The sequence below is a fragment of the Scandinavium lactucae genome (assembly GCF_033843265.1).
In the GTDB taxonomy this organism is placed as follows: domain Bacteria; phylum Pseudomonadota; class Gammaproteobacteria; order Enterobacterales; family Enterobacteriaceae; genus Scandinavium; species Scandinavium lactucae.
Genome location: NZ_JAWXRD010000037.1, coordinates 57672 through 114270, shown reverse-complemented (window position 1 = coordinate 114270; position 56599 = coordinate 57672). Strand labels below are relative to the sequence as shown.

Genomic DNA, 56599 nt, shown 5'->3' with positions numbered 1-56599 from the left:
CCCGCCCGGTTTTGATAACGCTTCCGGAGAAAGCTCCCCTCCCGCAAGACTCGCAGGAGGGGAAGAGAATTACTGCTGGACGCGCGCTATCGCCACAGCCTGACCAAGCTGCCAGACCGCCATCGCATAGTGCGTGCTGTGGTTATAACGCGTGATGGTGTAGAAATTCGGCAAACCGTACCAGTATTGATATCCAGTGCCAACATCCAGGCGCAGCAGGCTCGCCTGCTGATGGTCGCCCAACGACTGCGTCGGGGATAATCCGGCAGCAGACAGTTGCGAAATGCTGTAGTTAGTTTTGAAACCGTTATCCAGACCCGGGGCCTGACCCGCCGCCATCACCGCAACCTGATCGCCTTTCACCCAGCCATGCTGTTTGAAGTAGTTGGCGACGCTGCCAATCGCATCATCCGGATCCCACAGGTTGATATGCCCGTCACCGTTGAAGTCGACGGCGTATTGCTTATAGGAGGACGGCATAAACTGGCCGTAGCCCATTGCGCCCGCAAATGACCCCTTCAGATCCAACGGATCGTCCTGTTCGTCACGAGCCATTAGCAGGAAGGTTTCCAGTTCGCTGGAGAAATACTTCGCGCGCCGTGGATAGTTGAACGACAGCGTCGCCAGCGCATCCAGAATTCGGGTTTTACCCATCACCCGGCCCCAGCGGGTTTCCACCCCGATAATGCCGACGATAATCTCCGGCGGCACACCATAAACCTGCCAGGCGCGGTTGAGCGCATCCTGATGTTCATTCCAGAACACTGCGCCGTTTTGCACATTATCCGGGGTAATAAACTGTTTGCGATAGCGCAGCCATGCCCCGTTCGGCCCGGTCGGCACTTGGGCGGTTGGGGCCTGTCGGTCCATCAGGCGCAGCACGTAATCCAGACGCTTGGCCTGGGAAAGAATTTCATGCAACTGCTGGCGGTCAAAACCGTGTTTGCTGACCATCGAATCAATGAACTGTTCCGCCGCCGGATTGTTAGCGAAGTCACCGCCCATCATGGTCGCGTTATGCTGCGGCTCCAGCAAAAAACCACCAGAAGGGGGAGTGGCGGTCGGCGCTTCGGCCGTTTTCGGTTTGCTGCTACAGGCAGCAACCAGCACGCACAGCGGGAGTAAAGTCAGGTAACGGCGCTTCAACATGTGACATCCATTTAGCTAATTCGGCAGAGATAAATATGGTAAAGCATCCCCGACCTCACAAGGAAGCGCTACCTGTCGTTAAAAAAAATCTTTCCTCACTTTCCCTCTCCCCTCGCAATAACTTTCAAAATAACCGATTTATCTTTCACTTTGAGATCTAGTTAACACTTAAAAATCTTTCAAAGTGATTATTATTGGCATCAGTTAAACAATAAAAGCCCACAGGAGAGAAGAATGATAGAAATCATTACCCACGGTGCCGAATGGTTCATCGGGCTGTTTCAGAAAGGCGGAGAGGTTTTTACCGGGATGGTGACCGGTATTCTGCCGCTGCTGATAAGCCTGCTGGTTATCATGAATGCCCTCATTAACTTCATCGGCCAGCAACGCATTGAGCGATTCGCTCAGCGCTGCGCGGGCAATCCCGTCTCCCGCTACCTGGTCCTGCCCTGCATTGGCACCTTCGTTTTTTGTAACCCGATGACGTTAAGCCTTGGCCGTTTTATGCCCGAGAAATACAAGCCGAGCTACTACGCCGCCGCATCCTACAGCTGCCATTCGATGAACGGCCTGTTTCCGCACATCAATCCGGGCGAACTGTTTGTGTACCTCGGGGTCGCTAACGGCCTGACCACGCTCGGCCTGCCGCTGGGACCTTTGGCGGTCAGCTATCTGCTGGTCGGTCTTTTCACCAATTTCTTCCGCGGCTGGATAACCGATCTGACCACCGCCGTTTTCGAGAAAAAAATGGGCATTCAACTTGAACAAAAAGTTCGACTTTCAGGAGCCATCGCATGACGCGCATTCGGATTGAAAAAGGCGAAGGTGGCTGGGGTGGCCCGCTGGAACTTGACGCCGTTGAAGGAAAAAAAATCGTCTACATCACCGCAGGCACTCGTCCGGCAATTGTCGACAAACTGAGTGAACTCACCGGTTGGGAAGCAGTAGACGGCTTTAAAGAGGGCGAACCACCCGAATCAGAAATCGGCGTCGCGGTGATCGACTGCGGGGGCACGCTGCGCTGCGGTCTCTATCCGAAACGTCGGATCCCCACCGTCAATATTCACTCAACGGGAAAATCCGGGCCGCTGGCACAGCACATCGTCGAAGATATTTATGTCTCTGGCGTCAGGGAGGACAACATCCATCGGGTTGACGGCACTGCGCCACAAAAAGCCGGCCCTCGCGAATATGACACCCGGAAAAAAATCACCGAACAAAGTGATGGCCTGCTGGCAAAAGTCGGGATGGGTATGGGCTCTGCCGTAGCGGTGCTGTTCCAGTCCGGGCGCGACACCATCGACACGGTGCTGAAAACTATCCTGCCGTTTATGGCATTCGTCTCAGCGCTGATCGGCATCATCATGGCTTCCGGCCTGGGAGACTGGATTGCGCACGGCCTCGCCCCACTCGCCAGCCATCCGTTAGGTTTGGTGACGCTGGCGCTGATTTGCTCCTTCCCGCTGCTGTCACCGTTTCTCGGCCCAGGCGCGGTGATTGCGCAGGTGATCGGCGTCCTGATTGGGGTGCAAATCGGTCTGGGCAACATTCCTCCGCATCTCGCCCTGCCCGCTCTGTTCGCTATTAATGCGCAGGCGGCATGTGACTTTATTCCGGTGGGTCTCTCGCTGGCCGAAGCACGACAGGACACGGTTCGGGTGGGGGTTCCCTCGGTACTGGTGAGCCGTTTCCTGACTGGCGCACCGACGGTGCTGATCGCCTGGTTCGTTTCCGGATTTATTTATCAATAAGAGGTGTTCGTCATGACCGTGATTTATCAGACCACCATTACCCGCATCGGTCAGAGCGCCCCCGATGCGTTGAGCGACAAAATGCTGATCACCTTTCGCGAGGGGGCTCCGGCGGATATCGAGGAGTACTGTTTTATTCACTGCCACGGTGAGCTGAAAGGCACTTTACGCCCCGGCAACCAGCTCGAGCTGGACGACATCTGCTACCCAGTGACCGCCGTGGGCGATGTGGCCGAGCAGAACCTGCGTGAGCTGGGGCATATCACCCTGCGTTTTGATGGTCAGACCGAAGCCGAGTTTCCCGGGACCGTACACGTCACCGGCCCAGTACCCGAGGCGCTTCAGGCTGGCTGCACTGTAAAATTCGTTGCGTAATTTAAGGAGAGAACCATGAATCAGGTTGCCGTTGTCATTGGCGGAGGACAAACCTTAGGGGAGTTTCTTTGCCGTGGGCTTGCAACAGAAGGCTATCGCGTCGCGGTGGTGGATATTCAAAGTGAAAAAGCGGCGCGGGTTGCTGCGGTCATTAATCAGGAATTTGGTGAAGGAATGGCGTACGGCTTTGGCGCGGATGCCACCAGCGAACAGAGCGTGATGGCGCTGGCGCGCGGCGTGGATGAGATCTTTGGCCGCACCGATCTGCTGGTGTACAGCGCAGGGATTGCCAAAGCCGCGTTTATCAGCGACTTCGCATTAGGCGATTTCGATCGCTCCTTGCAAGTGAACCTGGTGGGCTATTTCCTCTGCGCCCGCGAGTTTTCACGGCTGATGATCCGCGACGGCATTCAGGGGCGCATCATTCAAATTAACTCCAAATCCGGCAAAGTGGGCAGCAAACACAATTCCGGCTACAGCGCGGCAAAATTTGGCGGCGTGGGGCTGACGCAGTCCCTGGCGCTGGATCTGGCGGAATACGGCATCACCGTGCATTCACTGATGCTCGGCAACCTGCTGAAATCGCCGATGTTCCAGTCACTGTTGCCGCAGTACGCCACCAAGCTTGGCCTCAAAGCGGACGAAGTGGAGCAGTATTACATTGATAAAGTGCCGCTCAAGCGCGGCTGCGACTATCAGGATGTGCTCAACATGCTGCTGTTTTACGCCAGCCCGAAAGCGTCTTACTGCACCGGACAATCCATCAATGTCACCGGTGGACAGGTGATGTTCTAAGGCATCATGCCCGGTGGCGCTTTGCTTACCGGGCCTACACGCCATCCGACAATTACCAGGAAAATAAACATGATCACCACGCTCATCACCGTCGCCGTCATCGCCTGGCTGAGCCAACTGGTTCTCGGCGGCTGGCAGCTCCATCAGTTCAACCGGGCGTTTGATGCGCTGTGCCAAAAAGGGCGCGTCGGCATCGGACGCTCCGGCGGGCGATTCAAACCCCGGGTAGTGATTGCCATCGCCCTCGATGAGCACAACCGGGTATGCGATTCATTAATGTTACGTGGACTGACGATTTTCGCCCGGCCGGTGAAAATTCCGGCAATCAACGGCACGCCCCTACAACAATTACAGCCTGATGTGATCTTTCCCCATGATTCACGCTGTCAGAATGCACTATCATTAGCGCTTAAATTGAAACATGGATAATTTCGTTGTGAACGGTATAAGCTTGCGAAATTATCATTTCGCAACTTAAGGAACTCAACGCCAATGAAACCACGTCAGCGGCAGGCGGCCATTATTGAACATCTGCAAAAGCAGGGAAAATGTTCCGTAGAGGAACTCGCCCAATTCTTTGACACCACCGGCACGACGATACGCAAAGACCTGGTACACCTCGAAAACGCCGGGGCAGTGATCCGAACCTACGGCGGGGTGATGCTCAATAAAGATGAGGCCGATCCGCCTATCGATCATAAAACGCTGATCAACACCCATCAGAAGGCGTTGATAGCCGAAGCCGCGGTTAAATTTGTCCATGACGGCGACTCGATTATCCTCGACGCAGGCAGTACCGTACTGCAGATGATCCCGATGCTCAGCCACTTTAATAACATCACGGTGATGACCAACAGCCTGCATATCGTCAATGCCCTGTCCGAAGTAGATAACGAACAAACCATCCTGATGCCCGGCGGCACGTTCCGCAAAAAATCCGCCTCCTTCCACGGTCAACTGGCCGAAAACGCCTTCGAGCATTTCAGCTTCGATAAACTGTTTATGGGCACCGACGGCATCGATCTTAATGCGGGCGTGACCACGTTTAATGAAGTGTTCAGTGTCAGTAAGGCAATGTGCAACGCCGCCCGGGAAGTGATTCTGATGGCGGATTCGTCAAAGTTTGGCCGCAAAAGCCCCAACATCGTCTGCAGCCTTGAAAGCGTCGATAAACTGATTACCGACGCGGGCATCGATCCGGCGTTTAAAAAAGCGCTGGAAGAGAAAGGAATCAAGGTCATCGTAACGGGAGAAAAAGATGAGTGATTTTCTGATTAACGCAGGTCGCCAGACGCTGATGCTGGAATTACAAGAAGCGAGCCGCCTGCCGGACAGGCTTGGCGATGATTTCGTTCGCGCCGCCAACACCATTATGCAAAGCGAAGGCAAAGTGATTGTCTCCGGGATCGGCAAATCCGGGCATATCGGCAAAAAAATTGCCGCGACGCTGGCCAGCACCGGTACGCCTGCTTTCTTCGTCCATCCGGCAGAAGCTCTGCATGGCGATCTGGGGATGATCGAAAGCCGCGACGTGATGCTCTTTATCTCATACTCTGGCGCGGCCAAAGAGCTTGACCTGATCATTCCCCGTTTGCAGGAAAAATCGGTCGCGCTGCTGGCGATGACCGGCAAAATCCGCTCACCGCTGGCGCTGGCGGCAACGGCCACGTTGGATATTTCTGTCGAACGCGAAGCCTGTCCGATGCATCTCGCCCCCACCTCCAGCACCGTTAACACCCTGATGATGGGCGACGCCCTGGCGATGGCGGTAATGCAGGCACGCGGCTTCAACGAAGAGGACTTTGCCCGTTCCCATCCGGCGGGGGCATTAGGCGCGCGTCTGCTGAACAAAGTGCATCACCTGATGCGCACCGGGGATGCCATTCCGCAGGTCAAACTCACCACCAGCGTGATGGACGCGATGCTGGAGCTGAGCCGTACCGGACTGGGGCTGGTGGTGGTATGCGACGACAGTAGCCGGGTACAAGGCGTCTTTACCGACGGCGACCTGCGCCGCTGGTTGGTTGGCGGCGGCACCCTGGCAGCAAAAGTGGCAGAAGCCATGACCCAGGGCGGTGTCACGCTGAATGCGGAAAGCCGTGCGGTTGAGGCGAAAGAAGTGCTGATGAAACGGAAAATTGCCGCCGCGCCGGTGGTGGATGATAACGGCCTGCTATGCGGGGCAATCAACCTGCAGGATTTCTATCAGGCCGGTATTCTCTAATCCTTCAGCCCCAGGCGTTTCGCCAGGCGATGTAAATTAGCGACATCCAGCGATAGCGCTCTCGCGGTGGCCGCCCAATTATTATTCTGTTTTTCCAGCGTTTGGTGAATGACCTGACGCTGAAAAGCATCAGTCTCCTCGCGCAGATTAACGCGTCCGGCCGGGGGGGCATTCATTTGTACGCTGGGCGTTGCTACGCCATCAAACGTAAAATGCTGCGGGTTCAGTACCACCTCATCGCTGCCGCTTGCCGCCCGCGCCAGCACCACCCCACGATGAATGGCATGTTCCAGCTCGCGCACATTGCCTGGCCAGCCATAGGCCGTCAGCGCAGAACGGACGCCAGCGCTTAAAATCACGCTGCCCAACCCCATACGGGCGCGGCACTGTTCGCAGAAATAACCTGCCAGCAAAATAACATCATCACCCCGCTCGCGCAGCGGCGGCACAACAAGAGGGAACACGCTCAAACGATGGAATAAATCGGCACGAAAACGTCCCGCCAACACTTCTTCGCGGAGATCCCGATTGGTCGCCGCCAATATCCGGACATTCACGTGCAGGCTACGGTCATCACCGACCCGTTGAATATCGCCATATTGTAAAACACGCAGCAGTTTGGCCTGTAATGACAACGGTAGCTCACCTATTTCGTCGAGAAATAAGGTCCCGTTATCCGCAATTTCAAATTTACCGCTACGGTGACTAATCGCCCCGGTGAATGCACCTTTTACATGACCGAACAGCTCACTTTCCGCCACGCTTTCCGGCAGTGCCGCGCAGTTGAGATACACCAGGGGATGGGATGCCCGCGGCGATTGCTGGTGTATCGCTTTTGCCACCAACTCCTTACCGGTTCCCGTCTCACCACCAATCAGCACGTTCAGCTCTGACGCCGCCACAATCTCAATCTCTTTCTTGAGCTGCATGACTGATGCTGAAAGACCGATTATCTCCTGTATTCCTGTCGTCGTATCGCCGCCAGGCTCCTCCAGCAGTACATTCTGTCGCTCAAGACGGGCGATCAGCAACGCGTTGTTCAACGCACCGGATACCAGCGCGGCAATCAGCCGTAGCGCTTCATCACTGTAGGTGTCGAACTGATGTGCATCCATGCCATCAAGCGTGAGCGCACCAATCAGGGTTTGCCCGGCAAACAGCGGCAAGCCAACGCAGGCGTGAACTTTCAGGCTTTCCTGGCCCGGAATGAGCCCATCATAAGGGTCGGGCAGTACGCTATCCGCCGGGAAGCGCACGATATCTCCGGCCCGAGCGATGGCCTCAAACCGTGGATGCCCTTGTAATGCGAAACGTCGCCCGAGCACATCCTGGGACAACCCATCAATCGCCAGCGGAATAAACTGATGTGCCTCATAGCGCAGCAGTGCTGACGCATCACAGCCCAATAAGTTTCGCAGCGTGGTTATCAAACGGGAAAAACGATCCGGATGGCCGATATCACTTTGCAACTCGATGGCGATTCTCGCCAGTGCCTCAGTAGAGAAACTCATGCCTGCCTCTTGGTCATAATGACTATAGCCATTGTCGTTTTGACACTACCAAGCATAGTCATTATGACAAAAAATCACAACACACCATTTAAAAAGCACTTACTTTTCAAACATATAAAAACTGGCATGCAAATTGATATAGCCCACTCAATTATTTGAAACACTAAGTGAATGAGGACCGTATGGCTATCCATGTAAAAAACAATATTCATTGGGTTGGGCAACGCGACTGGGAAGTGCGTGATTTTCACGGCACAGAATATAAAACCCTTCGCGGCAGTAGCTACAACAGCTATCTGATCCGTGAAGAAAAAAACGTGCTCATCGATACCGTTGACCATAAATTTAGCCGTGATTTTGTGCAGAACCTGCGTGCTGAAATCGACCTTGCCGACATTGATTACATCGTCATTAACCACGCGGAAGAAGATCATGCTGGCGCGTTAACCGAGCTGATGTCCTGCATACCGGATACCCCTATTTATTGCACCGCCAACGCCATCGATTCGATCAATGGCCATCATCATCACCCGGAGTGGAATTTCAGGGTGGTGAAAACCGGCGATACGCTGGACATTGGCCATGGCAAACAGCTGATCTTCGTTGAAACGCCCATGCTGCACTGGCCAGACAGTATGATGACCTATCTGACCGGCGACGCAGTGCTGTTCAGCAACGATGCCTTCGGCCAGCACTATTGCGACGAGCGGCTGTTCAATGATGAAGTGGATCAGGCTGAGCTGTTCGAACAGTGCCAGCGTTATTACGCCAATATCCTCACGCCATTCAGTCGGCTTGTGACCCCCAAAATTACCGAAATCCTTGGTTTTAACCTGCCAGTGTCGATGATAGCGACCTCCCACGGCGTGGTATGGCGCGATAATCCGACGCAAATCGTTGAGCTGTATCTAAAATGGGCGGCGGACTATCAGGAAGACAGGATCACCATTTTCTACGACACCATGTCCAACAATACCCGAATGATGGCCGACGCCATCGCCCAGGGCATCAACGACGTCGACTCACGGGTAGCGGTGAAAATCTTTAACGTTTCTCGCAGCGATAAAAACGACGTACTGACAAATGTCTTCCGCTCCAAAGGCGTACTGGTGGGCACCTCCACCATGAACAATGTGATGATGCCCAAAATCGCCGGGCTGGTGGAAGAGATGACCGGCCTGCGTTTTCGTAACAAACGCGCCAGTGCCTTTGGGTCTCATGGCTGGAGCGGCGGCGCGGTTGACCGCCTGTCTACCCGTTTGCAGGATGCCGGTTTTGAAATGTCGCTGAGTCTGAAAGCCAAATGGCGTCCCGACCTCAATGCACTCGACGTGTGCCGTGAACATGGGCGTGAAATCGCCCGTCAGTGGGCATTAACCCCGCTCCCAGCCTCTTCGGCTGTCAGCCTCACGGCTCAGTCCACTGCGACCTGTGATGTCGTGGACGCAGGGCCTGCCATGCAGTGCAGCGTCTGCCAGTGGATTTACGACCCGGCTCTGGGTGAACCCAATCAGCAAGTCACGCCGGGCACACCGTGGTGCGATGTGCCGGACAGCTTCCTGTGCCCGGAATGCTCGCTCGGTAAAGAGGTGTTTGAAGTACTGGCGACGGAGGCAAAATGAGTCATGGGATTGTCATCATTGGTTCAGGATTTGCGGCCCGCCAGTTGGTGAAGAACCTACGCAAAAAGGAGAGTCATCTTCCTCTGACGTTGATTGCCGCCGACAGTATGGATGAATACAACAAACCCGATCTCAGTCATGTCATCAGTCGAGGGCAACGGGCCGCAGACCTGACGCTGCAAACGGCGGGCGATTTTGCCAAACAATACAACCTGCGTCTGTTACCACAGACTCGGGTGACCGATATCGACGCAGCGGCACGGATGGTAAAAAGCCACGATCAACATTGGCCTTACGACAAACTGGTCCTGGCGACGGGCGCGACGGCGTTTGTTCCGCCTGTGCCGGGAAGCGAGTTGATGATAACGCTCAACAGTCAGCAGGAATATGGTGCGGTACAAGCATCGCTCTTTGACGCCAGACGGATCCTGATCGTCGGGGCTGGGCTTATCGGCACAGAACTTGCCATGGATTTTTGTCGGGCGGGGAAAACCGTAACCGTGATTGATAGCGCCGCAAGCATACTGCCCTCACTCATGCCGCCGGAGATAAGCAGTCGGCTCCAGCACCGGCTCACCGATATGGGGGTGCACCTGTTGCTTAAAAGCCAGCTTCGGAGTCTGGAAAAGACCGCCGGTGGGGTGCGCGTGCGGCTCGACAGAGAGCGCGTGTTTGAGGTCGATGCGGTGATTGCAGCCGCAGGTTTGCATCCGGAAACTGCACTGGCACGCCGTGCGGGCCTTAACATCAACCGCGGGGTGGTGGTCGATGCTACGTTGCAAACCAGCGATCCCGCCATCTACGCCCTCGGCGACTGCGCAGAGATCAACGGCAAAATCCTTCCGTTTCTTCAACCGATCTTGTTAAGCACCTTAACCCTGGCAAGCACTCTGCTGGGGCAACCCGGGAGACTAAACCTGCCGCCGATGCTGATGAAAATCAAAACCGAGGATCTACCGCTGCAACTGGCAGGCGACACCTGTCGGTCTGATTTACAGTGGCGGCTTGAAACCAGCGCCGATGGCATGGTTGCTCAGGGTTTTGATAGCGAGGCGAAGCTGCGGGCCTTTGTCGTCAGTGAAGGGAAAATGAAGCAGGCATTTGGATTGCTAAAACAGCTCTCTGTATGAAATAACGCGCCCGTAAGCCTTATGCTTACGGGCGCGTTCACTCGTAATGATATTTTCAGACGCTTAACGCGTCATATCCACGCCAGCGATACACCACCAGCGACACCACCCAGCAGGCGACGAACAGCCCGATAACCATAAACCCGGCATTGCCGAGGTTGTCATTCAGAGCGCCTACCCAGTTCCACATCCCGCCGCTAAAACCGAATTTCTCCATCAGCAGACCCAGTGCCTCGAGGCCACCGATAAACAGCGCCACCACCACCGAGGTGCCGGTAATGGTCATATTGTAGTACAGCTTGCGCTGCGGTTTATTGAACGCCCAGCCATACGCGCCAACCATCAGCACATTATCGAGGGTATCCACCAGTGCCATACCGCTGGCAAATAACGCCGGGAAAATCATGATGCTCCAGATAGACATTCCGCTGGAGGCACTGGCGGCGGTCAGGCCCAGTACGCCGATTTCGGTGGCAGTATCAAAACCGAGGCCGAACAGAAAACCAACCAGGTACATGTGCCAGCTTTTGTCGATCAGGCGAAAAGTTTTGCTAAACAGCCAGCTCATCATCCCACCGCTGGCGACCGGATCGCTGTTGAACGATTTACCCTGTTTGAAGGCCCGGAAGCTGCGCCAGATACCGCGCAGAATAATCAGGTTAACGAAGGCCATCGCCAGCAGAAATAGCGAGGATACCGCGGTGCCAATCAGACTGCCGGTTTCATGGAACCAGCTCATGTGCTGCTGGAACGCCGTCGCGGTCGCGGCGATTGCTGCCGAGGCCAGCACCACAATCGACGAATGCCCCAGGGAGAACCACGCCCCGACGCCGAAAGGCCGCTTGCCCTGCTGCATCATTTTCCGCGTGACGGTATCAATGGCGGCGATATGGTCGGCATCGACCGCATGACGCAGGCCATAGCCCCAGGCCAGCAGGCTGGCGGCCATCAGCGCCCCGCTCTGACCAAATACCTGCCATGCCCAGCACCAGGCCAGTAAATTGGCGAGTAGCAACCCGATAACCAGCAGCGCCGCGCGCGGCTGTTGGCGTAAAAGCGTAATCAGCATCATCCGTTCTTTTCCTCCTGGAGGCGGGCAGCGGCAATCACCGCCTGCCCATATGAAATTCCGCCGTCGCCTGCGGGCAGACGCTGCGGGAACAAAAGTGTAAAACCAGACAGATAAAACGCCAGTCGGGCGCGCAGCAGCCGGTTATGCAGCACGCCGCCGCCGAACACCAGGGTGCTTATCCCGCGTGTTTGTGCGTGATAGCGCATCATCTGCGCCAGCCCGCAGGCCAGCGCATCATGAAAAGCCCAGGCTTTATCTGCCACAGCCGCAGGCCAGTTCAGCCACTGCTGCCAGAAAATTCGTAAATTCAGCGTGTTGTTGTGAAAAGGCAGCGTCAGTGGATGCCCGGTTCCGGCACCTTGATGCGCTAACGTTTCCAGTAAACAGGCCGCCTGCCCTTCATAGCTCAGCGTATCCGGCACACAGTCCAGCGCACTCGCTACCGCATCAAACAAACGCCCGCACGACGACGCCATAGGAGCATTGATGCCGCGCGCCACCGCCTGCGTCAGCACCTCGACGGGATGGCGTTGTAACGACACCAACGACACCGGTTCTGGCATGAACGCCAGACGCTGCGCCAGCAAATTACGCCACGGCTGACGCGCGGCAAGATCCCCGCCGGGCAGCGCCACCGCCGGTAAGCCACCGAGATGCTCGCATTCCCGGTAGTTCACCCGCAGGCATTCTCCGCCCCACAGTTCACCGCTTGCCCCCATCCCGATCCCGTCAAGCGTCAGGGCAATCACGTCGCCGCCGTCCCGCGGCCAGCTGTGTTCCGCCATGCACGCCGCCGCGTGCGCGTGATGATGTAGCACAACTTCACAGGGAAGGCCCAGCTGCTGACCCCACTGCACGGAGCGATATCCCGGATGCGCATCCACTACGACTCTTTCGGGCGTAAAGGCGTAAATCGACTGCATCAATGACAGCGCTTTACGCCACTGTGCCTCCACGCCCTCCTCCGAGAGATCGCCCAAATGCTGGCTCAGCACCGCGTCCCGACCGCGTACCAGACAAAAGGTATTTTTCAAATCGGCCCCGCAGCACAACAACGGGGGTACATTGACAAAACCCGGTGGCAACGGCAACGCATCCGGCACAAAACCCCGCGCCCGACGCAACATGTCGCCGTTTTGCCGCACTACCGAATCATCCATGCGCTGCACGATATCGCGGGTGTGCAGCAAGAAACCGTCGGCAATATCTGCCAGATCCGTCAGCGCATCATCGTTGGTTATCGCCGGCGGTTTGCCGTTCAGGTTGCCCGAAGTCATCACCAGCGGACGTTTCAGCGCCTGCATTAGCAGATGCTGAAGTGGGTTGGACGCCAGCATCACGCCGACCTCTTTCAGACCCGGGGCGATGCCTTCACACAGGCCCTCTACATGCTGACTATCGACCAGCACAATCGGCGACGCGGGAGTGTTAAGCAATTTTTGTGCCTGTTTCGGCAGGGAATTATCCTCCGCCAGCATCACCGCCAGCGGTTTGGCCGGACGCCGCTTGCGTTCGCGAAGCCGGGTAACCGCCGAGGCGTTTCCGGCATCGCAGGCGAGGTGAAAACCGCCCAGCCCTTTCAGCGCCACAATGCCGCCGTTGGCCAGCCTATCCACAGCCGCCGCCAGCGCCGCGTCGCCGATGAGATACTGTGTTTGAGATTGCCAGCGCAGCTGCGGGCCGCATTCTGCACAGGCCACCGGCTGAGCGTGGAAACGCCGATCGCGCGGGTCGCGATACTCTTTTTCACAGGCAGGACACAGCGGAAACGCCGCCATCACCGTAAAGGGCCGGTCGTAGGGCATGGCATGGATTATCGTAAAGCGCGGGCCGCAGTGGGTGCAGTTGATAAACGGGTAGCGATAACGGCGATTGTCTGGATCAGACAGCTCTGCCAGACACGCCGGACAGGTGGCGGCATCGGGCACAATCTGCGTGCTCATCTGCCCGGCAGCGCTTTGAATAATGGTGAAATCGTCAGGGATGTCAGCCCAGTGGTACGGCGTGATCTCGGTGGAATCGATCCGCGCCAAAACGGGGCAATGGCTTTCAAGTTGGGCAACAAAGCCCATTTCTGCACCAACGAGGTGCACCCGCACCCCTTCGGCATCATTACTCACATTGCCCGCACGACCTAAGCGCTGCGCAATCTGCCAGACAAACGGGCGAAACCCGACGCCCTGCACTTTGCCGCGCACGCGAATCGCCACTCCGTTCATCAGCATCTCAGAATGCCAGGGCGGTCCGGAGACGTTTATCGGCATTCAGCTTGTCCAGCGCCGCGCGATCGACACAGGTCAAGGCGAAGGTCGGGCACGAGGCCACGCAGGCCGGACCGTCTGCATGCGTGTGGCACAGATCGCACTTGTTCGCCTCGGCTTTTTCCATCTTTACCTGCATCCCAAACCCGTTGGTGCGCAGGACCGGGCGAACCACCACTTCCATCGCCCCATAAGGGCACGCCACCACGCAGGTTTTACACCCGATGCAGCGCTCCTGCATTACATGCACGAAGCCATTTTCACGGGCAATCGCGCCGTTCGGACAGACGTTGGCGCAGGGGGCGTCCTCACATTGACGACAGGCGGTGGCCGTCGACAGATTGACGCCTTTGACGACGTGAATACGTGGTAAGAAGGTTTGCGGCGTCAGCGCCGCGCAATCCTGATCCGCCTGATGCGCGACCGCACAGGCGATTTCGCATGTGCGACAGCCAATACATTTGCTCGCTTCCGCGATGATGAACCGGTTCATCCATTCCTCCAGCCTTTAGCATTAAGGCCGGGGTTATGCATTTTCCGCGCCATTATTAAAATGGCTATTTATCAATTAATTAGATTTTATATTCCCTGTCGTCGTCATTAATGACGACGACAGTTGACGGACATCAGGCGAAAGGTCCGGCGGTAACGGAGTCGCGTAAGATAAGTTCACCGGGGAAGGATTGCTGAAGCTTAAATTCACCGCCGTCGAGCATAAAAATCAAACGGTTGATGGTTTCTTCAATCATCGCCGTGACCGGGATTTTGACGCTGGAAAGCGCAGGCAGGGTATAGGGCGCGAGAGCGATATCATCGAAGCCGATGACCGACACCTGCTCCGGCACCTTCAGCCCTGCGGTCGTAAGCTGTTTAATGGCCCCGATGGCCATATCATCGTTACTGGCTACCAGCGCACTGAACGTCACCCTTCGGTCAAGCAAGGTAGCAACAGCCGCCGCCCCGGTGGCAGGCGTCCATTTCCCTTCGACAATCCATTCATCACGCAACGCAATGGCGTGACGTTCCAGCGCCGCTTTGTAGCCCGCCAGGCGTTCAATCCCGGTCGGGGAATCCAGCGACCCGGTGATAAAGGCGATATCGCGATGCCCCTTGGCAATCAACTGTTCTACCGCCGCCTCGCTGGAGGCTTTTTGATCTGACCACACGCAGTGGCTGGCATTGCGGCGCAGTCGACGGTTGAGCACCATGATCGGCCGGTCATGACGGTGGATTATCTCGTCCATTTCGTCCGGCGTCAGGAAGCGTGGATAGATGATGATCGCGTCACAGCGCAGATCGAGCAGATACTGGATCGCCGCCCGCTCCTCTTCCGCGCTGTGTTTCCCATCGGCGAGGATCAGCTGGCGGCCCTGATCTTCCGTCAGACGTGCAGCGTGAAACAACAGCTCACTAAAATAGACCCCGTGATACAGGGTGTTGGTCACTACCAGACCCAGCGTCTGGCTCTTTTTGGTCGCCAGATTACGCGCCAGCAGGTTTGGCCGATAGCCGCTCTCGTCGATCGCTTTGTACACCCGATCTTTGGTTTCCTGGCTGACGTAGCCATTGCCCGACAGCACGCGGGATACGGTGGCTTTCGACACGCCAGCGCGCTTCGCCACTTCCAGCATCGTTGCCATGTTGCTCATCCCCGATTTTTCGATGGCCGAAAGTTTACTTCAGCACAACAGAGTTTGCAGCGATTTGTCCTCGGCAGACGGTCCCCTGAGACCAGATCGGCAACGACGGGGCTGTATTTGCATTCACCATTGTTATTTAGTGGAGCCATTAATAGATAACAGAGCATTTTGTTTATTCGTGCGCATCGATTAATTACATACGCACTTTCCATTATTTTTATTGCTTGTTTATTATTAACGGCGAATACTGCCAGACCATTCAGATAACGAACCACCATTCACTTATAATTTATACGAAGAACTAATGAATAAGGAGCATTCATATGGCTGGCTTAACGTACTTAACGCTTAATGGTAAAAGACAAGGCTTAATATCAGAAGGTTGCCTCACTCAGAACTCAGTCGGTAATAAAGCACTGATTGCGCACCAGAACCAAATCTTTGTCTTTTCTCTGTCGCATAACCTTTCGCGGGAACAAAATGTTAGCCATCATAATCTTACTATTATCAAACCTACCGATAAGTCCTCGCCGTTACTGGCAAATGCCATTTCTGAGAATGAATCATTGACCTGTGAGTTCGATTTTTATCGCACGGCTACAGCCGGATGCATGGAACGTTACTATAAAATAAAACTGACCGAGGCGCGGATAGCGGACCTGCACCTGTATATTCCCCACAACATTCATCATTCTGGCGAAGAACCGCAGGAAAGCGTTTCCTTTTCTTATCAGTCCATTAGCTGGGAACATTGCATTGCCGGAACCAGTGCCTACAGCATCTGGGAAGACAGGGTTTTTTAACGTTTATCCTTCTGTATGGAGAAGTGTGTATGCCTGTTTTTAAAGGAAAGAACGCAACATGGGCGGATTCGGTTGGCTGCGTTTTACGCGGTGAGCAGCAGATCAACCAGCTGGTACCTGACCATCCGTATATCAACACGCTTGCGCATATGGAAGAACTGCTCGCGAAAAATACCCGGCACTATATGTTACTGACGCTTGGGGAAGTCAGAGGCATTCTGAGTGACCTCACGGGCACGGCGGATGATTTTTTCTCTTACAAGCTGGGCGGCGGCAACATTAAGGATATCTGGGACGGCAAAAACACACTCGGTAATTTAACCACCTATCTTAACGAAGCGGATCAGCTGAAATTTAACTTAAAAGGGCTCGGCATCCAAGCGGTCGCCTGCAAATATGGTGCTGAAACCTATATCAAAATCACCGGCTATCCCAGCGTGCGGCGTATTCTGAATGGCACCCGTTATAAGGCAAGGAATCCACAATTACTTGAACTGGGCATCGGCTGGCGAGGCGTGGCACATACGGTCGTTAAAGGAATAAAATTCTGCGTTTACTTTTCACTGGCCTTCCGCGCGATAGAGCTCATATTTAAAAAAGAGTACACCCTCGTGGATTTCTTTGGTGATGTAATTATGGATACGGCGAAGACGTTAGTTTCTAGCGTTGTCGCCGTCGCGGTTGGTGGGGGAATAGCGCTATTTTGTCCTTTTATTATTTTAACCACTGCACTTGTAATTGCAGTAGGGATTGCTATAAATGTAAAACTAAACATTCTTGATTCAGACTATAATTGGTCTGTAAAACTGAAAACTGCGCTTCAAGAGGCATTGTTTGAAGAGCAACGAATTCATGCATGGAATAACACACACCTTGGTCATGAAATGACTTTATTTTATAACACTCATAACTAAATCAAAATGAAAATAAAAACACCCTCAATATTAAAAAAATTACCGAGATTGACATTAGGAATGCTTCTCATCATTACGCTTGTTTATTTTGTCGATTTCATAGTTGATTTACCTTATAGAGACATCATGCCACTAGTCACTGGTGGTGACTATTTCTGGTTTGACGGAAGACGAATCGCCTTACTGTCGACAGTTCCGGCATTTATTTTTGTCATCGGCTATACATTTATTTCAATGTTCTCTGAAAACTATCACCCATCAAAAAAATCGCATCAAAGAGTCGGTATTTTTACAATGGTGATATTTTTATTATTTATTACAATAAATGCAATCGCCTTATTTTTTTATCTTTACCTTGCGATATTCACACCATACAAAAACTGTGAAGACCCTAAACTCAAACATTACTTTGTCACTGATTACGCCATCTGCAAGACAATAGTAAACAATGAATTCAATTAATGATCCTGAAAAAAACCAGATTCTGGCTACCTGTTCTGCTTAAGCCCCCCCCCCATCAGGCAATCACCCGGCTATCACAAACCCCCGCTCACTAAAATCAGATCAAGCTCACGAAAACAAAATAGATCCTCTCATTCTCTTGTTTCACCACTCCGATCTCTTCATGATTTTGTGGAACCGGTTTCCTACACAAATTTTAATCACAATAAGATGGAATGACCCGATGTCGAAAAATTATGCCGCACTGGCCCGGGATGTGGTGACAGCCCTGGGCGGTGCCGACAACATCACCGCCGCGACCCACTGCATGACGCGACTGCGTTTTGTGCTTAACGATCCGACGCTGGCCGATGCCGCTACGCTTAAATCCCTCAAAGGCGTGCTCGGCGTGGTACGCAGCGATAATCAGTGCCAGGTGATCATCGGCAATACCGTTTCGCAGGCCTACAAAGAAGTGATCAGCTTGCTACCGGACAACCTGCAGCCCGCGGTAGAAACGGGTCCGCAGAAGCTGACGCTACGTCGGATCGGCGCGGGCATTCTGGATGCACTGATCGGCACCATGTCCCCACTGATCCCGGCGATCATCGGCGGTTCGATGGTGAAACTGCTGGCGATGGTGCTGGAGATGTCCGGCGTGCTGAGCAAAGGTGCACCAACCCTGACCATTCTGACGGTCATTGGCGATGGCGCGTTCTTCTTCCTGCCGTTGATGGTTGCCGCCTCTGCGGCGGTGAAATTCAAAACCAATATGTCGCTGGCGATTGCGATTGCGGGCGTGCTGGTGCATCCAAGCTTTATCGAGCTGATGGCTAAAGCCGCGCAGGGTGAACACGTTGAGTTCGCGTTGATCCCGGTGACGGCGGTGAAATATACCTATACGGTTATCCCGGCGCTGGTGATGACCTGGTGTCTGTCGTACATCGAACGTTGGGTCGACAAAATCACCCCGGCGGTAACCAAAAACTTCCTGAAACCGATGCTGATTGTGCTGATTGCCGCCCCGCTGGCTATTCTGTTGATTGGCCCGATTGGCATCTGGATTGGGAGCGGGATCTCCGCGCTGGTATACACCGTCCACGGTTATCTGGGCTGGCTGTCGGTGGCGATTATGGGCGCACTGTGGCCGTTGCTGGTAATGACCGGCATGCACCGCGTATTTACCCCGACCATTATTCAAACTATCGCCACGACCGGAAAAGAAGCGATGGTGATGCCGTCTGAAATTGGAGCCAACCTGTCGCTCGGCGGTTCGTCACTGGCGGTGGCATGGAAAACCAAAAACCCGGAACTGCGCCAGACGGCGCTGGCAGCGGCGGCATCGGCCATTCTGGCGGGTATTTCTGAACCTGCGCTGTACGGAGTGGCGATTCGCCTGAAACGCCCACTGATTGCGAGCCTGATTAGCGGTTTTATCTGCGGCGCAATTGCCGGTATCGCCGGGCTGGCAAGCCATTCCATGGCCGCACCTGGGTTATTTACCAGCGTGCAATTCTTCGACCCGGCCAATCCGATGACCATCGTCTGGGTATTTGGCGTGATGGCGCTGGCCGTGGTGCTCTCCTTCGTGCTGACGCTGCTTCTGGGCTTTGAAGATATTCCGGTGGAGGAGACCTCTGCCGTTGATGGCGCGGAACACGCCCAAAAAGCACAGGGCATCTCCGTCACTGAACAACCTTTACAAGCGAGGTAACGCATGTTTCCTAATGGATTTTTATGGGGCGGCGCACTGGCCGCTAACCAGTCTGAAGGCGCATATCTGGAGGGCGGCAAGGGTCTGACCACCGTCGACACCATCCCGCACGGCGCGAACCGGATGCCGGTTAAACTCGGCCAGGAAAAACGCTTTACCCTGCGCGAGGACGAGTACTACCCAAGTCATCAGGCGATTGATTTCTATCATCGCTATAAAGAAGACATCGCGCTAATGGCGGAAATGGGCTTCACCGTGTTTCGCACCTCGATTGCCTGGGCGCGTCTGTACCCCAACGGCGATGAACTGACGCCGAACGCGGAAGGCATCGCGTTTTACCGTGACCTGTTTGCCGAGTGCAAAAAGTACAATATCGAACCGCTGGTGACGCTGTGTCATTTCGACGTGCCGATGCATCTGGTGGTGGAATACGGCTCGTGGCGCAACCGCAAAATGGTGGAGTTCTTCACCCGCTACGCCCGGACCTGTTTCGAAGCCTTTGATGGGCTGGTGAAATACTGGCTGACCTTCAATGAAATCAACATTATGCTCCACAGCCCGTATTCCGGGGCCGGGCTGGTGTTTGAAGAAAGTGAAAACCAGGAGCAGGTCAAGTATCAGGCCGCGCACCATGAGCTGATTGCCAGCGCCCTGGCGACCCAAATCGCCCATGAGGTGAATCCACAAAACCAGGTCGGTTGTATGCTGGCAGGCGGCAATTTCTACCCTTATTCCTGCAAGCCGGAAGACGTGTGGATGGCGCTGGAAAAAGACCGTGAAAACCTGTTCTTCATCGACGTGCAGGCGCGTGGGGCTTATCCAGCCTACTCTGCGCGCGTGTTCCGCGAAAAAGGCGTAACCCTCGAAAAAGCGCCGGGCGATGATGAGATCTTAAAGCATACCGTCGATTTCGTGTCGTTCAGCTACTACGCCTCCCGCTGTGCGTCGGCAGATATGAACAGCAATAACACCAACGCGGCCAACATCGTCAAATCGCTGAAAAATCCGCACATTAAAGCCAGCGAATGGGGCTGGGGTATCGATCCTCTGGGGCTACGCATCACCATGAACATGATGTACGACCGTTACCAGAAGCCCCTGTTCCTTGTCGAAAACGGTCTCGGCGCGAAAGACGTGGTAGAAGCCAACGGCGAAATCAACGACGACTACCGCATCAGCTATTTGCGCGAGCATATCCAGGCGATGGGCGACGCCATTGACGACGGAATTCCAGTGATGGGTTATACCACCTGGGGCTGCATTGATCTGGTGGCAGCGTCTACCGGTGAGATGAGCAAACGCTACGGGTTTGTGTACGTCGACCGCGATGACGCAGGCCACGGCACCCTGGCGCGTTCGCGCAAGAAATCGTTCTGGTGGTATAAAAAGGTGATTGCCAGCAACGGAGAAGATTTGGTGTAAGACTCTTGCCCGGTGGCGCTAACGCTTACCGGGCCAGGCCTACCGGGTATTTTCCTACAAACGCTCAAATCCGCCGTCGCCCATCCAACCTTCCAGCCGCTGATAAACCGTCTCCGTCGCCGCTTTCACCTTCTCGGTCATCGGATAATAGAAGCCGACAATATCCGGCTGAATACCAAGGAAAATCACTTCACCCGCATCTTCTTTCAACTGGTCGATCAGATAGTTGAGCGGCATGTTGTGCGTGGTCATCAGGAACATCTCGGCAATATCATCAGGATCGACAATCCTGATATCGCCTGGCTCCAGTCCCATCTCGGTGGCATCGACAATCAGTAAGCGCTGTGGGTGCATCTCACGGATGGCCGCCACTTCTCGCTCCGGTGCGCTGCCGCCGTCAAGCACCAGCCAATCCCCTTTCGGCGCTGCGGCGCACATTTCTGCCAGCAGAGGCCCCGCGCCATCGTCGCCCATCATGCTGTTGCCGACACACAGTAATACGTTGGACACGCTTTTCTCCCCATAAAAAATAGCTTTAATGAGCAAACTACCCATTGATATCAACGAATGATCCTAAGGGGGTATCTTATATTGCACGCAGCCCGCAAATACTGATCTCAAATAGCATTGCAGATGCAACCCGCCGCGCTGCAATTTCTCGAAAACAGGCTAACGCGATGAATGATGTAAAGAAGTTAAGTGGCAAGAAAATAAGAACCATTCCCATTACAAATACGGAATGGAATAATCAATTGATAGCCATGATCAATTCCGGGGTCAAACCTGAATTAGTTGAGTTCTTTCATCAGTTAAAAGACGAGCGTGATGAATACCGAATTTTGGTGGACATCACTAACTCGGTGCTGGCGCATCTCGACAGAGAGGGCCTGGTCAACGCCATCGCCCAGGACATCCATCGCTTCTTCGCCATTCCCTGCGTGTCGATAGCCTTTATCGACAGCGAAACGTCTGATGCCTTCCCGGTGACCGCCTGTGGCTGGCATGAAAACAACGGCCATTATTGCCAACAAAAAACCTATCCTCTGGCACAAAGCGTGGTCAAAGGCGTGCTGGATACCGGCCAGCCTCAGGCCGTCGCGTTGCATGCCAATCTGCGCGACCCGCTGTTGCAGGATTTATTTGCTGCCCACATGCAGGCCGCCCTGCTGTTGCCGTTAACCTTTAATGCGCACTCACCGGGAATATTAATTCTGGCCCATACCGATGCCAGCGCCTTTACCCCGGCTGTGTGCTCATTGTTGGGGCAAATTGCGTCACGTATTAGCATCGCGGTGGATAACGCCAACGCGTGGAATGAAATAACCCGGCTAAAAGATTCGTTAAAGCAGGAAAATATCTGGCTTAACGAGCAGATTCAAAATGTCGAAAGCCTGAACGATATTATTTTTCAGAGCACGGCGATGAAGAACCTGCTGCGTCAGGTGGAAATGGTCGCCATGAGCGACAGCACCGTGCTGCTGCTGGGGGAAACCGGTACCGGTAAGGAGCTGATTGCGCGCGCTATTCACAAGCTGAGCCAGCGCGCTAGCCATTCGCTGGTCAAAATGAACTGCGCCGCCATCCCGGCGAGCCTGCTGGAAAGCGACCTGTTCGGTCATGAAAAGGGGGCGTTTACTGGGGCCACCAACACCCACATCGGGCGCTTTGAGATGGCTGACGGTGGCACCCTGTTTCTTGATGAAATCGGCGATATGCCGTTGGAACTGCAGCCCAAACTGCTGCGCGTTTTGCAGGAGCGCGAGGTCGAACGCCTCGGCGGCAGTAAAGTTATTCCGGTTAACGTCAGGATGATTGCCGCCACCAACCGCGATTTGCATCAGATGGTGCAGGACCGCGCGTTTCGCAGCGATCTGTTTTACCGCCTGAACGTGTTCCCGATTGTTATCCCGCCGCTGCGCGAACGTCCGGAAGACATTCCGCTGCTCGCGACGTGGTTTACGCAGAAGCTGGCGGCGCGGATGAACAAAACCATCGACACCCTTCCCGCCGCCTCGTTGCAGGCACTGTGTCAGTATCCGTGGCCGGGCAACGTACGTGAACTGCAAAACGTGATTGAACGCGCGGTGATCCTGACCCAGGGCAACACGCTGAATCTGCAACTCAACGATCTGAAAATACCTTCGTCGCCTGGCCACACGCCACGCGTGCAGCCCGCCGCACTGAAGCTGCCGCCGATGTTCAATCCGCAGATACCGGAAAATGATGAAGGTGAGCGGGAAAGGATCGTGCAGGCACTGCGGGAAACCAATGGGATTGTAGCGGGCCCAAAAGGGGCGGCACAAAAACTGGGTCTGAAAAGAACGACGCTGCTTTCGCGTATGCAGCGTCTGGGGATCAATACGCGGGATCTGTAACCGCCTCCCGCGCCTTGATTACGCCAGCTGGCGTTTGACGATCAGGTAGATCGCCGGTTCACGTTCGATCTCAGCCAGTAGTTCGATCAACCGCAGACTCCAGCTTTTAAAAGGCTCATCACCTTGACGGCTCAGCACCGACAGGGCGTTCGCCAGCAGCGAGGTGTGGGTCGAATCAATGGTTATCTCCCCGAAGGTCAGCAATCCCCGCAGCTTGCGGCAGGCCTCACCCGCCGGGAGTAATTCCAGCCATTCGGTATACCCCTCCAGCGGACATTCCAGCTCGGTTTTCAGGCAGTCGATCATCCCGACGTGATGACCAATCGCCAACGAGTAATACATCACCTGCTGGCTTTCCGCAGGCATGTCATCATCGCTGTCGACGAACTTTTGTCGCAGCGACCAGAAGGTCACTTTTCCGTTTGCGCTCACGCCGTCACCTCCCCGGCAATCACCGTCATCAGCGCATGAACAATCTCCGCCAGACGCGGATCGTTCTCTTTGCGCAGCCAGGCTTCAACGTCGTGCGCCGCCTGCGACGGCTGCTTGTGTTGAATCATCGACAGCAGATGCATACTGATATCCCCGCCCTGCCGATAACCCGCCATCCGCCGGGCTTCGCGTTCAACCGCCACCCGCAGCGTCAGCGGTACGTCAGGCAGAATCATTGCCGGTTTTTCACCTTCCCCCTGTACGTGCTCAATGCCTTTCAGCTTTTGATCGAGCAGGCCCAGCGCCACGGCAAAACCGTGGATCGTGGCCGCAGGCGTTGGCGGACAGCCAGGGATCCACACGTCGACCGGTACGATGGTGTCGCTCCCGCCCCACACGCAGTACAGATCGTGGAAAATTCCCCCGCCCACACCGCATGCGCCGTAGGAAATACAAATTTTCGGATCCGGGGCGGACTCATACGCCCGCAGCGCCGGGACGCGCATCGCACGCGTGACCGCCCCGGTAAACAACAAAATATCGGCGTGACGCGGGGAAGCCACGACTTTAATGCCGAAGCGCTCGGCATCAAACACCGGGGTAATGGCCGAGAAAATTTCGATTTCGCAGCCGTTGCAGCCCCCACAATCCACCCGATACACATACGCCGAACGCTTAATGTCTTTCAACAGCGTTTGTTTCATGCGCACCGCGTCGTCTGCCAGGGTTATCGGCTGGCTGGCGTGATGATTAAACTCGCTCATTGGGCTCCTCCGCGCCGGATAAACTGAAGATGCGTGCATCATGCTGGCCCAGCGTCTGCTGGCGTTTACACGCCGGACAGGTTGTAAACTGCGACGCCATCCCGGCCAGTGCCTCATCGCTGACGCCCGACTGACGCAGCAGCTCTACCGCGTACTGCACTGATTTTTCCGGAGTGAACGGGAGCTGGCACCGGTCACAGTGTTGCAGGCGAAACACCGCCTTAACGTAAAGATCGGCTTTGTTGGTCACCGCCAGCTCAAAATCATTAGTCAGGCGAATGGCCTTCGTCGGGCAAACCTCTTCGCAGCGGCCACAAAAAATGCAGCGCCCGATGAACAATTGCCAACGTCGCTCGTTGCTTTGCGGATGGGTTTCCATGGTCAGGGCGTTGGCCGGGCAAGCCATGGTGCATGCCGCGCAGGCAATACACTGCTGTGGGTTAAGCTCCGGTCGGCCACGAAAATCGGGGCTTATCTCCAGCGGTTGAAACGGGTATTTGACCGTCGGTTCGCCCGCTTTCAGGATAGTTTTAAACAGTTTTAGCATCGTTTAATCCTTACTTGAGCGGCGAGTGCTTACGCTCAATGCTATAGCGTTCAATCTCTTTGTACGGCACGGTGGTGGACTTGCGTTTGCGGACATCCACCAGCGTGACGCGGTCGGTGCAGGAGTAGCACGGATCGAGGCTGCCGATAATCAACGGTGCGTCGGAAATAGTGTTACCGCGCAGCATGTAGCGTAGCACCGGCCAGTTGGCGTAAGTCGCCGCCCGGCAGCGCCAGCGGAACAGCTTCTGGTTGTCGCCGAGCATGCTCCAGTGCACGTCTTCCCCGCGCGGGGCTTCAACGTAGCCGAGCGCAAATTTGTGGGGTTGATAGGTAAAGCCTTCGGTCAGCAGCGGGCCATCGCCCATGGTATCGAGCGCATATTCAATCATCGCCAGCGAGTCGAAGGTTTCTTTCACACGCACCATCACCCGAGAGAACACGTCGCCGCCGTCATAGGCAAACAGGGTTTTTGGCAGATTGCCGTAGTCCGAATACGGATGGTCGAAACGCATGTCGCGCTTGAAGCCACTGCCGCGGATCAGCGGCCCAACCGGGCTATAATCGCGGGCCACCTGGCGATCGAGAATACCCACGCCCTGGGTACGCTGCCCGATGTTCGGCGTGGACATCAGCATATCCACCAGTTCGGTCACTTCCGCGCGCATTTCGCGCACCAGTTGGATCGTTTTAATCCGCTGTTCTTTGAGGATATCGCGGCGGATCCCGCCGATCAGGTTCAGGCCATACGTTTTACGCGAGCCGGTCAGCATTTCCGCCATCATCATCGATTTTTCACGCACCCGGAAAAACTGCATGAAGCCCGTATCGAAACCGATAAAGTGGCTCGACAGCCCGATGTTGAGCAAATGGCTGTGCAGGCGTTCAACTTCCAGCAGCACCGAGCGGATGGTGTGCGCCCGCTGAGGCACCACGATGCCCAGCGCGTTTTCCACCGAAGTGGTGTAGGCCACGCTGTGCGCAAACCCGCAGATACCGCACACGCGGTCAGACAGGAAAGTCACTTCGTTATACCCCATACGGGTTTCCGCCAGTTTCTCCATCCCGCGATGGACGTAGAACAGGCGGTAGTCGGCATCAACAATGGTCTCGCCGTCGACAAACAACCGGAAATGCCCCGGCTCATCGGAGGTGATGTGCATCGGGCCAATCGGCACTACGCGCGCCTTACTGTCGCCGTCGTTGATGAACGGATAGGTTTCCGTCTCGGTGGTCGGGGCCGGGCGCTGGCGATAGTCCATTGCGTCTTTACGCAGCGGATACATGTCGTCCGGCCAGTCATCCGGCAGCACCAGACGGCGTTCGTCCGGCAGGCCAATCGGCTTCAGACCGTACATGTCACGGATCTCACGCTCGCCCCATACCGCCGCCGGGACGCGCGGGGTCACGGACGGAAACTCAAGCGAGTGATCGACCAGGCCTTTCACCACCACCCAGCACTTCTCGCCCTCTTCCATCGACATCGCGTAGTAAACCGCGAAATGGCCGTTCAGCGAGCGCTCATCGTTGCCAAACAGCACCGGTAACCAGCCGCCACAGCCGTAATAGAGAAACTCTACAATCTCGGGCAGTTGGTTGATTTTGACGGTGATGGTCACCTGGTCGTTGGTCTGACGCTCTTCATCCAGCACCGCGCCGGGAAATTTCTGCCGCAGCAATGCCAGATAACCCAGACCACGTACATCGCCCTGCGCGAGGCCGTTCATATATTGTTGATAACTCACTTCGTTTCTCCAGCGCACTCGCGGGTGCAAAGACTGTGGTTAGCGGCAGCGGCGGGTTTGTTCGCCCACGGCCACGCAAATTCCTGTTGAGAAGACTGATGCAGCACAATCGACGCGGCATTTTCCAGCAGACGGCTTACCGGCTGTGGAATGTGGGTGCCCATCACCAGCATCAGGACCAGCAAAATCGCCATCGGCAGCGTGGTCAGCCAACCCAGCTCGCCCCGGCTGGTCGCCTGTGGCGCATCGCCAAACAGCAGGCAAGCTACCATCCTCACCAGGCCGCCGAGCACCACGGTTAACAGCAGCAGCAGGCCGATAGTCAGCCAGATGTGTCCGGCGGCGAGGCCCGCCGTCACCACCATAAATTCACTGAGGAACACGTTGAACGGCGGCATCCCACCCAGCGCCAGCGCGCCTGCGGCCAGCAATACCGCGCTGAACGGCATCAGTTTGAGCATCCCTCGCACGACGCCCAGATCGCGGGTGCCGTACTTCAGCAGTACGTTGCCGGACCCGCAGAACAGCAGCGTTTTGGCGAGGCTATGGTTGAGAGTGTGCAGCAGTGCGGCCAGCACCCCAAGCGGCCCGCCGATGCCCAGCGCCACGGCAATCAGCCCCATGTTTTCCACGGAGGAGTAGGCCAGCAGACGCTTAACATCCTGTTGCACCAGAATGAAGAACGCCGCCACCGCCACCGACAGCAGACCGAACACCACCAGCAGCGTATTCGGGAATGAAGTGCCAATGGTCTGGGTGATGATGATGTGGAAGCGGATAATCACCAGCAGCGCGCAGTTAAGCAGCACCGCAGAGAGCAAGGCGCTGGTCGGGCTTGGCGCTTCACTGTGTGCATCCGGCAGCCAGGCGTGCATTGGGAACAGCCCGGTTTTGGTGCCAAAACCAATCAGCACAAAGACAAACGCCAGATGCATCAGGGTCGGATCGAGCTGGTCTGCATGTTTGAGCACTTCGCTCCAGAAGATGGCGTTGTGCGCGTCGGGCATAAAGCTCGCCGCATTGGCGTACACCAGAATGGTGCCGAACAGGCCGAACGCCACGCCGACGGTACAGATGATGATGTACTTCCACGCCGCTTCCAGGGACGAACGCTGACCATAAATTCCCACCAGGAAGGCGGAACTGAGGGTGGTGGCTTCAATCGCCGCCCACATGACAATCAGATTGTTGCTGGTCACCACCAGCATCATGGTGAACAAAAACAGGTGGAAGAAACCGTAGTAGTTACACAACGTGGTAACGGAAATCTCGCCTTCATCGACCTCATGACGCATGTAGCCGATGGAGTAGAGTCCGGTAAGGAAGCCGATAATGCCGAGGAGCGCCAAAAACAGCGCGCTCAGGCTGTCGAGATGCAGCCACAGATTGGTGGAGAACAGCTCGCCCTGAAGATAAACCTGACCGACGGCGTACAGCGTTACCGCCAGCAGGACAATAATGCCGACCCCGTGCAGCAGCGTGACCGCCACGCGAGCCTGCGCGCCCAACCGCTGACAGGCAAACGCCAGCAGCGCGAACAGCAGCGGCGTGATGAGTAACAGGGTGAAAATTGCAGAATGACTCATTGTGTTATCCCTTCAGCGCCGTCAGTTGATTGACATCGAGCGTGCCGAGCGTGCGCCAGATCTTTCTCACCAGCAGCACCATGACAATCACCGCGAAAATGGCGTCGGTCGCGATGCCAATTTCCACAAGCTCCGGCGCTTTATTGGCTAACAGCGCCAGCACCAGATGCGATCCGTTTTCCATCAGGCAGTAACCAAACACCTGCTTGAGAATGTTGCGTTGGGTGACGATGCACAGCAGTCCCAACAGGAAGTGGCCGAGCGCCACCGCCAGTGCGGGTTTCAGTCCCTGCAATAGCGGAAGCTCCACCGGACGCACCACCAGCCAGCACAGCACCACAATTACCGCCGCGGCAATCATCAGCAGTACCGGGCTAATCAGGCTGACATCGGCGGCCGGATCGGCAAGTTTGCGCAACGCAAAGCCCATAATCAGCGGCACCAGGATAACTTTGGTCAGCAACGCGCTGAAGGACCACATCAGCAGTTGTTCGGAATCGAGCGTGCGTGAGAGGGTGAAGAAAATCAGCACCAGCACCAGCGACTGTAACGCATAGCACCAGCAGGCCCCGCGCGGATGTTTCGCGCCAATCACCAGCAGCGACGTCACCATCATCAGCCCGGCGAGATTATTTACGAGTAAGGCTCCGGTCATCGTCGTCTCCTTAATTAAGCCACATCGCGGCAATCACGCTGGAACACAGCGACATCACCACCAGCACGACTAACACGGCCCGCATCGCCAACGGCAGCGGGGTCATTTGCGCCACTTCCGGGCTTGGCTCTCCAGGCACCACCCGTCCGAACCAGTAGATAAGCCAGGCGAAGCTGGCCACGGATTCCACCAGCGCCAGCACCATCACCGGGATCAGTTCCCAGTGGTCGGCTGAGAGGGTGAACCCGGCGGCAAACACGGGGAATTTGCTGAAGAAGCCGTTGAACGGGGGCACCCCGGCAATCGCCAGCGCCGCCACACAGAAGCCGATCCCAAGCAACGGTGATTTGCCCATCACCCCGCGCAATTTCGGCAACAGGCGAGTACCACAGCTGTAGCTGAACGCACCCGCCACCAGGAAGAACAGGCTCTTGGCGAAGGCGTGGTTGAAGATGTAGGCAATCCCGCCGTCGAGCGCCTGCTTCGAGCCCAGCGCCGCCATTGACAGAGCGAGGAACATCCACGCCAGCTGCGTGATGGTCGACCACGCCAGCAGCCGCTTCATATCTTTTTGCGGCAGATACATCATGAAACCGTAAATCATGGTGATAGTGGCCATCACGATGCCCACCCAACCAATGGCATGCGGCACGTTGCCGCCTTCCAGAATGGCGCGGGCAAAGATGTAGACGCCCACTTTCACCATCGACGCAGCATGTAAGTAAGCGCTAACTGGGGTTGGTGCTTCCATCGCATCCGGCAGCCATGCCTGCATCGGCAGCTGGGCAGATTTCCCCCACGCCGCGAACAGGATGCCGCCATACACGATATAGCTCGCCGTCCCCTGTAGCTGGCTCAACGCGCTCAGCGCGAAGGTGCCGGTATTGAGGAACAGCGTCGCGGCCGCGAGGTATAACCCCAGCGAGGCGACGTGGGTAATCAGCAGCGCTTTCATGGCTGAACGCTGTGATTTTTGCGTCTGGTAATAGCCAATCAGCGCCCAGGAACAGCCCCCGGTAATTTCGAAGAACAGCAGTTGCCCGAGCAAAGTTGAGGAGAGCACCAGCCCGGCCATTGCGCCGATAAAAATCAGCAGAAACGCGTAGTAACGGTTGCCGCCATCATGCGGATGCTCACGGTTGCCACGGGTCAGATAGCCTGTGGAATAGAGGCTCACCAGCAGGCCGAGGAACACCACCGCAAAGGCAATCAGGGTACTGATTCTGTCCACGGTGAAGCCGAACAGGGCGACACCGTGATAGCTCACCAGCGTGTAAGTCGCATCGACCTTGCCACCGGCGAGAAACTGCCAGCCCAGAATCACCGTGCCGAGCGTGGCCAACAGAGCGAAGAAAGAGCAAAGGTGTTTCGCCCGCGTCTTCGGCGAACAGGCCGTCAGCAGCGCGCCGATAAACGGCACCAGCAGGGTCGTCAGCGCTATTTTTTCCATCATTTCACGGCGCTCCTTACAGCCCAGTAAAATAGAAGACGAAGGCCAGCGCCGAGACGCCAAACCCGAGCCACGTGACATGATGCGTCAGCAGGAATCGCCCACGCGCCAGCGAGTTCTCCACCAGCGACGCCAACACAAACACCACCAGCAGCTTGATGAACATCACCCCCAACGCCAGCAACAGTGCCCCAGGGGTGAGGCTTGCCGCTTTGCCGAAAGGTAAAAACACCGCGAGGAACATTTCGGCTACCACTACCTGCTTGAGGCCAATCCCCCACTTCACCAGCGCAAAATCGGAACCGGAATATTCGGTTAGCGGGCCTTCCTGTAGCTCCTGCTCGGCTTCGGCAACGTCGAACGGAATTTTGCCCATCTCAATGAACGAGGCGAAACCACAGGCGAGGAAGGCCATGAAAATAGCCAGCGGTGAACTCCAGCCCTGCGACAGCGCGGCGCTGATGGTGCCGATGTTGGTCGACCCCACGATCAGCGCCACCACCAGCAGGCCGAGGATCAGAATCGGCTCCACCAGAATGCCCAGCGTCAGTTCGCGGCTGGCACCAATGCCCGCAAACGAACTGCTGCTGTCGAGCCCGGAAAGGGCAAAGAAGAAACGGAACAGCGCGAACAGGTACAGCAGGGTAATTAAATCCCCCGCCCCACCGAACGGTGAGGTCTGGGTAAAGACCGGTAATGCCATCGCCACCAGCAGCATGCTGCTGAGCAGGATCCACGGCATCACGCGGAACATCGCCCCGGACTGAACCGGCCCCACTGGCTGGCGTTTCAGCAGCTTGTTGAGGTCACGGTAGTCCTGCAAAATGCCAGGCCCACGGCGGGAGTGCATACGCGCCCGAATCTGGCGGGAAATGCCGGTCATCAGCGGCGTCAGGGCCAGCAATATGACGGCCTGGCAAACCGCGAACAGCCCCATGCCCCACTCTGGCGTTTGTTGGATTAACATCTCACTCTCCTCACAGGGCCACGGTCAGTAACAGAACCACCAGCGCCACCACCACATACAGGCAGTAAAGGCGGAAGTCCCCGCTCTGCATCCGCTGGATGCCCGAACCGACGCGCTGAACAAGCCGCACCAGCGGCCAGATAATGCGCTCGTCCCAGAAAGGCTCGACCGCCGCCGCACCGTCAGTCACTTTGGTCAGACTGCGGCCCAGCGCTTGCGAAGGATCGAGCTGTTTACGCATCCGATACAGCGGGCCGAACATCACGCGCAGCGGCTGGGTGAAGCTACCAGCGGAGGCGGACATGGCGTCTTCCCAGGCGTAGCCACAGGCCCACGGCTGGCCGCGGCGGCGGAACGGCCCACGCTCGCCGCGCAGAACCCACCACACCACCAGCGGCAGTAGCGGCAACCCTAACAGCAGCAGGAAAGAGACCGCCGGGGAGAACATCGCCTGGGCGCTGTCGCCCGGTTGCAGGAGGGTGTTGTGGGCGACAATCAACGCCGGGGTGTGCGTCAGCGAGGTGGCGACCTGCGCCAGCACCGGAGCCACCACCGAGGCCCCTACGCCGAGCGCCACGCACAACAGCGCCATGACGATCATCGCGGCGGTCATTGGCCAGGGCACTTCACGGGCGTGTTCGGCCTGCTCGCTGCGCGCCCCGCCACAGAAGCTGATGCCATAGACTTTGACGAAGCACATTGCCGCCAGGGCACCGGTGATCGCCAGCATCACAATTGCAATCGGCCCGGCCAGACGCTGGGCAAAGTCGCCCTCGTGGCTCAGGGTGAACAGGGATTGATAGGTGAACCACTCGCTGACGAAACCGTTCAGCGGCGGCAGCGCAGAAATAGACATGCAGCCAATCAGGAACGCGGTGCCGGTGAGCGGCATCAGCTTCGCCAGCCCGCCCATTTTTTCCATATCACGGGTGTGGACGCGGAAAATCACCGCCCCCGCGCCGAGGAACAGCAGCCCCTTGAACAGCGCATGGTTGAGCAAGTGGAACAGCGCCCCCAGCAGACCGATGGTCGCCAGCAGCGGATGATGGGTCGCGATGCCGACCATGCCGACCCCGACGCCCATCAGAATGATGCCGATGTTCTCGACGGTGTGCCACGCCAACAGACGCTTGATATCGTGCTCCGCCAGCGCATACAGCACGCCGAGCACCGACGAAACGGCTCCGAATGCCAGAACCACGAGGCCCCACCAGCTTTCGGTCGCCCCCAGCAGATCAATCCCGACCTTGATGATGCCGAAAATACCGATTTTGACCATCACCCCGGACATCAGCGCCGAGGCATGTGAGGGTGCCGCCGGGTGTGCGCGCGGCAGCCAGCTGTGCAGCGGCAGCATCCCCGCTTTCGCCCCAAAGCCGAGGAATGCCAGAATGAACACCACCGATGCCAGGCCAGAGGAGAGATGCAGTTGACGGAAGGACTCAAACTCCAGACTGCCGCTTTCGCGCCACATCAGGAAGAACGCCACCATGATCAACACCGATCCGGCGTGGGCGATAAAGAAATACAGTAGCCCGGCTTTGATCGACTCCTCACTCTGATCGGCGATGACCAGGAACCACGAGGCCAGCGACATCATTTCGAACAGAATGATGAACCAGAAACCGTTATCCATCACTACCAGGCCGACCATCGAGGCGATAAACAGGTTCATAAAGAAACCCATCGACGCCGCGCCTTTGCCGAGATATTCCTGCATGTAAGAGAGGGAATAGAGGGCGCAGAGTGTGACCAGCAGCGAAATGACCGTTACCATAAACGCCGCAAGGCTATCAACGCGCACGCTGAAGGCGGCGAACGGGAACGGGCCCGTGGCGCTCCAGAACAGCACTTCCCCGCTGAACAACAGCGGCAGCGCGCTGCATAACCCCAGCAGCCCGCCGAGGATGGCGCTTAAGCCCGCCACCCGAATTGCCAGCGCTTCGTTTTTTTGCAGCAGCAGAGAAACCACGCCCCCAACGACGTACAGTGCCAGCGACCACATCAGTAATTGCAGTGCATCCATTAGCGTTGCTCCCCTGCAAGGTTCAGGCCCGGTAAGGACTCCGGCATCGACAGCGCCGTTTGCGTCCGGCGCGCTTTCATCTGCGCGTTGACGGCCTGCGGTTCAATCAGATGCAGCGCTTTGGTCGGACAGGCGCTGACGCAGGCCGGACCTTCCGGTAAGAAATGGCACAGGTCGCATTTCACAGCGATGGCGCGCACGCCCGCGTTCCAGCTCAGGAACGGGTTCATGCCTTCCGGGCTCACCGGCACGTCGCTGAGCATGGCGGCCGGAACGAAGTGTTCAAACTGCGCAGGCACGTTCAACGGCGTACTGCCCGCAGGCGTTATCGCCCCGAACGGGCATACCAGGCCGCACAGTTTGCAGCCGATGCACAGGCTCTCATTGATTTGTACGCTGTCATCCTCAACGGCGATGGCGTTCACCGGGCACACCCGTTTGCAGGGGGCGTCTTCGCAATGACGGCACAGCACCGGCGCGGTATTCTCGCCGGTGCGTGCCATCGCAAGCCTCGGGTGCTGCTGGAGCCCCTGCGTTTTATGGACATCAGAGCACGCTGCGAGGCAGGTATTGCATCCGATGCACCACTGAGGATCCGCAATGACAAAGCGGTTCATGGTTATTCCTCTGAAGCGGAAGAAAATTATCCGGCTTGTGTAGCAATTTGCGTGCCATCAAATCATTCCAAATTAAATCAAAGAGATAACCTATTTCCCTACTGACAAACCGCTGTCATCGTCACCATGACGACGATTGTGACGATCGTCGTCGTCCCCGCCGTTTTTTCTCAACGTCATTTGTGGCGACAGGCCGTCACAATTGTCATCCAGCCAATGTCGATGCATGACTTCTCTTTAAAAATCAACGGAATAAATTGTGGCCTGTTTTTTGCTTTAACCGGTGAAGTTGACCAGACGAGAAACGTTATGCACGAAATCACCCTTTGCCAGCGGGCGCTGGAAATTGTTGAGCAACAGGCGCTCGCCAACGACGCCACCCGCGTGAGTGCCGTCTGGCTGAAAATCGGGGCATTTTCCTGCGTGGAGCCCGCCTCGGTCAGTTTCTGTTTTGAGCTGGTGTGCCGCGGCACGATAGCGGAAGGCTGCCAGTTGCACATTGAAGAACAGCAGGCGGAGTGCTGGTGCCCGACGTGTCAGCAATATGTGCATTTGCTGTCGCAACACGTTCGTCGCTGCCCCGATTGCGGCAGCGATCGGTTACGCATTGTCGCTGACGATGGTTTTCAGATTCAGCGTATCGAAGTCATTGAGGAATAAGGTATGTGTACAACCTGCGGCTGCGCGGATGGCAATCGCTACATCGAAGGTGATGAGCACAATCCGCACTCGGCCTTTCGCGGAGCGCCGTTTGCGCCCGCTTCCCGCCCGGCGCTTTCCATCACCGGGATTACATCCGACTTCAGCCCACAAAAGTCGGCCCAAGGCGATTTGCACTACGGTCACGGTGAGGCCGGAACGCACGCGCCGGGTATCAGTCAGCGCAAAATGCTGGAAGTCGAAATCGACGTGCTGGACAAAAACAATCAGCTGGCAGCCCGCAACCGGGCACGGTTTGCCGCTCGAGAGTTGCTGGTACTGAACCTGGTTTCTAGCCCCGGATCCGGGAAAACCACGCTGTTGACCGAAACGCTGACGCGCCTCAAAGGCCGCGTGCCCTGTGCAGTGATTGAAGGCGATCAGCAAACGGTGAACGATGCGGCGCGCATTCGCGCCACCGGCACACCCGCGATTCAGGTCAATACCGGCAAAGGCTGCCATCTCGATGCGCAGATGATTGCCGACGCCGCACCGCGCATGCCGCTGGAGGACAACGGGATTCTGTTTATCGAGAACGTTGGCAACCTAGTATGCCCGGCCAGTTTCGACCTCGGCGAGCGGCACAAAGTCGCGGTGCTGTCGGTCACCGAAGGGGAAGACAAACCGCTGAAATATCCGCAGATGTTTGCCGCCGCCTCGCTGCTGCTGCTCAACAAAATTGACCTGCTGCCGTACCTGCAATTCGATGTCGAGCGCTGCCTGGCGTACGCCCGCCAGGTGAATCCCACGATTGAGGCAATCCTGATTTCCGCCACCAGCGGCGAAGGAATGGATCAGTGGCTGAGCTGGCTGGAGACGCAACGATGTGCATAGGCGTTCCCGGGCAGATTTGTGCCATCAGCGGTCAGCAGGCCAAGGTCGACGTGTGCGGTATCCAACGCGATGTCGACCTGACGCTGGTCGGCGTTACCGATGAACAGGGCCAATCACGCATCGGCCAGTGGGTGCTGGTTCACGTCGGGTTCGCAATGAGCGTGATTGATGAAGCCGAAGCCCGCGACACGCTGGCGGCGCTGCAAAACATGTTCGACGTTGAACCCGATGTCGGGGCGTTGATGTGGGGCGAGGATCGTTAATGCGCTTTGTCGATGAATACCGCGCCCCCGAGCAGGTGATGCAGCTTATTGGTCATCTGAAAAACCGTGCGTCATTGCTGCCTTACTCTGTCGAGCGCCCACTGCGGATCATGGAAGTGTGCGGCGGCCACACGCACGCCATTTTCCGTTTTGGCCTCGACCAACTCCTGCCCGACAACATCGAGTTTATTCACGGCCCGGGTTGCCCAGTCTGCGTGTTGCCGATGGGCCGGATCGACACCTGTATAGATATCGCCAGCCATCCCGACGTGATTTTCTGCACCTTTGGCGATGCGATGCGCGTCCCGGGCAAAAATGGCTCGTTAATGCAGGCCAAAGCGCGTGGGGCTGATATTCGTATCATTTATTCGCCGATGGATGCCCTGCGGCTGGCGGCGGAGAATCCGCAGCGCAAGGTGGTGTTTTTCGGCCTCGGGTTTGAAACCACCATGCCCGCCACCGCCATCACGCTGCAACAGGCGAAAGCGCAAAATCTCAGTAACTTTTTCTTTTTTTGCCAGCACATTACGCTGATCCCTACCCTACGCAGCCTTCTCGAACAGCCGGATAACAGCATCGACGCGTTCCTTGCCCCCGGCCATGTCAGCATGGTGATAGGCACCGCCCGCTACGACTTTATCGCCGCTGATTTTCAGCGCCCGCTGGTGGTTGCCGGTTTTGAGCCGCTGGATTTATTGCAGGGCGTCAGCATGCTGGTTGAACAGAAAATCGCAGACGTCAGCCGCGTCGAAAATCAGTATCGCCGCGTGGTGCCCGATGCAGGCAACGCGCTGGCCCAACAAGCAATCGCCGATGTCTTTACCGTCAACGGCGACAGCGAATGGCGTGGCCTGGGTGTGATTGCCGAATCCGGGGTGAAACTCGCCGCCGACTATCAGCGTTTCGATGCCGAAGCGCATTTCCAGCCGTCACACCGCGAGGTGTGTGACGATCCCCGCGCTCGCTGTGGCGAAGTGCTCACCGGGCGCTGTAAACCTCATCAGTGCCCGCTGTTTGGCAACACCTGCAACCCGCAAAGCGCGTTCGGCGCGCTGATGGTCTCCTCCGAAGGGGCCTGCGCGGCGTGGTATCAGTATCGCAGTCAGGAAGGTGAAAAATGAAAACCGTGCAAATAGCCCACGGCAGCGGCGGCCAGGCGATGCAGCAGCTGATCAACGATTTGTTTATGCGCGCGTTTGATAACCCGTGGCTGGCCGAGCAGGAAGATCAGGCGCGGATCGCCCTCGCCTCACTTACCGCCAGCGGCGACCGGCTGGCCTTTTCCACCGACAGCTACGTTATTGACCCGTTATTCTTCCCCGGCGGGGATATCGGCAAGCTGGCGGTGTGCGGTACCGCGAACGACGTCGCCGTCAGCGGGGCTATTCCTCGTTATCTGTCGTGCGGATTTATCCTCGAAGAGGGGCTGGAGATGGCGACCCTGGAACAGGTCGTCACCAGCATGGCGGCAACGGCCAAAGCGGCCGATATCGCTATTGTCACCGGCGACACCAAAGTGGTACCACGCGGCGCGGCGGATAAGCTGTTTATTAACACCGCCGGGCTGGGTGCGATCCCCGCCGGGATCCACTGGGGAGCACAGCAGTTACAGCCGGGTGATGTCCTGCTGGTCAGCGGTACGTTGGGTGACCACGGGGCGGCAATCCTTAATCTGCGCGAACAGCTTGGGCTGGACGGCTGCCTGCGCAGCGACTGCGCGGTATTAACGCCGATAATCCAGACGCTGCGCGATATTCCGGGCGTCAAAGCGCTGCGCGATGCCACCCGTGGCGGAGTGAACGCCGTGGCGCATGAGTTCGCCGCCGCTAGCGGCTGCGGGGTGATGCTGTACGAAGCGAAGATGCCTGTTAACAGCGCGGTGCGTGGCGTGTGTGAACTGCTGGGGCTGGACGCGCTGAACTTTGCCAACGAAGGCAAACTGGTGATTGGCGTTGCGCCCGCAGCCGCAGAGCGCGTGCTCGCCCAGCTTCAGGCCCACCCTTTAGGACGCGATGCCGCCATCATCGGCGAAATCAGCGAACGCCGGGGCGTACATCTGACGGGTCTGTACGGGGTTCGACGAACCCTGGATTTACCTCATGCTGAACCGCTGCCGCGGATCTGTTAACGCTTTTTCGCGCCAGCGGCGCACGGTGGATGAACCCTATGTCAACGACTGCGATGAGCGACCTCGGCCAGCAAGGATTGCTCGATATCACCCGATCTTTACTGCAACAAGCTGACCTGAACGGCGTGGCCGAAACCCTGACGCAGCGGGTCAAACAGGCAGGGCTCGCTGAACGCGCGGCTGTCCTGCTATGGCAACCTGGCAATCAGCGGGTGAGTTATTTCACAAGCCCGGCAGTCGACCCTTGTCGCAGCGGCGAGGAAACGCTGCTGGCGCAGGGCCCTCTCCATCGCCTGCTGTCGCGACCCGACACGCTGCAGTGCGACTATTCAGAATTTTGCGCCAGCTGGTCGGCGCTGTCGCAAAGTCCTTTTTATGGCCCTTTTGGTCGCTATGCCATACTGCCTCTGGCGCAGGAAGGCCGTATTTTTGGCGGCTGTGAATTTATTCGCGCCAATCAGACACCGTGGAGCGAAAAAGAGCTCCAGCGTCTGCAAACGCTGGCCCAGCTGGTGGCTATCGTCGCCGAGCAGTTGCAGACCCGCCTCAGCCGCAGCGCAGATCGCCAGCAGCTGCGCCTTGAGCGCGATAATTTCCGCATCCTGGTCGATGTCACCAATGCCGTGCTGTCACGCCTGGATATTGACGAGCTGGTCAGTGAGGTCGCGAAATCGCTGCATCACCATTTCCACATTGATGCCATCAGCGTAGTGCTGCGCAGCCCGCAGCCGGGAAAACTCGACGTGTACACCAGTCATTATCTGGATGGCGATACGCCGCTGCATGATGTAGCCGAAGTGGAAGAATCCGGCTCGCTTAGCGAACAGGTGTTTAAACACCACCAGATGATGCTGCTGACGCTGGCCGATATGAACCAGCTGGCACAGGGCGACCGCCAGCTGTTTTCCCTGTGGGGCAACGAGTTGCAAAGCATTTGCCTGCTGCCGCTAATGTCCGGCGAGACCATGCTGGGCGTGCTGAAACTGGCTCAGCGTAACGAGCAGGTGTTCAATGCCAGCAATTTACGGCTGCTGCGACAAATTGCCGGACGGGTGTCGATTGCGGTGGATAATGCGCTGGCGTATCAGGAAATACAGCGCTTAAAAGAACGGCTGGCGGATGAAAACAAGGTGCTGACCGAGCAGCTGAACACTCTGGATAACGAGTTCGGCGACATTATTGGGCGCAGCGATGCGATGCTTGAGGTGCTTCGCCAGGTGGAAATGGTCGCCCAAAGCGATAGCACGGTGCTGATCCTCGGTGAAACCGGCACCGGCAAGGAACTAATCGCCCGCGCCATTCATCAGCTCAGCCAGCGCAGAGAAAAGCGGATGATCAAAATGAACTGCGCCGCCATGCCCGCCGGACTGCTGGAAAGTGACCTGTTCGGCCATTCGCGCGGGGCATTTACCGGGGCCAGCGCGCCGCGCACCGGGCGTTTTGAACTGGCGGACAAAAGTTCGTTGTTTCTGGATGAAGTCGGCGATATGCCGCTCGAACTGCAACCCAAACTACTGCGCGTGTTGCAGGAGCAGGAATTTGAACGTCTCGGCAGCAACACGCTTATCCGCACCGACGTACGCCTGATTGCCGCCACCAACCGCGATTTACGTCAGATGGTAGAAGACCGGCAGTTTCGCAGCGATCTGTACTATCGCCTGAACGTCTTCCCTATCCAGCTGCCACCGCTTCGCGAACGCCCGGACGACATTCCTCTGCTGGCGAAGGCCTTTACCAGCAAGATTGCCCGTCGCCTTGGCCGCCAGATTGACAGCATCCCGACCCAGGCCCTGCGCACCCTGTGCGACATGCCATGGCCGGGCAACGTGCGTGAACTGGAGAACGTGATTGAACGCGCGGTGTTACTCACGCCGGGCAACGTACTACAGCTTTCCTTGCCGGAATGGAGCTATTCTCCCGCCTCACTCCCGGCAGAACCGCTGCTCGAAGGGGAAGATGAGGCGCAGCAAATCATCCGCATTCTTAAGGAGACCAACGGCGTGGTCGCCGGGCCAAAAGGTGCCGCACAGAGGCTGGGGCTGAAACGCACCACTCTGCTATCGAGAATGAAACGGCTGGGAATTGATAAGGATACGCTGGCGTAATGGAGGCTATTTCTTTGGTCGGTATTTTTCCGGTAATTCAGGCACCGGACGCCGGTCGTCAATTAAATGCAGGACCGTCAGGACCGGATGACGCCAGAGCATACGCGGCCCTGCCCAGCGCATAATCAACTTCATCTCTTCTCTTTTGGCGGGCTGATAGCAATGCACCGGGCACTGTTTACACGCCGGTTTTTGTTCGCCAAACACACATTTATCCAGCCTTTTTTCAGCGTAGGCATTCAGCGCCTGATAATGCCCCGGTGATGAAATGGCCTGCGGGCACTGCTGTTCATAGAGCGCGATCATCCGAGCGATGGTGCGTTTTTCTCTGCGGATACGGCTGCCCATCATCTTTCGTCCTCAATCATAAGTTGCATCAATAATACCCTTTAGAAATCAGGGATTCCAGCCATCCCATCGGTCTCGGTCCAAAATGAGACCGAACAAGGCATGGACAAAAAATGAGCACTGTATATTATTTGCACACCTTCCGGGAGGAGTCCGGTTACTTATTCGTAAGGATTTTTTCGCTCTTTATTAAAGAATTTTTCATATATGTATTTATCTAAATTATTCCCCGCGATGGTCCTGTGTGCCACCACCGTCATTGCAGGTCACGCCTGTGCTTTTAATTTACCGTCAAGTTTTAGCTCGCTAGAGAATCATAGCCTGACCACTAAAGTCTCCGAACCGCAGCCAGACAATATAAAATCAAAAATTCTGACTGAGTATTCTCAATGGAAAGGAACACGTTATCACTGGGGCGGTAGCTCACATCGTGGTATCGACTGCTCAGCACTGATGCAGGCCATTATGCACGGCTCTATGAACATGAACCTGCCGCGCACGACCGGTCAGCAAATTCATAATGGGTATCATATTTCTCAGGATGAACTGAAACCCGGCGACCTGGTGTTCTTCAAAACCTCAAAATCGACCCGCCATGTCGGTGTTTATGTCGGAAATAATGAATTTATCCACGCGTCGAAAATCAAAGGGGTCACCGTTTCAAGCCTTGCTAATAATTACTGGCAGGCACACTACGAAACTGCCCGGCGTATTACCGATAACGCCTAAAGAGAACCCCGGTGATGTCAGCACATCACCGGGGTTTTTTATTGATTTTCCGAGCAGCTATCCAGTAATTGATGAAACAACCCAGCTGTTACATTTTCTTCTGAAAGCATTGCGCAATCCTGATTTTTAATACAGAGAATTCGCTGTTATTCCCCCCACTCCTTTTTATACTTCTCCCGTGCCCCCCAGGAGTGACGGAAAATGAGCCTACACATCAAGGCAGTAGCAGACATCGCAAAAAGCGCACGAAGGATCAAGGTCAGCTATGTCAGGAAGCGCCATGAGGATCCGAAAACCGGACGCACGCGCCATTACAGCCGCCATCCAAGCCTTATCCTCAGCGGTAACTGGCTTGAAGAAGCGGGTTTCCCCACCGGCACCAGCGTCAATATTGCCGTGAAGCACGGCCAACTCATTCTTCAGCCGCAGGCTGAAGACGCTGACGCCAGCGACTGAAGCCGGATGGTGTGTCATTTTTTGTTGAAGTTTCAGGCCAGAAGCTGGCGCAGTTTTTGCTGCGAGAACGCCGTCGTTCATGCGACAATGTCTGAAATGAACGCGCATGAAAAGCGCCTGAATACACTTGTTTTTCAACGAAATGGACATCATAACTCCATGACCACACTTGAGAATTTCGACGCTCATACCCCAATGATGCAGCAGTATCTGAAGCTGAAAGCCCAGCATCCGGACATTCTGCTGTTTTACCGTATGGGTGACTTTTACGAGCTGTTTTATGACGACGCCAAACGCGCGTCGCAACTGCTCGATATTTCGTTGACCAAACGCGGCGCATCAGCGGGTGAACCTATCCCGATGGCAGGCGTACCGCATCATGCGGTCGAAAACTATCTCGCCAAGCTGGTTAATCTGGGCGAATCGGCAGCTATTTGCGAGCAGGTCGGCGACCCGGCCACCAGCAAAGGGCCGGTCGAGCGTAAGGTCGTGCGCATTGTTACCCCAGGCACCATCAGCGATGAAGCGCTGTTGCAGGAGCGTCAGGATAACCTGCTGGCGGCCATCTGGCAGGACAGCAAAGGTTACGGCTTCGCCACTCTGGATATCAGCTCCGGACGTTTTCGCCTGAGTGAACCGGCGGATCGGGAAACCATGGCCGCCGAGCTGCAACGTACCAATCCGGCTGAGTTGCTGTACGCCGAAGATTTTGCTGAAACGGCGCTGATTGAAGGCCGTCGCGGCCTGCGTCGTCGTCCGCTGTGGGAGTTCGAAATTGATACCGCGCGCCAGCAGCTGAATCTTCAGTTCGGCACTCGCGACCTGGTCGGTTTTGGCGTTGAAAATGCGCCACGTGGCCTGTGTGCTGCCGGCTGCCTGTTGCAGTACGTGAAAGACACGCAGCGCACCTCCCTGCCGCATATTCGTTCCATCACTATGGAACGCCAGCAGGACAGCATCATCATGGATGCGGCGACCCGCCGTAATCTGGAAATTACGCAAAACCTGGCAGGCGGTGTCGAAAACACCCTGGCCGCAGTGCTGGATCGCACCGTTACGCCGATGGGCAGCCGTATGCTTAAGCGCTGGCTGCACATGCCGGTACGCGATACCAAAATCCTGACCGAACGCCAGCAAACGATCGGCGCATTGCAGGACCGCTGCGATGAACTCCAGCCGGTACTGCGTCAGGTCGGCGATCTGGAACGTATCCTCGCCCGCCTGGCATTGCGTACCGCGCGTCCCCGTGATCTGGCCCGAATGCGCCATGCTTTCCAGCAGTTACCTGAGCTACGGGAACAGCTGGTCAGCGTCGACAGCGCGCCGGTGCAGAAGCTGCGCGAAACCATGGGCGAATTTACCGAGCTTCGAGAACTGCTCGAACGCGCCGTTGTTGAAGCGCCACCGGTTCTGGTGCGCGACGGTGGGGTAATTGCGCCGGGTTATAATGCAGAACTCGATGAGTGGCGGGCGTTAGCCGATGGCGCAACGGACTATCTCGATCGTCTCGAGATCCGTGAGCGTGAACGCCTGGGGCTGGATACGCTGAAAGTTGGCTACAACGCCGTGCACGGCTACTACATCCAGATCAGCCGTGGTCAGAGCCATATGGCACCGATCCACTACGTTCGCCGCCAGACCCTGAAAAACGCCGAGCGTTATATCATCCCGGAACTGAAAGAGTACGAAGACAAGGTTCTGACGTCGAAAGGTAAAGCGCTGGCGCTGGAAAAGCAGCTGTATGATGAGTTGTTCGACATGCTGATGCCGCACCTGGCCGACCTGCAACAAAGCGCTGCCGCCTTGGCTGAACTGGATGTGCTGGTAAACCTGGCGGAACGTGCGTATACGCTGAACTACAGCTGCCCAACCTTCAGCGATAAGCCTGGAATTCGAATTACGGAAGGCCGCCATCCGGTGGTTGAGCAGGTGCTGAATGAGCCGTTTATCGCCAACCCCCTGAATCTGACGCCACAGCGTCGGATGCTGATCATCACCGGGCCGAACATGGGCGGTAAAAGTACCTATATGCGCCAGACCGCGCTGATTGCTCTCCTGGCTTATATCGGGAGCTACGTTCCGGCGCACAAAGTTGAGATTGGGCCTATCGACCGAATCTTCACTCGCGTCGGCGCGGCGGATGATTTGGCCAGCGGCCGCTCAACCTTTATGGTCGAGATGACAGAAACCGCCAACATCCTGCACAACGCCACTGAGCAAAGCCTGGTGTTGATGGATGAAATTGGTCGTGGCACTTCAACCTACGATGGGCTGTCGTTGGCATGGGCCTGTGCCGAAAGCCTGGCGAACCGCATCAAAGCCCTGACGCTGTTTGCCACCCACTATTTCGAGCTAACCCAGTTACCGGAAAAAATGGAAGGCGTGGCCAACGTCCATCTCGATGCCCTGGAGCATGGGGACACCATCGCCTTTATGCACAGCGTGCAGGACGGCGCAGCCAGCAAAAGTTATGGCCTGGCGGTGGCCGCCCTCGCGGGTGTGCCGAAAGACGTTATCAAGCGCGCACGTCAGAAACTGCGCGAGCTGGAAAGTCTGTCGCCGAGCGCGGGAGCCACGCAGGTGGATGGCACGCAGATGTCGCTGCTGTCGGCTCCGGAAGACACCTCTCCGGCCGTTGAAGCACTGGAAAATCTTGACCCGGATTCCCTGAGCCCACGTCAGGCGCTGGAGTGGATTTATCGTCTGAAAAGCCTGGTGTAATTCCTCGCAGGAACAACAGCCGAAAGCGTGATGCTTTCGGCTTTTTTATTCCCCCACGCGTTGGCGCAGAAAATCAATAAAGGCGCGCACTTTCGCCGAGACATGGCGGGCATCCGGGTAGACCGCGTAAATTCCCTGCTGCTGAAAACGATACTCCGGCAACACCTGCACCAGCCGTTTCTCTGCCAGCTCAGTTTCCACCAGCCATTCCGGTAACAGTGCTATGCCACATCCGGCGAGCGCAAACGCCAGCAATGCCTGGGCACTGTCAGCAGACAGTCGGGCACTCTTTTTTATTTCCAGCGACACATTTTCGCCCTGGGCATCCGTCAGCTGCCATGAAAGTGCATTCTGCAAACGCTCATGAATAATCCACTCAGCCTGCGCAAGCTCTTTCAGAGAACCAACCGGGTGCTTCGCCAGCCACGCCGGGGCCGCAACGGGCACTATCGCAAATCGGGAAATCAATGCCGCGTGATATCGCGAATCTGCCAGCGCGCCCAGGCGGATGGCGACATCAAAACGCTCTGAAATTAAATCTGCATGGTAGGACGACGCCACATGACGCACCCGCAGAGCCGGATGCAACTGGCTGAACTGCGCCAGCAGCGGAATAACCACCCGCGCGCCATATTCCGGGGTGCTGGTAAGGCGCAACTCCCCACTTAATCCCAGATGGCTGCCCCGGACATCGTCCTGTAAATTTTCCGCCGCTTTCAGCAGCTCAACGCCGCGCTGATAAAAGACGTTACCCGCTTCCGTGAGCGTCAGACGTCGGGTTGAGCGCAACAGGAGGGTAACGCCAAGCTCGTTTTCCAGCTGGCGAACATTGAAGCTGACCACCGCTTTGGTCAGCCCCAACGCGGCGGCTGCGGCGGTAAAACTCCCGGTATCGACCACCGCAGCAAACAGCGTGACGCGTTGTAAATTGAGCATAAAAACCCGCAGGACTGTCAAAATTATTTTGACAGTATATCGCCGTTTGCGCCGTTTATCCGCCTGTTGGAGGAAGATACAGTAGCGCTCCTTCTGGAGGATAACGAATGACGTATCGCAACAAAGTAGCCACTGTGTACCTGCTGGGCTTTTTTCTCGACCTCATCAACATGTTTATTGCCAGCGTCGCTTTCCCGGCGATGGCATTAACCTTACACACCTCGGCATCGGCGCTGGCATGGGTCAGCAATGGCTACATCGTCGGGTTGACGCTGGTTATCCCGTTCAGCGCCAGGCTGACCCGGGCGCTCGGCGCTCGGCGGTTATTCATTGTGTCACTGGTCATTTTCGCTTTTGCCGCAACGGCGGCAGGTTTTTCGCAGTCGCTAGCCGGATTGATAGCCTGGCGAGTGGTTCAGGGCCTGGGAGGAGGTCTGTTGATTCCTGTCGGCCAGGCGCTGACCTGGCAGCAGTTTAAGCCTCATGAGCGGGCCAAAATTTCTGCCGCCGTGATGCTCGTGGCGCTGCTGGCCCCGGCATTTTCCCCGGCGGTGGGTGGGATGCTGGTGCAGTCGCTCAGCTGGCGATGGATTTTCTTCGCGACGCTGCCCGTGGCCCTGGTGACGCTCGTGCTCGCCTGGCTGTGGCTGAAAGACGAACCGGCTCCGGCGCAATCAGGCCGTTTTCTGCATCTCTCGTTACTGCGCGATCCGTTGTTACGCTTTGCGATGGGGGTCTATCTTTGTGTGCCGGGCATGTTTATCGGGGTCAGCATCATCGGTATGTTTTATTTGCAGACCGTCGCCCACATGACCCCTGCTACAGCAGGCGGGTTAATGCTGCCGTGGTCGATAGCCTCGTTTTTGGCTATCTCCTTTACCGGGAAATACTTCAACCGCCTCGGACCGCGATCGCTGATTATGGTCGGCGGCGTGCTGCAGGCGATGGGGATATTCTGTCTGACTGTCGTGACACCCGCTACGCCACACGCAGTGCTGGTCGCTATTTTTGCCCTGATGGGGGCGGGCGGCAGCCTGTGCAGTAGTACCGCGCAAAGCAGTGCCTTTCTGAATATCACCCGGCACGATATGCCGGATGCCAGCGCGCTGTGGAATATCAATCGGCAGATGAGTTTCTTGCTCGGCGCGACCCTGCTGGCCGGGCTATTAAGCGCGTTACAGGCAGCCCTTCCGTCAGCGGACGCCTGGCGATGGACTTTTATTGTTGCCGCCGCCATTACCCTGCTGCCATTAGTCAGTGCGCTACGGATCGATAATCAAACCGTTATTTTTAACCTGCAAAAGGAAAAACCATGACTCGCTGGACGATTGAAATCATTGACGCCCATATTGCTATCGAAAACTGGCTGGGCCGCGGCGAGGGTAATATTGATGCCCTGCTCGCCCGTTTTAGCCCCGACTTTACGATGGTCACGCCCGGCGGGAGCAGCCTCGATCATGCCGCGCTGTGTCAGTTCTTTCGCGCTCAGGGCGGGTCGCGTAGCGGATTGCAGATTACGGTAGACAATATTGCGCTGCTGGCTGAGTGGCCAGGCGGTGCCGCGCTGCGCTATAGCGAAAAACAAATCCTGCCTCAGCAACCGGCCTCATTGCGTTGGTCGACGGTGATATTTCAACAGGCGGAAGGCAAGATTCTGTGGCGTCACCTGCACGAAACCGCGCAGATGTAGTTGTCTGAGGAGACAAAAGAAAAAGGCCTGTCGCAATGACAGGCCTTTCTGGTTGGAAACTCTTTACTCGCGGATATTATTCGCGGAACAGCGCTTCGATATTCAGTCCTTGGCCCTGCAGGATTTCACGCAGGCGACGCAGACCTTCAACCTGAATCTGACGAACGCGTTCACGAGTCAGGCCAATTTCGCGGCCAACATCTTCCAGCGTTGCAGCTTCATACCCCAGTAAACCGAAACGACGTGCCAGCACTTCACGCTGTTTGGCGTTCAGTTCGAACAGCCATTTGACGATGCTTTGCTTCATGTCATCGTCCTGCGTGGTGTCTTCCGGGCCGTTGTCTTTTTCATCGGCCAGGATGTCCAGCAGCGCTTTTTCAGAATCGCCACCCAGCGGGGTGTCGACCGAGGTAATGCGCTCGTTGAGACGAAGCATACGGCTTACGTCATCAACCGGTTTGTCCAGCTGCTCAGCAATCTCTTCTGCACTCGGCTCGTGATCCAGCTTGTGGGATAACTCACGTGCGGTACGCAGATAAACGTTGAGCTCTTTGACAATGTGGATTGGCAGGCGAATCGTACGGGTTTGGTTCATAATTGCCCGTTCGATGGTCTGACGAATCCACCAGGTAGCATACGTCGAGAAACGGAATCCGCGTTCCGGGTCGAATTTCTCGACCGCGCGAATCAGCCCCAGATTGCCCTCTTCAATCAGGTCCAGCAAAGCCAGACCTCGATTGCTGTAGCGACGAGCAATTTTCACCACCAGACGCAGGTTACTTTCAATCATCCGGCGGCGGGAAGCAACGTCACCACGCAACGCACGTCGTGCGAAATAAACTTCTTCTTCGGCCGTTAGCAGTGGGGAGTAACCAATCTCCCCAAGGTAAAGCTGAGTCGCATCCAGCACACGCTGTGTGGCGCCCTGAGATAACAGTTCTTCCTCAGCAAGATCGTTATCACTGGGTTCCTCTTCTACTAAGGTTTTCTCGTCGAAAACCTCTGCTCCATTCTCATCAAATTCCGCGTCTTCATTTAGATCATGAACTTTCAGCGTATTCTGACTCATAAGGTGGCTCCTACCCGTGATCCCTGGACGAAACACACCTCACGGTTGTTTCGCCAAATTATCGCTGCGGCAAATACTGCAGCGGGTTGACGGATTTCCCCTTGTAACGAATTTCAAAATGCAAGCGTGTTGAACTGGTTCCGGTGCTACCCATGGTAGCTATCTTCTGCCCCGCCTTCACTTCTTGTTGTTCCCGGACCAGCATCGTATCGTTATGGGCGTAGGCGCTCAGGTAATCATCGTTGTGTTTGATGATAATAAGATTACCGTAACCGCGCAGTGCGTTACCGGCATAGACGACGCGCCCATCAGCGGTCGCGACGATAGCCTGTCCTTTACTGCCTGCAATATCGATACCTTTGTTGCCGCCGTCGCCGCCACTAAAGTTTTCGATGATTTTGCCGTCAGTCGGCCAGCGCCAGGAAGAGATCGGCGAACTGGTAGACGTACTGCTTGCAGTCGGTTGGGTTGTGCTGACAGCTGGAGCCGTAACAGGCGCTGTGACCGTAGTCGCAGGCTGATTGTTAGGCAACATTTTGTTAGCACTTTGTTCACCTGAATCCTCAGAATACGTAATTGTTGGTTGCGACGCAACCACTGCGGAGGAATTTTGTGCAGGTTTTGAGACTAATCCGGTCGAGGCGGTGCTGGCCTGTTCGCTAGCCTGTGCTACGGCGTTATTTCCGGTGATCGGCTGGCCTGAAGCGTTGCCCACTTGCAGCACCTGCCCTACGTTCAGCGCATAAGGCGCGGCTACGTTGTTGCGCTGCGCCAGGTCGCGGAAATCATTGCCGGTAACCCAGGCAATATAGAACAGGGTATCGCCGCGCTTCACGGTATAGGTGCTGCCACCCGCGTAGCTGCCTTTCGGAATGTCACCGTATTTACGGTTATAAACCGCATGGCCATTCACTATCTGAACGGATGTTTCGGCAGCGGTTGGCTGTGCGGTCGCAACCGGCTGCGCGGACTGGATCTGCGGCTGAGCCGGCGCGGTTTGAACCGGCTGAGGCTGTGGCGCGGTGCCCATAGTTGATGGCGGCGTAATCAACATTCCGGAGTCGGTGCTGGACGAAGAGCCGCCCACAGAACTGACCGGAGCAGGCGCATTGTTGGACGAGGTGCATCCTGCCAGCCAAAGTGAAACCAGTGATAAAGCCGCAATGCGACCAACGGTGAATTTTGGGCTTCCCGTGCTCATTTATCCCCCAGGAATGTGTTAACTGTCAGTGTCGTATAAACCGTGAAAAGTGACGGTAATCACACAAAAAAAGTGCGCTCACCCTACGCCAAAATGCGTGTCAAAAGAAACAAGAAAACTCCTGTATTACGCCAGCTCGCCTTTCACTAAAGGCACAAAGCGAACCGTTTCCACGGTGTCGATGATAAATTCGTCTCCGCGTCGAACAACACGTTTAAGAACCTGATGTTCCTCTCCGACAGGTAGAACGAGAATACCGCCCTCATCCAATTGCGACATCAATGCGGCTGGAATTTCCAGCGGTGCCGCGGTGACAATAATGGCATCAAATGGCGCTCTGGCGTGCCATCCCTGCCATCCATCACCGTGGCGAGTTGAAACGTTATGTAAATCGAGCTGCTTGAGGCGACGCCGGGCGTGCCATTGCAGGCTCTTAATCCGCTCAACGGAACACACATGGTGGACCAGATGCGCCAGAATCGCCGTCTGGTAGCCCGAGCCCGTGCCGATTTCCAGTACCCGGGATTCCGGTGTCAATTCAAGCAGTTCGGTCATCCGCGCCACCATATAAGGCTGCGAGATGGTTTGCCCCTGACCGATTGGCAGCGCGACGTTTTCCCACGCTTTGTGTTCAAAGGCTTCATCAATAAATTTTTCGCGTGGCACATGGGCAATGGCGTCGAGCACGCGCTCGTCCATAATCCCCTGATTACGTAACTGATTGAGAAGACTTTGTACGCGTTTGCTTACCATTGCACATCAACTCCCACACGATCCAGCCAGCCGGAGACCACCTCCTGGGCGCTGTGAGCGGTCAAATCAACGTGCAAAGGCGTGACGGAAACGTAGCCTTCATCGACGGCGGCAAAATCAGTATCCGGCCCCGCATCGCATTTTTCGCCCGGCGGCCCTATCCAGTAGAGCGTGTTGCCGCGCGGATCCTGCTGCGGGATCACTTTATCCGCCGGATGGCGGCTGCCACAGCGGGTCACGCGAATGCCTTTGATTTCTGACAGCGGCAGGTCCGGGACGTTGATATTAAGAATACGCCCGGTGCGCAGTGGTTCACGCGCTAATGCACGCAGGATGGAACAGGTCACCGCCGCCGCCGTGTCGTAATGGGTATAACCGTTCAGCGAAACGGCCAGCGCCGGGAAACCGAGATGTCGGCCTTCCATCGCTGCCGCCACCGTACCGGAATAGATAACGTCATCGCCCAGATTGGGCCCGGCGTTGATCCCGGAGACCACGACATCCGGACGCGGACGCATCAGGGTATTGACCCCAAGAAACACGCAGTCCGTTGGGGTGCCCATCTGCACGGCGATATCACCGTTGTCAAAAGTGAAGGTACGAAGAGAGGATTCCAGGGTCAGCGAATTAGACGCCCCACTGCGGTTACGATCGGGTGCAACAACCTGGACCTCGGCGAACTCGCGCAAGGCCTTCGCCAGGGTCTGGATCCCCGGCGCATGGATCCCATCATCGTTACTCAGCAATATTCGCATAATCACCTGTTGTGTTGATAAGTTCCCTTACCACACTGGTGGCAAAACTACCTGCCGGCAGCCAGAAACGCACCTCAACGGTTACGTCATCCCACCAGTTCCAGCTCAGCTGTTGCGGGTAGAGCAGCATGGCTCGCCGCGCTGCATCGACTTTTTCGCGCAGCAATAACGACTGCAACAGCGATTCTTCCGCCAGCGTGTGTTGCTCAAATTCCAGTGCCGCACGCTGCGTTCCCCACTCGCCGCTACCGGGCAGCGAGGCGGTAATCATCAGCTCGCGATTATCAACCCGGGACTGAAGTTCGGGCATTTCTTCATCCGTTGCCACAAACCAGCTCCCGCGTCCCGCTAATTGTAGCGCATCGCCGTCAACAACTTGATTAAAGTCCGGTTTTTTTAAACGCTCGCTGACCAACTGATTAAACAACGCGCTGCGGGCCGCCGACAACCAAAAACTGCGTTTATTACGATCGCGTACCGGCGCATCGCTCTGTGCCCAGCGCAGCGCCCCCTGCAAGTTGCTGCCGCCGAGGCCAAATCGCTGTGCGCCGAAATAGTTCGGCACGCCCTGGTCGACAATCGCGTGTAAGCGCGCTTCCACGTCCTCGCGGTTGCTGACTTCGCGCAGCACCAGGGTAAACGCGTTACCTTTCAATGCCCCGAGGCGCAGCTTGCGCTTGTGGCGGGCATATTCCAGCACCTGGCAGCCCTCAAGCTCAAAGTTGCTTAAATCCGGCATCTCTTTGCCCGGCAGACGGACGCACAGCCACTGTTCAGTAACCGCATGTTTGTCTTTCTGCCCGGCAAAGCTCACTTCACGGGCATGGACTTTAAGGAATTTCGCCAGCGCATCAGCCACAAAACGGGTATTACAGCCATTTTTGAGGACGCGCACCAGCAGATGTTCGCCCTCACCGTCCGGCGCAAAACCTAAATCTTCGACCACCAGAAAGTCTTCCGGGTTGGCCTTCAGCAGCCCCTGCCCCTGCGGTTTACCGTGCAGGTACGTCAGCTCATCAAAACCAATCATGGGCGCGCCTTGTGCAGCAGGGCCACCGCTTCGCAGGCGATGCCTTCCCCGCGTCCGGTAAAGCCAAGCTTCTCAGTGGTGGTCGCCTTCACGTTGACATCGTCCATGTGGCAACCTAAATCTTCGGCGATAAACACGCGCATCTGTGGGATATGCGGCAGCATTTTAGGTGCCTGGGCGATGATGGTGACGTCAACGTTACCGAGTGTGTAGCCTTTGGCCTGGATTCGACGCCAGGCTTCACGCAGCAGTTCGCGGCTGTCCGCGCCCTTGAACGCCGGGTCGGTATCCGGAAACAGCTTGCCGATATCGCCCAACGCCGCCGCGCCGAGCAGCGCATCGGTCAGCGCATGCAGCGCCACGTCGCCATCGGAATGGGCCAGCAGGCCTTTTTCGTATGGCACGCGCACGCCGCCAATGATAATCGGGCCCTCGCCACCGAAGGCGTGTACGTCAAAACCGTGTCCAATTCGCATTATGCCTGCTCCTGAAGTCCGCAACGGGAAAGGTAAAATTCTGCTAGCGCCAGGTCTTCCGGGCGGGTCACTTTAATATTATCAGCCCGGCCTGGGACCAGCTGGGGGTGGAAGCCACAATATTCCAGCGCCGAGGCCTCATCGGTGATCGTCGCGCCTTCGTTGAGCGCGCGCGTGAGGCAGTCAAAAAGGAGTTCTCGGGGGAAAAACTGCGGGGTTAACGCGTGCCAAAGGTCGATTCGGTCGACGGTATGGGCGATCGCCTCTTTACCGGGCTCGGCACGTTTCATGGTATCGCGTACCGGGGCGGCGAGGATCCCGCCGACGCGGCTGGTGTCGCTCAGCGCCAGTAAGTTCGCCAAATCCTCCTGATGCAGGCACGGACGCGCGGCATCGTGGACCAGCACCCATGGCGCATCACCCGCAGCCCGCAACCCGGCCAGGACAGAATCGGCGCGTTCGGCACCCCCTTCAACGACGGTGACCTGCGGATGATTGGCGAGCGGGAGCTGCTGAAAACGCATGTCACCGTCGCTGATGGCGATAATGACGCGATCAACACGCGGGTGCGCCAGCAGAGCGGCGACCGCGTGTTCGAGAATCGTTTTGTTACCGATTGAGAGATATTGCTTCGGGCATTCCGTTTGCATACGGCGGCCAAAACCGGCTGCCGGCACCACGGCACAAACGCCCGGAAAAGTGGTTGCCATGCGGTTATCCTGGCTTATGTTTATCGATTGTTCTGCCCCGAACCCTGAGCCTGATTGCGTTTAGACGCATCCGGCACCAAACGATAGAAGGTTTCGCCTGGGCGAGTCATGCTGAGTTCGTTGCGAGCACGTTCTTCGATAGCTTCCTGGCCGCCGTTGAGGTCGTCAATTTCGGCGAAAAGCTGATCGTTGCGCGCTTTAAGTTTGGCGTTCGTTGCCTGCTGAGCGGCCACGTCTTCATTGACGCGACTGTAGTCATGAAGACCATTCTTGCCGAACCACAGCGAGTACTGTAGCCAGACCAGCAAGGCCAGCAATAGCAGTGTTAATTTACCCATCCTGCCCCCTGAAAAACGGCATCATCATCCCATATCGTGCCGACGTGCTCTACCCCGGCCTGCGGACGATGCCGCGTATCGCGGGGAATGTACCACATTTTACCCGTCGAGTCGTAGGTCTCAATAGAAACGAATACACATCCGTGGGCGCTTAGCCCAACAGCCACAGAAACAGCAGGCCAAAGAGCGCCCCGACAGTTATCAGCGTCACCACAATACTGTAGAGGAGTTTGCCGTTCATCAGTGAATGCAGCGCAATGCCAATCACCACCGAAACGGGCAGCAGTGCCAGAAAGAAGGGCCAGGTGTAGAGGAAGAAGAACAGCGTGTTGCTACCGTAAAGCAGAAAGGGAATACCCAGCGCTAACAGCCACGCGACAAAACCCACGACCGCACCGGGCAGAGACCAGGTGGTCTCTTCGGTATCGGTAGTCATGGGCTCTGTGCGAGTAATGGTGATGTTTTGGGTATGGCGCATATCAAATCCTGTCTCCTGACAGGCCGGAAAACCGGCCCGGTCTCAGGATCTGATAATATCGCCCTGTCTCAGCAGGTCTAATAATTGGTTAACCAAATTTGTTACCAATTGTTCGCCATCGAGGTGAATTTCTGCCGTTTCCGGGGCTTCGTACACCGCGTCAATTCCGGTGAAATTATGCAGTTCTCCGGCGCGCGCTTTTTTGTATAACCCTTTCGGATCGCGCGTTTCGCACACCGCCAGCGGCGTGTCGACGAAGACTTCCACGAAACGCTCAGCTCCGACACGATCGCGCACCATCTGTCGCTCAGCGCGATGAGGTGAAATGAAGGCCGTCAGCACCACCAACCCCGCATCGACCATCAGCTTCGCCACTTCCCCGACCCGACGGATGTTCTCTTTGCGATCATCGTCACTAAAGCCTAAATCGCTGCACAGCCCGTGGCGCACATTGTCCCCATCCAGCAGGTAGGTGCTGACGCCGAGGCGATGCAGCGCTTCCTCCAGCGCCCCCGCCACGGTGGATTTTCCCGAGCCCGAAAGCCCGGTAAACCACAGCACAACCCCACGGTGACCGTGGAGCTGTTCGCGCTGTTGTTGCGTCACAGGATGCGCGTGCCAGACGACGTTTTCGTCATGCTGGGCCATCACTTACCTCCCAGCAGGTCACGCGCGCCCCAGTGCGGGAAGTGCTTGCGAACCAGGGCGTTAAGCTCCAGTTCGAACGCGCTGAAATCCCCGTTAACCGCGGCAATGGCGTCCTGCTGCGGCTCGCGAACCATTCCAGCCCCGACCGTGACGTTGGTTAAACGGTCGATAAAGATAAGCCCCCCGGTAACCGGGTTATGCTGATATTTGTCGAGCACCAGCGGTTCATCAAAGGTCAACTCCACCAGTCCAATGCCGTTTAGCGGCAGGCTGGTCACTTCTCGCTGCGTCAGGTTGTTGATGTCTACCTGATATTGAATCGCGTCGACGCGCGCCCGGGTTTTCTTGCCCGCGATTTTGATTTCATAGCTTTGCCCCGGCTGGACAGGCTGCTCCGCCATCCATACCACGTCCACGCTGGCACGTTGCACCGCGGGCAGCGTTTCACTCACATCGACCAGCAGATCACCCCGGCTGATATCAATCTCATCTTTCAGCACCAGGGTTATGGCTTCCCCGGCGGCGGCTTCCTGTAGGTCACCGTCAAACGTGACGATACGCGCCACGGTGGATTCCACACCGGACGGTAGCACTTTCAGGCGCTGCCCCACTTTCACGGAGCCGGAGGCCAGCGTGCCCGCATAGCCACGGAAATCAAGGTTTGGACGATTGACATACTGCACCGGGAAGCGCAGCGGCTGGTTTTCGACCACCCGTTTGATCTCCACGGTTTCCAGCACTTCGAGCAGCGTCGGGCCGCTATACCACGGCATTTTATCGCTCTGGCTGGCGACGTTATCCCCTTCCAGCGCCGACAGCGGCACGAAGCGGATATCCAGTTCGCCCGGCAGTTGCCCGGCAAAAGTCAGATAGGCATCGCGGATCGCATTAAAGGTCTCTTCGCTGTAGTCCACCAGGTCCATTTTGTTCACCGCCACCACCAGGTGTTTGATGCCCAGCAGCGTGGAGATAAAGCTGTGGCGACGGGTCTGATCGAGCACGCCTTTACGTGCATCCATCAGCAGGATCGCCAGGTCACAGGTCGATGCCCCGGTCGCCATGTTGCGGGTGTACTGCTCGTGGCCCGGGGTGTCGGCGATAATAAATTTGCGCTTCTCGGTGGAGAAATAGCGGTACGCCACGTCGATGGTAATGCCCTGCTCGCGTTCGGCCTGCAGGCCATCCACCAGCAGCGCCAGGTCAAGCTTCTCGCCCTGGGTGCCGTGACGTTTGCTGTCATTGTGCAGGGAAGAGAGCTGATCTTCATAAATCTGGCGAGTGTCGTGCAGCAGGCGACCAATCAGGGTACTTTTGCCGTCATCCACGCTGCCGCAGGTCAGGAAACGCAGCAGGCTTTTATGCTGCTGAGCGTGCAGGTACGCTTCCACACCGCCTTCATCGGCAATCTGTTGTGCAATCGTTGTGTTCATGGCGGCTCCTTAGAAATAACCCTGGCGTTTCTTCAGCTCCATGGAGCCTGCCTGGTCGCGGTCAATCATGCGGCCCTGGCGTTCACTGGTGGTCGACACCAGCATCTCTTCAATAATTTCCGGTAACGTCTGCGCGTTCGATTCCACCGCGCCAGTCAACGGCCAGCAGCCGAGGGTACGGAAGCGCACCATCTGCTGCTTGATGACTTCACCAGGCTGCAGATTGATCCGATCGTCGTCGATCATCATCAACATACCGTCGCGCTCCAGTACCGGGCGCGGCGCGGCCAGATACAGCGGAACGATTTCAATATTTTCCAGATAGATGTACTGCCAGATATCCAACTCGGTCCAGTTGGAGAGCGGGAACACGCGGATGCTTTCGCCTTTGTTAATCTGGCCGTTGTAGTTGTGCCACAGTTCCGGACGCTGGTTTTTCGGATCCCAGCGGTGGAAACGGTCGCGGAAGGAGTAGATTCGCTCTTTGGCGCGCGACTTCTCTTCATCACGACGTGCCCCGCCGAATGCCGCATCGAAACCGTACTTGTTCAGGGCCTGCTTCAGACCTTCCGTTTTCATGATGTCGGTATGTTTGGCGCTACCGTGGACGAACGGGTTAATCCCCATCGCCACGCCTTCCGGGTTTTTATGCACCAGCAATTCGCAGCCGTAAGCCTTCGCAGTGCGGTCACGGAACTCGTACATCTCACGGAATTTCCAGCCGGTATCCACGTGCAGCAGCGGGAACGGCAGCGTGCCCGGATAGAACGCTTTACGCGCCAGGTGCAGCATCACGCTGGAATCTTTGCCGATGG

59 protein-coding genes and 1 pseudogene (2 of these 60 only partly in view) are annotated in these 56599 nt (G+C 56.5%); 27 read left to right on the top strand and 33 right to left on the bottom strand.

What is annotated here, in order from left to right; all coding sequences use genetic code 11:
• Both SIK69_RS16580 and mltB read right to left on the bottom strand, forming a co-directional pair.
• Nucleotides 1-45, bottom strand: a pseudogene (locus SIK69_RS16580) (metal ABC transporter substrate-binding protein); its annotated part reaches 72 nt to the left of the window's first position; the annotation flags it as partial.
• A 24-nt stretch (nt 46-69) separates the two neighbouring features.
• Complete coding sequence (gene mltB / locus SIK69_RS16575; protein ID WP_319786583.1) at nt 70-1149, bottom strand: lytic murein transglycosylase B; 1080 nt, start codon at nt 1147-1149, stop codon at nt 70-72.
• A gap of 234 nt (nt 1150-1383) precedes the next feature.
• Between mltB and srlA the strand changes: the two genes are divergently transcribed.
• From srlA to gutQ, 7 genes are all read left to right on the top strand, one after another.
• Nucleotides 1384-1947, top strand: a complete 564-nt coding sequence (gene srlA / locus SIK69_RS16570; RefSeq protein ID WP_319786582.1) for a PTS glucitol/sorbitol transporter subunit IIC — start codon at nt 1384-1386, stop codon at nt 1945-1947.
• Entirely contained in the window at nt 1944-2900 is a 957-nt protein-coding gene (gene srlE, locus SIK69_RS16565; protein ID WP_319629455.1) for a PTS glucitol/sorbitol transporter subunit IIB, read from the top strand. Before srlA ends, srlE begins: the two co-directional genes overlap by 4 nt.
• Nucleotides 2901-2912: 12 nt before the next feature.
• On the top strand, nt 2913-3275 hold the full coding sequence (gene srlB / locus SIK69_RS16560; RefSeq protein ID WP_319629456.1) for a PTS glucitol/sorbitol transporter subunit IIA: 363 nt from the start codon (nt 2913-2915) through the stop codon (nt 3273-3275).
• Nucleotides 3276-3290: 15 nt separating this feature from the next.
• Complete coding sequence (srlD, locus tag SIK69_RS16555; RefSeq protein ID WP_319629457.1) at nt 3291-4070, top strand: sorbitol-6-phosphate dehydrogenase; 780 nt, start codon at nt 3291-3293, stop codon at nt 4068-4070.
• Nucleotides 4071-4139: 69 nt separating this feature from the next.
• Nucleotides 4140-4499: a transcriptional regulator GutM gene (gene gutM, locus SIK69_RS16550; protein WP_319786581.1), complete on the top strand. Its 360-nt coding sequence runs from the start codon at nt 4140-4142 to the stop codon at nt 4497-4499.
• 63 nt (nt 4500-4562) lie between these two features.
• Entirely contained in the window at nt 4563-5336 is a 774-nt protein-coding gene (gene srlR, locus SIK69_RS16545; protein WP_319786580.1) for a glucitol operon DNA-binding transcriptional repressor SrlR, read from the top strand.
• Nucleotides 5329-6294 (top strand): arabinose-5-phosphate isomerase GutQ, encoded by a 966-nt coding sequence (gene gutQ, locus SIK69_RS16540; RefSeq protein ID WP_319629460.1) that lies wholly within the window; start codon nt 5329-5331, stop codon nt 6292-6294. The genes srlR and gutQ overlap by 8 nt, the downstream gene beginning before the upstream one ends.
• Here gutQ and norR read toward each other — a convergent pair.
• The gene (norR, locus tag SIK69_RS16535; RefSeq protein WP_319786579.1) at nt 6291-7805 is read right to left on the bottom strand and encodes a nitric oxide reductase transcriptional regulator NorR; all 1515 of its coding nucleotides are present in this window, start codon (nt 7803-7805) and stop codon (nt 6291-6293) included. The genes gutQ and norR overlap by 4 nt on opposite strands.
• Before the next feature lie 182 nt (nt 7806-7987).
• Here norR and norV point away from each other — a divergent pair, with 182 nt between their 5' ends.
• Both norV and norW read left to right on the top strand, forming a co-directional pair.
• Nucleotides 7988-9427: an anaerobic nitric oxide reductase flavorubredoxin gene (gene norV, locus SIK69_RS16530; RefSeq protein WP_319786578.1), complete on the top strand. Its 1440-nt coding sequence runs from the start codon at nt 7988-7990 to the stop codon at nt 9425-9427.
• Nucleotides 9424-10557, top strand: coding sequence for an NADH:flavorubredoxin reductase NorW (gene norW / locus SIK69_RS16525; RefSeq protein ID WP_319786577.1), 1134 nt, complete (start codon nt 9424-9426; stop codon nt 10555-10557). Before norV ends, norW begins: the two co-directional genes overlap by 4 nt.
• Nucleotides 10558-10612: 55 nt before the next feature.
• Here the strand turns inward: norW and SIK69_RS16520 are convergent, their stop codons facing one another.
• The 4 genes from SIK69_RS16520 to SIK69_RS16505 all read right to left on the bottom strand — a co-directional run bounded on the left by SIK69_RS16520 (nt 10613) and on the right by SIK69_RS16505 (nt 15530).
• Entirely contained in the window at nt 10613-11626 is a 1014-nt protein-coding gene (locus SIK69_RS16520; protein ID WP_319786590.1) for a HoxN/HupN/NixA family nickel/cobalt transporter, read from the bottom strand.
• Complete coding sequence (gene hypF / locus SIK69_RS16515) at nt 11626-13848, bottom strand: carbamoyltransferase HypF (RefSeq protein WP_319786589.1); 2223 nt, start codon at nt 13846-13848, stop codon at nt 11626-11628. The genes SIK69_RS16520 and hypF overlap by 1 nt, the downstream gene beginning before the upstream one ends.
• Nucleotides 13849-13855: 7 nt before the next feature.
• The gene (gene hydN, locus SIK69_RS16510; protein ID WP_319629464.1) at nt 13856-14383 is read right to left on the bottom strand and encodes an electron transport protein HydN; all 528 of its coding nucleotides are present in this window, start codon (nt 14381-14383) and stop codon (nt 13856-13858) included.
• A 133-nt stretch (nt 14384-14516) separates the two neighbouring features.
• Nucleotides 14517-15530 carry a LacI family DNA-binding transcriptional regulator gene (locus SIK69_RS16505; RefSeq protein ID WP_319629465.1) on the bottom strand — a complete coding sequence of 338 codons (1014 nt, stop codon included), beginning with the start codon at nt 15528-15530 and terminating at the stop codon, nt 14517-14519.
• 323 nt (nt 15531-15853) lie between these two features.
• Between SIK69_RS16505 and SIK69_RS16500 the strand changes: the two genes are divergently transcribed.
• The 5 genes from SIK69_RS16500 to SIK69_RS16480 all read left to right on the top strand — a co-directional run bounded on the left by SIK69_RS16500 (nt 15854) and on the right by SIK69_RS16480 (nt 20824).
• Nucleotides 15854-16333, top strand: a complete 480-nt coding sequence (locus SIK69_RS16500; RefSeq protein WP_319786576.1) for an Hcp family type VI secretion system effector — start codon at nt 15854-15856, stop codon at nt 16331-16333.
• 29 nt (nt 16334-16362) lie between these two features.
• Nucleotides 16363-17247 (top strand): hypothetical protein, encoded by an 885-nt coding sequence (locus tag SIK69_RS16495; RefSeq protein ID WP_319786575.1) that lies wholly within the window; start codon nt 16363-16365, stop codon nt 17245-17247.
• Between the two features lie 6 nt (nt 17248-17253).
• Nucleotides 17254-17709: a hypothetical protein gene (locus tag SIK69_RS16490; RefSeq protein WP_319786574.1), complete on the top strand. Its 456-nt coding sequence runs from the start codon at nt 17254-17256 to the stop codon at nt 17707-17709.
• Nucleotides 17710-17932: 223 nt separating this feature from the next.
• Complete coding sequence (gene ascF, locus SIK69_RS16485; RefSeq protein ID WP_319786573.1) at nt 17933-19402, top strand: PTS cellobiose/arbutin/salicin transporter subunit IIBC; 1470 nt, start codon at nt 17933-17935, stop codon at nt 19400-19402.
• Between the two features lie 3 nt (nt 19403-19405).
• Nucleotides 19406-20824 carry a 6-phospho-beta-glucosidase gene (locus SIK69_RS16480; protein ID WP_319786572.1) on the top strand — a complete coding sequence of 473 codons (1419 nt, stop codon included), beginning with the start codon at nt 19406-19408 and terminating at the stop codon, nt 20822-20824.
• A gap of 54 nt (nt 20825-20878) precedes the next feature.
• On the opposite strand, the gene hycI is transcribed toward SIK69_RS16480, so the two are convergent.
• Nucleotides 20879-21334, bottom strand: a complete 456-nt coding sequence (gene hycI, locus SIK69_RS16475; RefSeq protein WP_319786571.1) for a hydrogenase maturation peptidase HycI — start codon at nt 21332-21334, stop codon at nt 20879-20881.
• Nucleotides 21335-21585: 251 nt separating this feature from the next.
• On the opposite strand from hycI, the gene SIK69_RS16470 reads away from it, so the two are divergent.
• The gene (locus tag SIK69_RS16470) at nt 21586-23199 is read left to right on the top strand and encodes a sigma 54-interacting transcriptional regulator (protein WP_319786588.1); all 1614 of its coding nucleotides are present in this window, start codon (nt 21586-21588) and stop codon (nt 23197-23199) included.
• Between the two features lie 18 nt (nt 23200-23217).
• Here SIK69_RS16470 and SIK69_RS16465 read toward each other — a convergent pair whose 3' ends face one another.
• The 11 genes from SIK69_RS16465 to SIK69_RS16415 all read right to left on the bottom strand — a co-directional run bounded on the left by SIK69_RS16465 (nt 23218) and on the right by SIK69_RS16415 (nt 34215).
• Nucleotides 23218-23631, bottom strand: coding sequence for a formate hydrogenlyase maturation HycH family protein (locus tag SIK69_RS16465; RefSeq protein WP_319786570.1), 414 nt, complete (start codon nt 23629-23631; stop codon nt 23218-23220).
• Nucleotides 23628-24395 carry an NADH-quinone oxidoreductase subunit B family protein gene (locus tag SIK69_RS16460; RefSeq protein WP_319786569.1) on the bottom strand — a complete coding sequence of 256 codons (768 nt, stop codon included), beginning with the start codon at nt 24393-24395 and terminating at the stop codon, nt 23628-23630. Before SIK69_RS16460 ends, SIK69_RS16465 begins: the two co-directional genes overlap by 4 nt.
• Entirely contained in the window at nt 24382-24942 is a 561-nt protein-coding gene (hyfH, locus tag SIK69_RS16455; protein WP_319629474.1) for a hydrogenase 4 subunit H, read from the bottom strand. Before hyfH ends, SIK69_RS16460 begins: the two co-directional genes overlap by 14 nt.
• 10 nt (nt 24943-24952) lie before the next feature.
• A complete protein-coding gene (locus SIK69_RS16450; protein ID WP_319629475.1) occupies nt 24953-26686 on the bottom strand; it encodes an NADH-quinone oxidoreductase subunit D-related protein in 1734 nt (577 codons plus the stop codon).
• Complete coding sequence (locus SIK69_RS16445; RefSeq protein ID WP_319786568.1) at nt 26683-28272, bottom strand: hydrogenase 4 subunit F; 1590 nt, start codon at nt 28270-28272, stop codon at nt 26683-26685. The genes SIK69_RS16450 and SIK69_RS16445 overlap by 4 nt, the downstream gene beginning before the upstream one ends.
• 4 nt (nt 28273-28276) lie before the next feature.
• Complete coding sequence (gene hyfE / locus SIK69_RS16440) at nt 28277-28927, bottom strand: hydrogenase 4 membrane subunit (RefSeq protein ID WP_319629477.1); 651 nt, start codon at nt 28925-28927, stop codon at nt 28277-28279.
• A 10-nt stretch (nt 28928-28937) separates the two neighbouring features.
• On the bottom strand, nt 28938-30377 hold the full coding sequence (locus SIK69_RS16435) for a hydrogenase 4 subunit D (RefSeq protein ID WP_319629547.1): 1440 nt from the start codon (nt 30375-30377) through the stop codon (nt 28938-28940).
• A gap of 16 nt (nt 30378-30393) precedes the next feature.
• Nucleotides 30394-31344, bottom strand: a complete 951-nt coding sequence (locus tag SIK69_RS16430) for a respiratory chain complex I subunit 1 family protein (RefSeq protein ID WP_319786567.1) — start codon at nt 31342-31344, stop codon at nt 30394-30396.
• Nucleotides 31345-31354: 10 nt separating this feature from the next.
• On the bottom strand, nt 31355-33370 hold the full coding sequence (hyfB, locus tag SIK69_RS16425; RefSeq protein WP_319786566.1) for a hydrogenase 4 subunit B: 2016 nt from the start codon (nt 33368-33370) through the stop codon (nt 31355-31357).
• Nucleotides 33370-33987: a 4Fe-4S dicluster domain-containing protein gene (locus SIK69_RS16420; RefSeq protein ID WP_319629480.1), complete on the bottom strand. Its 618-nt coding sequence runs from the start codon at nt 33985-33987 to the stop codon at nt 33370-33372. Before SIK69_RS16420 ends, hyfB begins: the two co-directional genes overlap by 1 nt.
• 90 nt (nt 33988-34077) lie before the next feature.
• Complete coding sequence (locus SIK69_RS16415; protein WP_319786565.1) at nt 34078-34215, bottom strand: hypothetical protein; 138 nt, start codon at nt 34213-34215, stop codon at nt 34078-34080.
• Between the two features lie 81 nt (nt 34216-34296).
• Between SIK69_RS16415 and hypA the strand changes: the two genes are divergently transcribed.
• Genes hypA through flhA form a run of 6 tightly spaced genes read left to right on the top strand, consistent with a single transcriptional unit; the run spans nt 34297 to nt 40016 of the window.
• The gene (hypA, locus tag SIK69_RS16410; RefSeq protein ID WP_319786564.1) at nt 34297-34647 is read left to right on the top strand and encodes a hydrogenase maturation nickel metallochaperone HypA; all 351 of its coding nucleotides are present in this window, start codon (nt 34297-34299) and stop codon (nt 34645-34647) included.
• 3 nt (nt 34648-34650) lie between these two features.
• Complete coding sequence (gene hypB, locus SIK69_RS16405) at nt 34651-35520, top strand: hydrogenase nickel incorporation protein HypB (protein WP_319786563.1); 870 nt, start codon at nt 34651-34653, stop codon at nt 35518-35520.
• Nucleotides 35511-35783, top strand: a complete 273-nt coding sequence (locus tag SIK69_RS16400) for a HypC/HybG/HupF family hydrogenase formation chaperone (RefSeq protein WP_319629484.1) — start codon at nt 35511-35513, stop codon at nt 35781-35783. Before hypB ends, SIK69_RS16400 begins: the two co-directional genes overlap by 10 nt.
• Complete coding sequence (gene hypD, locus SIK69_RS16395) at nt 35783-36904, top strand: hydrogenase formation protein HypD (RefSeq protein WP_319629485.1); 1122 nt, start codon at nt 35783-35785, stop codon at nt 36902-36904. Before SIK69_RS16400 ends, hypD begins: the two co-directional genes overlap by 1 nt.
• Nucleotides 36901-37911 (top strand): hydrogenase expression/formation protein HypE, encoded by a 1011-nt coding sequence (gene hypE / locus SIK69_RS16390; RefSeq protein WP_319786562.1) that lies wholly within the window; start codon nt 36901-36903, stop codon nt 37909-37911. The genes hypD and hypE overlap by 4 nt, the downstream gene beginning before the upstream one ends.
• A 38-nt stretch (nt 37912-37949) precedes the next feature.
• The gene (gene flhA / locus SIK69_RS16385) at nt 37950-40016 is read left to right on the top strand and encodes a formate hydrogenlyase transcriptional activator FlhA (RefSeq protein ID WP_319629487.1); all 2067 of its coding nucleotides are present in this window, start codon (nt 37950-37952) and stop codon (nt 40014-40016) included.
• A 6-nt stretch (nt 40017-40022) separates the two neighbouring features.
• Here the strand turns inward: flhA and SIK69_RS16380 are convergent, their stop codons facing one another.
• Nucleotides 40023-40367, bottom strand: coding sequence for a nitrous oxide-stimulated promoter family protein (locus SIK69_RS16380; protein WP_319629488.1), 345 nt, complete (start codon nt 40365-40367; stop codon nt 40023-40025).
• Between the two features lie 204 nt (nt 40368-40571).
• Here SIK69_RS16380 and SIK69_RS16375 point away from each other — a divergent pair, with 204 nt between their 5' ends.
• The 3 genes from SIK69_RS16375 (at nt 40572) to mutS (ending at nt 44270) form a co-directional block, all read left to right on the top strand.
• On the top strand, nt 40572-41093 hold the full coding sequence (locus tag SIK69_RS16375; RefSeq protein ID WP_319786561.1) for a C40 family peptidase: 522 nt from the start codon (nt 40572-40574) through the stop codon (nt 41091-41093).
• Between the two features lie 201 nt (nt 41094-41294).
• Nucleotides 41295-41549, top strand: coding sequence for a SymE family type I addiction module toxin (locus tag SIK69_RS16370; RefSeq protein ID WP_319629490.1), 255 nt, complete (start codon nt 41295-41297; stop codon nt 41547-41549).
• 159 nt (nt 41550-41708) lie between these two features.
• Nucleotides 41709-44270 carry a DNA mismatch repair protein MutS gene (mutS, locus tag SIK69_RS16365; RefSeq protein ID WP_319786560.1) on the top strand — a complete coding sequence of 854 codons (2562 nt, stop codon included), beginning with the start codon at nt 41709-41711 and terminating at the stop codon, nt 44268-44270.
• 45 nt (nt 44271-44315) lie between these two features.
• Here the strand turns inward: mutS and SIK69_RS16360 are convergent, their stop codons facing one another.
• On the bottom strand, nt 44316-45206 hold the full coding sequence (locus tag SIK69_RS16360) for a LysR family transcriptional regulator (protein ID WP_319786559.1): 891 nt from the start codon (nt 45204-45206) through the stop codon (nt 44316-44318).
• A gap of 107 nt (nt 45207-45313) precedes the next feature.
• Here SIK69_RS16360 and SIK69_RS16355 point away from each other — a divergent pair, with 107 nt between their 5' ends.
• The gene (locus tag SIK69_RS16355; RefSeq protein WP_319786558.1) at nt 45314-46522 is read left to right on the top strand and encodes an MFS transporter; all 1209 of its coding nucleotides are present in this window, start codon (nt 45314-45316) and stop codon (nt 46520-46522) included.
• The gene (locus tag SIK69_RS16350; RefSeq protein WP_319629494.1) at nt 46519-46896 is read left to right on the top strand and encodes a DUF4440 domain-containing protein; all 378 of its coding nucleotides are present in this window, start codon (nt 46519-46521) and stop codon (nt 46894-46896) included. Before SIK69_RS16355 ends, SIK69_RS16350 begins: the two co-directional genes overlap by 4 nt.
• 76 nt (nt 46897-46972) lie before the next feature.
• On the opposite strand, the gene rpoS is transcribed toward SIK69_RS16350, so the two are convergent.
• Nucleotides 46973-47965, bottom strand: a complete 993-nt coding sequence (gene rpoS, locus SIK69_RS16345) for an RNA polymerase sigma factor RpoS (RefSeq protein WP_319629495.1) — start codon at nt 47963-47965, stop codon at nt 46973-46975.
• 58 nt (nt 47966-48023) lie between these two features.
• Nucleotides 48024-49115 carry a murein hydrolase activator NlpD gene (nlpD, locus tag SIK69_RS16340; RefSeq protein ID WP_319629548.1) on the bottom strand — a complete coding sequence of 364 codons (1092 nt, stop codon included), beginning with the start codon at nt 49113-49115 and terminating at the stop codon, nt 48024-48026.
• On the opposite strand from nlpD, the gene SIK69_RS16335 reads away from it, so the two are divergent.
• Nucleotides 49057-49188, top strand: a complete 132-nt coding sequence (locus tag SIK69_RS16335) for a peptidase (protein ID WP_319629549.1) — start codon at nt 49057-49059, stop codon at nt 49186-49188. The genes nlpD and SIK69_RS16335 overlap by 59 nt on opposite strands.
• Nucleotides 49189-49292: 104 nt before the next feature.
• Here SIK69_RS16335 and pcm read toward each other — a convergent pair whose 3' ends face one another.
• The 10 genes from pcm to cysD form a co-directional block, all read right to left on the bottom strand.
• Nucleotides 49293-49919, bottom strand: a complete 627-nt coding sequence (gene pcm / locus SIK69_RS16330) for a protein-L-isoaspartate O-methyltransferase (RefSeq protein ID WP_319629496.1) — start codon at nt 49917-49919, stop codon at nt 49293-49295.
• A complete protein-coding gene (gene surE, locus SIK69_RS16325) occupies nt 49913-50674 on the bottom strand; it encodes a 5'/3'-nucleotidase SurE (protein ID WP_319629497.1) in 762 nt (253 codons plus the stop codon). The genes pcm and surE overlap by 7 nt, the downstream gene beginning before the upstream one ends.
• Nucleotides 50655-51704 carry a tRNA pseudouridine(13) synthase TruD gene (truD, locus tag SIK69_RS16320; RefSeq protein ID WP_319786557.1) on the bottom strand — a complete coding sequence of 350 codons (1050 nt, stop codon included), beginning with the start codon at nt 51702-51704 and terminating at the stop codon, nt 50655-50657. The genes surE and truD overlap by 20 nt, the downstream gene beginning before the upstream one ends.
• Nucleotides 51701-52180, bottom strand: a complete 480-nt coding sequence (gene ispF, locus SIK69_RS16315) for a 2-C-methyl-D-erythritol 2,4-cyclodiphosphate synthase (protein ID WP_097164071.1) — start codon at nt 52178-52180, stop codon at nt 51701-51703. The genes truD and ispF overlap by 4 nt, the downstream gene beginning before the upstream one ends.
• On the bottom strand, nt 52180-52890 hold the full coding sequence (ispD, locus tag SIK69_RS16310) for a 2-C-methyl-D-erythritol 4-phosphate cytidylyltransferase (protein WP_319786556.1): 711 nt from the start codon (nt 52888-52890) through the stop codon (nt 52180-52182). The genes ispF and ispD overlap by 1 nt, the downstream gene beginning before the upstream one ends.
• Before the next feature lie 20 nt (nt 52891-52910).
• Nucleotides 52911-53228, bottom strand: a complete 318-nt coding sequence (ftsB, locus tag SIK69_RS16305; protein ID WP_319629500.1) for a cell division protein FtsB — start codon at nt 53226-53228, stop codon at nt 52911-52913.
• A 151-nt stretch (nt 53229-53379) separates the two neighbouring features.
• Nucleotides 53380-53706 (bottom strand): DUF3561 family protein, encoded by a 327-nt coding sequence (locus SIK69_RS16300; RefSeq protein ID WP_319629501.1) that lies wholly within the window; start codon nt 53704-53706, stop codon nt 53380-53382.
• A gap of 42 nt (nt 53707-53748) precedes the next feature.
• Complete coding sequence (cysC, locus tag SIK69_RS16295; RefSeq protein WP_319629502.1) at nt 53749-54354, bottom strand: adenylyl-sulfate kinase; 606 nt, start codon at nt 54352-54354, stop codon at nt 53749-53751.
• A complete protein-coding gene (gene cysN / locus SIK69_RS16290; RefSeq protein WP_319786555.1) occupies nt 54354-55784 on the bottom strand; it encodes a sulfate adenylyltransferase subunit CysN in 1431 nt (476 codons plus the stop codon). Before cysN ends, cysC begins: the two co-directional genes overlap by 1 nt.
• Nucleotides 55785-55793: 9 nt before the next feature.
• Nucleotides 55794-56599: the 3' portion of a sulfate adenylyltransferase subunit CysD gene (cysD, locus tag SIK69_RS16285; RefSeq protein WP_319629504.1), read on the bottom strand. The gene runs 103 nt beyond the window's last position; 806 of the gene's 909 nt are visible here — the last part of the coding sequence; the start codon falls outside the window, past its right edge — the gene reads right to left on this strand; it ends in the stop codon at nt 55794-55796.

Coding starts and splice junctions, on each gene's coding strand:
- mltB (WP_319786583.1), bottom strand. CDS start 1,149: ATGTTGAAGCGCCGTTACCTGACTTTACTCCCGCTGTGCGTGCTGGTT.
- srlA (WP_319786582.1), top strand. CDS start 1,384: ATGATAGAAATCATTACCCACGGTGCCGAATGGTTCATCGGGCTGTTT.
- srlE (WP_319629455.1), top strand. CDS start 1,944: ATGACGCGCATTCGGATTGAAAAAGGCGAAGGTGGCTGGGGTGGCCCG.
- srlB (WP_319629456.1), top strand. CDS start 2,913: ATGACCGTGATTTATCAGACCACCATTACCCGCATCGGTCAGAGCGCC.
- srlD (WP_319629457.1), top strand. CDS start 3,291: ATGAATCAGGTTGCCGTTGTCATTGGCGGAGGACAAACCTTAGGGGAG.
- gutM (WP_319786581.1), top strand. CDS start 4,140: ATGATCACCACGCTCATCACCGTCGCCGTCATCGCCTGGCTGAGCCAA.
- srlR (WP_319786580.1), top strand. CDS start 4,563: ATGAAACCACGTCAGCGGCAGGCGGCCATTATTGAACATCTGCAAAAG.
- gutQ (WP_319629460.1), top strand. CDS start 5,329: ATGAGTGATTTTCTGATTAACGCAGGTCGCCAGACGCTGATGCTGGAA.
- norR (WP_319786579.1), bottom strand. CDS start 7,805: ATGAGTTTCTCTACTGAGGCACTGGCGAGAATCGCCATCGAGTTGCAA.
- norV (WP_319786578.1), top strand. CDS start 7,988: ATGGCTATCCATGTAAAAAACAATATTCATTGGGTTGGGCAACGCGAC.
- norW (WP_319786577.1), top strand. CDS start 9,424: ATGAGTCATGGGATTGTCATCATTGGTTCAGGATTTGCGGCCCGCCAG.
- SIK69_RS16520 (WP_319786590.1), bottom strand. CDS start 11,626: ATGCTGATTACGCTTTTACGCCAACAGCCGCGCGCGGCGCTGCTGGTT.
- hypF (WP_319786589.1), bottom strand. CDS start 13,848: ATGAACGGAGTGGCGATTCGCGTGCGCGGCAAAGTGCAGGGCGTCGGG.
- hydN (WP_319629464.1), bottom strand. CDS start 14,383: ATGAACCGGTTCATCATCGCGGAAGCGAGCAAATGTATTGGCTGTCGC.
- SIK69_RS16505 (WP_319629465.1), bottom strand. CDS start 15,530: ATGGCAACGATGCTGGAAGTGGCGAAGCGCGCTGGCGTGTCGAAAGCC.
- SIK69_RS16500 (WP_319786576.1), top strand. CDS start 15,854: ATGGCTGGCTTAACGTACTTAACGCTTAATGGTAAAAGACAAGGCTTA.
- SIK69_RS16495 (WP_319786575.1), top strand. CDS start 16,363: ATGCCTGTTTTTAAAGGAAAGAACGCAACATGGGCGGATTCGGTTGGC.
- SIK69_RS16490 (WP_319786574.1), top strand. CDS start 17,254: ATGAAAATAAAAACACCCTCAATATTAAAAAAATTACCGAGATTGACA.
- ascF (WP_319786573.1), top strand. CDS start 17,933: ATGTCGAAAAATTATGCCGCACTGGCCCGGGATGTGGTGACAGCCCTG.
- SIK69_RS16480 (WP_319786572.1), top strand. CDS start 19,406: ATGTTTCCTAATGGATTTTTATGGGGCGGCGCACTGGCCGCTAACCAG.
- SIK69_RS16470 (WP_319786588.1), top strand. CDS start 21,586: ATGATCAATTCCGGGGTCAAACCTGAATTAGTTGAGTTCTTTCATCAG.
- SIK69_RS16460 (WP_319786569.1), bottom strand. CDS start 24,395: ATGAGCGAGTTTAATCATCACGCCAGCCAGCCGATAACCCTGGCAGAC.
- hyfH (WP_319629474.1), bottom strand. CDS start 24,942: ATGCTAAAACTGTTTAAAACTATCCTGAAAGCGGGCGAACCGACGGTC.
- SIK69_RS16445 (WP_319786568.1), bottom strand. CDS start 28,272: ATGAGTCATTCTGCAATTTTCACCCTGTTACTCATCACGCCGCTGCTG.
- hyfE (WP_319629477.1), bottom strand. CDS start 28,927: ATGACCGGAGCCTTACTCGTAAATAATCTCGCCGGGCTGATGATGGTG.
- SIK69_RS16435 (WP_319629547.1), bottom strand. CDS start 30,377: ATGGAAAAAATAGCGCTGACGACCCTGCTGGTGCCGTTTATCGGCGCG.
- SIK69_RS16430 (WP_319786567.1), bottom strand. CDS start 31,344: ATGTTAATCCAACAAACGCCAGAGTGGGGCATGGGGCTGTTCGCGGTT.
- hyfB (WP_319786566.1), bottom strand. CDS start 33,370: ATGGATGCACTGCAATTACTGATGTGGTCGCTGGCACTGTACGTCGTT.
- SIK69_RS16420 (WP_319629480.1), bottom strand. CDS start 33,987: ATGAACCGCTTTGTCATTGCGGATCCTCAGTGGTGCATCGGATGCAAT.
- SIK69_RS16415 (WP_319786565.1), bottom strand. CDS start 34,215: ATGCATCGACATTGGCTGGATGACAATTGTGACGGCCTGTCGCCACAA.
- hypA (WP_319786564.1), top strand. CDS start 34,297: ATGCACGAAATCACCCTTTGCCAGCGGGCGCTGGAAATTGTTGAGCAA.
- hypB (WP_319786563.1), top strand. CDS start 34,651: ATGTGTACAACCTGCGGCTGCGCGGATGGCAATCGCTACATCGAAGGT.
- SIK69_RS16400 (WP_319629484.1), top strand. CDS start 35,511: ATGTGCATAGGCGTTCCCGGGCAGATTTGTGCCATCAGCGGTCAGCAG.
- hypD (WP_319629485.1), top strand. CDS start 35,783: ATGCGCTTTGTCGATGAATACCGCGCCCCCGAGCAGGTGATGCAGCTT.
- hypE (WP_319786562.1), top strand. CDS start 36,901: ATGAAAACCGTGCAAATAGCCCACGGCAGCGGCGGCCAGGCGATGCAG.
- flhA (WP_319629487.1), top strand. CDS start 37,950: ATGTCAACGACTGCGATGAGCGACCTCGGCCAGCAAGGATTGCTCGAT.
- SIK69_RS16380 (WP_319629488.1), bottom strand. CDS start 40,367: ATGATGGGCAGCCGTATCCGCAGAGAAAAACGCACCATCGCTCGGATG.
- SIK69_RS16375 (WP_319786561.1), top strand. CDS start 40,572: ATGTATTTATCTAAATTATTCCCCGCGATGGTCCTGTGTGCCACCACC.
- SIK69_RS16370 (WP_319629490.1), top strand. CDS start 41,295: ATGAGCCTACACATCAAGGCAGTAGCAGACATCGCAAAAAGCGCACGA.
- mutS (WP_319786560.1), top strand. CDS start 41,709: ATGACCACACTTGAGAATTTCGACGCTCATACCCCAATGATGCAGCAG.
- SIK69_RS16360 (WP_319786559.1), bottom strand. CDS start 45,206: ATGCTCAATTTACAACGCGTCACGCTGTTTGCTGCGGTGGTCGATACC.
- SIK69_RS16355 (WP_319786558.1), top strand. CDS start 45,314: ATGACGTATCGCAACAAAGTAGCCACTGTGTACCTGCTGGGCTTTTTT.
- SIK69_RS16350 (WP_319629494.1), top strand. CDS start 46,519: ATGACTCGCTGGACGATTGAAATCATTGACGCCCATATTGCTATCGAA.
- rpoS (WP_319629495.1), bottom strand. CDS start 47,965: ATGAGTCAGAATACGCTGAAAGTTCATGATCTAAATGAAGACGCGGAA.
- pcm (WP_319629496.1), bottom strand. CDS start 49,919: ATGGTAAGCAAACGCGTACAAAGTCTTCTCAATCAGTTACGTAATCAG.
- surE (WP_319629497.1), bottom strand. CDS start 50,674: ATGCGAATATTGCTGAGTAACGATGATGGGATCCATGCGCCGGGGATC.
- truD (WP_319786557.1), bottom strand. CDS start 51,704: ATGATTGGTTTTGATGAGCTGACGTACCTGCACGGTAAACCGCAGGGG.
- ispF (WP_097164071.1), bottom strand. CDS start 52,180: ATGCGAATTGGACACGGTTTTGACGTACACGCCTTCGGTGGCGAGGGC.
- ispD (WP_319786556.1), bottom strand. CDS start 52,890: ATGGCAACCACTTTTCCGGGCGTTTGTGCCGTGGTGCCGGCAGCCGGT.
- ftsB (WP_319629500.1), bottom strand. CDS start 53,228: ATGGGTAAATTAACACTGCTATTGCTGGCCTTGCTGGTCTGGCTACAG.
- SIK69_RS16300 (WP_319629501.1), bottom strand. CDS start 53,706: ATGCGCCATACCCAAAACATCACCATTACTCGCACAGAGCCCATGACT.
- cysC (WP_319629502.1), bottom strand. CDS start 54,354: ATGGCCCAGCATGACGAAAACGTCGTCTGGCACGCGCATCCTGTGACG.
- cysN (WP_319786555.1), bottom strand. CDS start 55,784: ATGAACACAACGATTGCACAACAGATTGCCGATGAAGGCGGTGTGGAA.